This is a genomic window from Acetobacterium tundrae, assembly GCF_008086615.1.
Classification (GTDB): domain Bacteria; phylum Bacillota; class Clostridia; order Eubacteriales; family Eubacteriaceae; genus Acetobacterium; species Acetobacterium tundrae.
This window is the reverse complement of record NZ_RXYB01000004.1, coordinates 172,017-229,687: the sequence shown is the minus strand read 5'-3', so window position 1 is coordinate 229,687 and position 57,671 is coordinate 172,017. Positions and strand designations below refer to the sequence as shown.

52 protein-coding genes (1 of these 52 only partly in view) are annotated in these 57,671 nt (G+C 40.3%); 11 read left to right on the top strand and 41 right to left on the bottom strand.

What is annotated here, in order from left to right:
- Positions 1-180 precede the first annotated feature (180 nt).
- From FZC40_RS05405 to FZC40_RS05375, 7 genes are all read right to left on the bottom strand, one after another.
- Positions 181-1,968 carry an ATP-dependent helicase gene (locus tag FZC40_RS05405; protein WP_148602900.1) on the bottom strand — a complete coding sequence of 596 codons (1,788 nt, stop codon included), beginning with the start codon at positions 1,966-1,968 and terminating at the stop codon, positions 181-183.
- Positions 1,969-1,972: 4 nt separating this feature from the next.
- Positions 1,973-3,958 (bottom strand): AAA family ATPase, encoded by a 1,986-nt coding sequence (locus tag FZC40_RS05400; RefSeq protein WP_148602899.1) that lies wholly within the window; start codon positions 3,956-3,958, stop codon positions 1,973-1,975.
- Positions 3,959-4,166: 208 nt separating this feature from the next.
- The gene (locus FZC40_RS05395; RefSeq protein ID WP_148602898.1) at positions 4,167-5,120 is read right to left on the bottom strand and encodes a hypothetical protein; all 954 of its coding nucleotides are present in this window, start codon (positions 5,118-5,120) and stop codon (positions 4,167-4,169) included.
- 58 nt (positions 5,121-5,178) lie between these two features.
- Complete coding sequence (locus FZC40_RS05390; protein ID WP_148602897.1) at positions 5,179-6,537, bottom strand: restriction endonuclease subunit S; 1,359 nt, start codon at positions 6,535-6,537, stop codon at positions 5,179-5,181.
- Between the two features lie 2 nt (positions 6,538-6,539).
- A complete protein-coding gene (locus FZC40_RS05385; protein WP_148602896.1) occupies positions 6,540-7,952 on the bottom strand; it encodes a class I SAM-dependent DNA methyltransferase in 1,413 nt (470 codons plus the stop codon).
- Complete coding sequence (hsdR, locus tag FZC40_RS05380) at positions 7,952-11,284, bottom strand: type I restriction-modification system endonuclease (RefSeq protein ID WP_148602895.1); 3,333 nt, start codon at positions 11,282-11,284, stop codon at positions 7,952-7,954. The genes FZC40_RS05385 and hsdR overlap by 1 nt, the downstream gene beginning before the upstream one ends.
- Positions 11,285-11,494: 210 nt before the next feature.
- Positions 11,495-12,052: an NADPH-dependent FMN reductase gene (locus FZC40_RS05375; RefSeq protein WP_148565829.1), complete on the bottom strand. Its 558-nt coding sequence runs from the start codon at positions 12,050-12,052 to the stop codon at positions 11,495-11,497.
- 308 nt (positions 12,053-12,360) lie between these two features.
- Here FZC40_RS05375 and FZC40_RS05370 point away from each other — a divergent pair, with 308 nt between their 5' ends.
- On the top strand, positions 12,361-13,617 hold the full coding sequence (locus FZC40_RS05370) for an Nramp family divalent metal transporter (protein WP_148602894.1): 1,257 nt from the start codon (positions 12,361-12,363) through the stop codon (positions 13,615-13,617).
- A 370-nt stretch (positions 13,618-13,987) separates the two neighbouring features.
- On the opposite strand, the gene FZC40_RS05365 is transcribed toward FZC40_RS05370, so the two are convergent.
- The 5 genes from FZC40_RS05365 to FZC40_RS05345 all read right to left on the bottom strand — a co-directional run bounded on the left by FZC40_RS05365 (position 13,988) and on the right by FZC40_RS05345 (position 23,593).
- Positions 13,988-16,969, bottom strand: a complete 2,982-nt coding sequence (locus FZC40_RS05365; protein ID WP_148602893.1) for a methyl-accepting chemotaxis protein — start codon at positions 16,967-16,969, stop codon at positions 13,988-13,990.
- A gap of 404 nt (positions 16,970-17,373) precedes the next feature.
- The gene (locus FZC40_RS05360) at positions 17,374-20,535 is read right to left on the bottom strand and encodes a methyl-accepting chemotaxis protein (protein WP_148602892.1); all 3,162 of its coding nucleotides are present in this window, start codon (positions 20,533-20,535) and stop codon (positions 17,374-17,376) included.
- A gap of 234 nt (positions 20,536-20,769) precedes the next feature.
- The gene (locus FZC40_RS05355; RefSeq protein ID WP_148602891.1) at positions 20,770-21,831 is read right to left on the bottom strand and encodes a chitobiase/beta-hexosaminidase C-terminal domain-containing protein; all 1,062 of its coding nucleotides are present in this window, start codon (positions 21,829-21,831) and stop codon (positions 20,770-20,772) included.
- A gap of 344 nt (positions 21,832-22,175) precedes the next feature.
- Positions 22,176-22,928, bottom strand: coding sequence for an alpha/beta fold hydrolase (locus tag FZC40_RS05350; RefSeq protein ID WP_148602890.1), 753 nt, complete (start codon positions 22,926-22,928; stop codon positions 22,176-22,178).
- Positions 22,929-22,975: 47 nt separating this feature from the next.
- Positions 22,976-23,593 (bottom strand): TetR/AcrR family transcriptional regulator, encoded by a 618-nt coding sequence (locus FZC40_RS05345; RefSeq protein ID WP_148602889.1) that lies wholly within the window; start codon positions 23,591-23,593, stop codon positions 22,976-22,978.
- Positions 23,594-23,807: 214 nt separating this feature from the next.
- Here FZC40_RS05345 and FZC40_RS05340 point away from each other — a divergent pair, with 214 nt between their 5' ends.
- The gene (locus FZC40_RS05340; RefSeq protein WP_148602888.1) at positions 23,808-24,296 is read left to right on the top strand and encodes a DUF6803 family protein; all 489 of its coding nucleotides are present in this window, start codon (positions 23,808-23,810) and stop codon (positions 24,294-24,296) included.
- Positions 24,297-24,546: 250 nt separating this feature from the next.
- Positions 24,547-24,765, top strand: a complete 219-nt coding sequence (locus FZC40_RS05335) for a hypothetical protein (RefSeq protein ID WP_148602887.1) — start codon at positions 24,547-24,549, stop codon at positions 24,763-24,765.
- Between the two features lie 91 nt (positions 24,766-24,856).
- Here FZC40_RS05335 and FZC40_RS05330 read toward each other — a convergent pair whose 3' ends face one another.
- The 3 genes from FZC40_RS05330 to FZC40_RS05320 form a co-directional block, all read right to left on the bottom strand.
- Positions 24,857-26,524, bottom strand: a complete 1,668-nt coding sequence (locus tag FZC40_RS05330; RefSeq protein WP_186843655.1) for a metallophosphoesterase — start codon at positions 26,522-26,524, stop codon at positions 24,857-24,859.
- A 135-nt stretch (positions 26,525-26,659) separates the two neighbouring features.
- Positions 26,660-27,301, bottom strand: a complete 642-nt coding sequence (locus FZC40_RS05325; protein ID WP_148602885.1) for a cobalamin B12-binding domain-containing protein — start codon at positions 27,299-27,301, stop codon at positions 26,660-26,662.
- 279 nt (positions 27,302-27,580) lie between these two features.
- The gene (locus tag FZC40_RS05320; protein ID WP_148602884.1) at positions 27,581-28,468 is read right to left on the bottom strand and encodes a fructose bisphosphate aldolase; all 888 of its coding nucleotides are present in this window, start codon (positions 28,466-28,468) and stop codon (positions 27,581-27,583) included.
- A 262-nt stretch (positions 28,469-28,730) separates the two neighbouring features.
- Here FZC40_RS05320 and FZC40_RS05315 point away from each other — a divergent pair, with 262 nt between their 5' ends.
- From FZC40_RS05315 to FZC40_RS05305, 3 genes are all read left to right on the top strand, one after another.
- Positions 28,731-28,916: an MMPL family transporter gene (locus FZC40_RS05315; RefSeq protein WP_317134845.1), complete on the top strand. Its 186-nt coding sequence runs from the start codon at positions 28,731-28,733 to the stop codon at positions 28,914-28,916.
- Between the two features lie 191 nt (positions 28,917-29,107).
- Positions 29,108-29,893 (top strand): 4,5-DOPA-extradiol-dioxygenase, encoded by a 786-nt coding sequence (gene ygiD, locus FZC40_RS05310; protein ID WP_148602883.1) that lies wholly within the window; start codon positions 29,108-29,110, stop codon positions 29,891-29,893.
- Positions 29,894-29,903: 10 nt separating this feature from the next.
- The gene (locus FZC40_RS05305; protein ID WP_148602882.1) at positions 29,904-30,353 is read left to right on the top strand and encodes a MarR family winged helix-turn-helix transcriptional regulator; all 450 of its coding nucleotides are present in this window, start codon (positions 29,904-29,906) and stop codon (positions 30,351-30,353) included.
- A gap of 160 nt (positions 30,354-30,513) precedes the next feature.
- Here FZC40_RS05305 and FZC40_RS05300 read toward each other — a convergent pair whose 3' ends face one another.
- The 25 genes from FZC40_RS05300 to FZC40_RS05180 form a co-directional block, all read right to left on the bottom strand.
- Positions 30,514-30,930 (bottom strand): MerR family transcriptional regulator, encoded by a 417-nt coding sequence (locus FZC40_RS05300; protein WP_148602881.1) that lies wholly within the window; start codon positions 30,928-30,930, stop codon positions 30,514-30,516.
- Between the two features lie 97 nt (positions 30,931-31,027).
- Entirely contained in the window at positions 31,028-32,185 is a 1,158-nt protein-coding gene (locus FZC40_RS05295; RefSeq protein WP_148602880.1) for an iron-containing alcohol dehydrogenase, read from the bottom strand.
- 20 nt (positions 32,186-32,205) lie between these two features.
- Positions 32,206-32,394 carry a 4-oxalocrotonate tautomerase DmpI gene (dmpI, locus tag FZC40_RS05290; protein WP_148602879.1) on the bottom strand — a complete coding sequence of 63 codons (189 nt, stop codon included), beginning with the start codon at positions 32,392-32,394 and terminating at the stop codon, positions 32,206-32,208.
- An 18-nt stretch (positions 32,395-32,412) separates the two neighbouring features.
- Positions 32,413-32,949, bottom strand: a complete 537-nt coding sequence (locus FZC40_RS05285) for a flavodoxin family protein (protein WP_148602878.1) — start codon at positions 32,947-32,949, stop codon at positions 32,413-32,415.
- Positions 32,950-33,158: 209 nt separating this feature from the next.
- Positions 33,159-33,737, bottom strand: a complete 579-nt coding sequence (locus tag FZC40_RS05280; RefSeq protein WP_148602877.1) for a DapH/DapD/GlmU-related protein — start codon at positions 33,735-33,737, stop codon at positions 33,159-33,161.
- A gap of 235 nt (positions 33,738-33,972) precedes the next feature.
- Positions 33,973-34,455 (bottom strand): flavodoxin, encoded by a 483-nt coding sequence (locus FZC40_RS05275; RefSeq protein ID WP_148602876.1) that lies wholly within the window; start codon positions 34,453-34,455, stop codon positions 33,973-33,975.
- A gap of 166 nt (positions 34,456-34,621) precedes the next feature.
- A complete protein-coding gene (locus FZC40_RS17365) occupies positions 34,622-34,789 on the bottom strand; it encodes an aldo-keto reductase family protein (RefSeq protein ID WP_243135756.1) in 168 nt (55 codons plus the stop codon).
- A gap of 14 nt (positions 34,790-34,803) precedes the next feature.
- A complete protein-coding gene (larC, locus tag FZC40_RS05265; protein WP_148602875.1) occupies positions 34,804-36,180 on the bottom strand; it encodes a nickel pincer cofactor biosynthesis protein LarC in 1,377 nt (458 codons plus the stop codon).
- On the bottom strand, positions 36,177-36,923 hold the full coding sequence (larB, locus tag FZC40_RS05260; RefSeq protein ID WP_148602874.1) for a nickel pincer cofactor biosynthesis protein LarB: 747 nt from the start codon (positions 36,921-36,923) through the stop codon (positions 36,177-36,179). The genes larC and larB overlap by 4 nt, the downstream gene beginning before the upstream one ends.
- A gap of 198 nt (positions 36,924-37,121) precedes the next feature.
- Positions 37,122-37,742 (bottom strand): flavodoxin family protein, encoded by a 621-nt coding sequence (locus FZC40_RS05255; RefSeq protein ID WP_148602873.1) that lies wholly within the window; start codon positions 37,740-37,742, stop codon positions 37,122-37,124.
- A 150-nt stretch (positions 37,743-37,892) separates the two neighbouring features.
- On the bottom strand, positions 37,893-39,044 hold the full coding sequence (locus FZC40_RS05250; RefSeq protein ID WP_148602872.1) for an aldo/keto reductase: 1,152 nt from the start codon (positions 39,042-39,044) through the stop codon (positions 37,893-37,895).
- Positions 39,045-39,294: 250 nt separating this feature from the next.
- A complete protein-coding gene (locus FZC40_RS05245; RefSeq protein WP_148602871.1) occupies positions 39,295-39,672 on the bottom strand; it encodes a MerR family transcriptional regulator in 378 nt (125 codons plus the stop codon).
- 45 nt (positions 39,673-39,717) lie between these two features.
- A complete protein-coding gene (locus tag FZC40_RS05240) occupies positions 39,718-40,836 on the bottom strand; it encodes an aldo/keto reductase (RefSeq protein ID WP_148602870.1) in 1,119 nt (372 codons plus the stop codon).
- Between the two features lie 142 nt (positions 40,837-40,978).
- Positions 40,979-41,248 carry a hypothetical protein gene (locus FZC40_RS17360; protein ID WP_243135755.1) on the bottom strand — a complete coding sequence of 90 codons (270 nt, stop codon included), beginning with the start codon at positions 41,246-41,248 and terminating at the stop codon, positions 40,979-40,981.
- A gap of 25 nt (positions 41,249-41,273) precedes the next feature.
- Positions 41,274-41,591, bottom strand: coding sequence for a LysR family transcriptional regulator (locus FZC40_RS17650; protein WP_207706699.1), 318 nt, complete (start codon positions 41,589-41,591; stop codon positions 41,274-41,276).
- 59 nt (positions 41,592-41,650) lie between these two features.
- Positions 41,651-41,965, bottom strand: coding sequence for a DUF6951 family protein (locus FZC40_RS05225; RefSeq protein WP_148602869.1), 315 nt, complete (start codon positions 41,963-41,965; stop codon positions 41,651-41,653).
- 91 nt (positions 41,966-42,056) lie between these two features.
- Positions 42,057-44,078, bottom strand: a complete 2,022-nt coding sequence (locus FZC40_RS05220) for an EAL domain-containing protein (RefSeq protein WP_148602868.1) — start codon at positions 44,076-44,078, stop codon at positions 42,057-42,059.
- 343 nt (positions 44,079-44,421) lie between these two features.
- Complete coding sequence (locus FZC40_RS05215) at positions 44,422-45,054, bottom strand: DUF3786 domain-containing protein (protein ID WP_186843656.1); 633 nt, start codon at positions 45,052-45,054, stop codon at positions 44,422-44,424.
- 10 nt (positions 45,055-45,064) lie between these two features.
- Complete coding sequence (locus FZC40_RS05210) at positions 45,065-45,607, bottom strand: DUF2284 domain-containing protein (RefSeq protein ID WP_148602866.1); 543 nt, start codon at positions 45,605-45,607, stop codon at positions 45,065-45,067.
- Complete coding sequence (locus FZC40_RS05205; RefSeq protein WP_148602865.1) at positions 45,591-46,469, bottom strand: (Fe-S)-binding protein; 879 nt, start codon at positions 46,467-46,469, stop codon at positions 45,591-45,593. The genes FZC40_RS05210 and FZC40_RS05205 overlap by 17 nt, the downstream gene beginning before the upstream one ends.
- A gap of 59 nt (positions 46,470-46,528) precedes the next feature.
- Entirely contained in the window at positions 46,529-46,966 is a 438-nt protein-coding gene (locus tag FZC40_RS05200; RefSeq protein WP_148565862.1) for a MarR family winged helix-turn-helix transcriptional regulator, read from the bottom strand.
- 535 nt (positions 46,967-47,501) lie between these two features.
- A complete protein-coding gene (locus tag FZC40_RS05195) occupies positions 47,502-48,872 on the bottom strand; it encodes a diguanylate cyclase domain-containing protein (protein ID WP_186843657.1) in 1,371 nt (456 codons plus the stop codon).
- A 477-nt stretch (positions 48,873-49,349) separates the two neighbouring features.
- Positions 49,350-50,366, bottom strand: coding sequence for a HAMP domain-containing sensor histidine kinase (locus FZC40_RS05190; protein WP_148602863.1), 1,017 nt, complete (start codon positions 50,364-50,366; stop codon positions 49,350-49,352).
- 245 nt (positions 50,367-50,611) lie between these two features.
- Positions 50,612-51,685, bottom strand: coding sequence for a radical SAM/SPASM domain-containing protein (locus FZC40_RS05185; protein WP_148602862.1), 1,074 nt, complete (start codon positions 51,683-51,685; stop codon positions 50,612-50,614).
- Positions 51,685-52,320 (bottom strand): TetR/AcrR family transcriptional regulator, encoded by a 636-nt coding sequence (locus tag FZC40_RS05180; RefSeq protein ID WP_148602861.1) that lies wholly within the window; start codon positions 52,318-52,320, stop codon positions 51,685-51,687. Before FZC40_RS05180 ends, FZC40_RS05185 begins: the two co-directional genes overlap by 1 nt.
- A gap of 420 nt (positions 52,321-52,740) precedes the next feature.
- Here FZC40_RS05180 and FZC40_RS05175 point away from each other — a divergent pair, with 420 nt between their 5' ends.
- The 5 genes from FZC40_RS05175 to FZC40_RS05155 all read left to right on the top strand — a co-directional run bounded on the left by FZC40_RS05175 (position 52,741) and on the right by FZC40_RS05155 (position 56,006).
- Positions 52,741-53,307, top strand: coding sequence for a TetR/AcrR family transcriptional regulator (locus tag FZC40_RS05175; protein ID WP_148602860.1), 567 nt, complete (start codon positions 52,741-52,743; stop codon positions 53,305-53,307).
- A 114-nt stretch (positions 53,308-53,421) separates the two neighbouring features.
- Positions 53,422-54,036, top strand: a complete 615-nt coding sequence (locus FZC40_RS05170; protein ID WP_148602859.1) for a GNAT family N-acetyltransferase — start codon at positions 53,422-53,424, stop codon at positions 54,034-54,036.
- Positions 54,037-54,314: 278 nt separating this feature from the next.
- Positions 54,315-54,530 (top strand): hypothetical protein, encoded by a 216-nt coding sequence (locus tag FZC40_RS05165; protein WP_148602858.1) that lies wholly within the window; start codon positions 54,315-54,317, stop codon positions 54,528-54,530.
- Between the two features lie 108 nt (positions 54,531-54,638).
- On the top strand, positions 54,639-55,223 hold the full coding sequence (locus FZC40_RS05160) for a TetR/AcrR family transcriptional regulator (RefSeq protein ID WP_148602857.1): 585 nt from the start codon (positions 54,639-54,641) through the stop codon (positions 55,221-55,223).
- A 24-nt stretch (positions 55,224-55,247) separates the two neighbouring features.
- Positions 55,248-56,006 carry an alpha/beta fold hydrolase gene (locus tag FZC40_RS05155; protein WP_148602856.1) on the top strand — a complete coding sequence of 253 codons (759 nt, stop codon included), beginning with the start codon at positions 55,248-55,250 and terminating at the stop codon, positions 56,004-56,006.
- 89 nt (positions 56,007-56,095) lie between these two features.
- Here FZC40_RS05155 and FZC40_RS05150 read toward each other — a convergent pair whose 3' ends face one another.
- Positions 56,096-57,671: the 3' portion of a MutS-related protein gene (locus FZC40_RS05150; RefSeq protein ID WP_148602855.1), read on the bottom strand. 92 nt of this gene lie beyond the right edge of the window; only the last 1,576 of its 1,668 coding nucleotides appear in the window; its start codon lies off the right edge, out of view; the stop codon is at positions 56,096-56,098.

Genomic DNA, 57,671 nt, shown 5'->3' with positions numbered 1-57,671 from the left:
TGAGACCGGCACCGTTAGAAGATGGTGCGCAAAACCTCAGTCTCATGTGTTAACGGGAAGAGTCGACCCCGATAAGTTAAGTCAATAAGTTAAGTGTGCCTGGCACCGCCAACTTATAAGGGGCAGGCACCGGTCAATTAAGTTCAGGAGCAGGCACCAATCACTCCACAAACACTCAAATTATTTACAGTCTCGTCCTTGATACAGCATTTTCCAAAACCTATTAGGTTTACAATCTTTAGTCCATGGCCCATTTTTAGTATTTATAGTTATATGTTTTGAGTATAGTAATACACACTTCTTTCTTGCTCTGCTAACACAGACAAAACAAATTCGACAGCTTTCTTTCTCTTCGCTTTCACTGCATCTATAATATGGAAAATTTCCCTCTTCCATTCCTATCATATATATCACATCAAATTCAAGACCTTTTGAACCATGCCTTGTTGAGACAATTACTTGATTATTAGGTGTTGTCATATTATAAAAATCTAATAATGAGTATTCTTTATAAGGCAATATTTCTAAACTGTTTTTCAATATTATAATATTGTCATTTTCATCAGGTAGTAAATCAATTTCTTCAAGCAATTGATCTATTGCAAGTTCTTCAAAAATATATAAAATCCACGCCTTAATACTTTTTTGATGTTTAGCACTTTCTGTCATTACTTTATACAGTTGTCTCTTAAGCATCATTATTTTTTCATCGATTAACAATTCAACATTATTGTTTATTCTACACCAAAATGAATATATTTCGTCAAATGAAACACTTTGTTCCGTAACCCAACCCGCACATTTTTGAAACCATTTTATCATGTCACTTATCTCAAACGGATGCTTTGATACATAAAAATCAATTGAATTCTCTTGCAAGCACTTACATACATCTGATATTTGATATTTATTTCCACATAGAATTGCCATCTCATGATAGGGCATACCTTTTTGATAATCAACATGTATTCGTTTTACTACTTCAGTGACTTGCTCAGATATTTCGCATTCACATGATACAAATTCGATTTTGGCAGTATAATCTTTCAATGGGCCTTTAGCGATATAGTTTCTTTTTTCACCAAGTACGATTTCTGAAGCTTTAATAATTTTCTCAGCACTTCTATAATTATTAGTTAAAATAATTGTATGTATTGAAAAATCTTTTCCTAACTCTAATAAATATTCAGGCGATGCACCTTGAAAATCATATATTGATTGATCTGGATCTCCAACTACAAAATATTTCATTTTTGTAGTTGTAATTAAAGATAACACCATTTCGTGTAATGGTTTACCTAAATCCTGATATTCATCAATAATAATCCATGGAAATTTTGCTTCCAAACAAATTCTCACATATTCTTCGTTTTGTATGAGCATTGTCGCATACTTTACGATACTTATATAATCAATTAACCCCAATTTTTCAAGTTCATTTTCATACGAAATCCCTAATTCAGATGCAATATTATCAATTGGTGTACTAATTTTACTAAGTCCTTCAATTTTTCTTGTTCTTTCTCTGTCCATTTTGAGAATATCAGTATTTGCTCCTTTTTCAGTTTTTAATCTATCAAAAATACTGGTTTTTTCCTTATTTGAAATTAGCTTGATTGGACTTGGAATATTATATTGGGGATACAATTTCGAATAAGGAAAAATTACTTCCGCAAGACAAAAACTATGTACCGTACCTAAAAATATATTTTTTCTATTAGGTAAGCCTATCTTTATTAACCTTTCTTTGAATTCTCTAGCAGCTTCTCGACTATAAGTAACACAAGCAATTCCGCGTGGTTCATTAATCATTTCAGATAGAAGCCTCATGATTTTCAATGTTAATATTGTTGTTTTGCCACTTCCTGGGCCAGCTAACACAACAGTATTATCATTGGTTCTATATGCTTCTAATTGCTTCTCATCCTTTTCAATTTGAGCTAATTTTATATTGAATTCTTGTTTCATAAAATTATCCTTCACACACTATGTCAGAAATGTACTCAATAGCGTTCTTGATGTAATCTGGTATCATTTTAGCAGTACAATTAGCTGCCAATCTTTGTGAAAATCTACCTTTCCCAATATTACTATGTGAACTTGTAATTTGGTTAAGACATTTATCATATTTACCCGCTTCAAAGTTTTTCTTGAAATTACTCTTTTGCGTTGTTTTTCCTGCAGTCAACTTATTAAATATTTTGAATATTATTTCTTTGTCGGCTGTACTTGAGAGTGCAGCAAAAATATCTATTTCTAATGTATATGCACCAACAAAAATTCCTCTTTCTTCAAACTTTGCATCTTGCTCACTATAATCCAACTTCTTTAGTTCCTGATTATACTCATCACTAAATAAAACAGCACATAGTTGCAGCATTCTTTCATTGCCATTATAACCAAAATTTTTATGTTCGTCTGAACTGACTGTTCCAAAAACACGTTCATTATTACTACTATCAGTATAGTAATAGTCGCCATCAGTTAAAATTGCATTCGGAATTCCGAGTTCATCTGCAAATATTTTAAACGGCTCAAAATTGGTTGAATTAACATTACATATTATTATCCCCATTTTATCCAAGTCTTTATTTAACAGTGATGCAAATTGTGGTATTAAATACTCTTCACCAATTCCTTCAACAAAAATTATCCCTTTTGCTAGATAAATTTCACCACGTTTTATATCGATGTATCTTTCTAAATCAATAATTTCATCTTTACCCAATTGAATGTTTGCCGTTGTATGGACTTGAGTACCATTAGAAGTACACAAGAGATGAACAATGGTACTTAATGGTGCAACTGATGATAAATGAGTTGAATGTGTTGTAATTAATACAGAGGCTTCACTTTCTGCCACTGAATACTTATATAATAATCTCTGATATATCGGGTGCAAATGCGCTTCCGGCTCTTCTATTGCAAGAATTGTTATTCCATTTGGTTGATTATTATGTTCATACATATACTCATATAATTGTTGTCGATTTATCTTACTGATACTATTCTTTAAATAATATTTATTTTTTTCTTTTTTATAGCATTTAGGCAAAGTACCATTTGTATCTTCCTTGCACAAATTGTCGTATTCATCAATTGATAAAAAGGTTTTTATAACACAATCCTGAATAAGAAGCAACATTAATGTAATATAGAATATATTATTAATACCTAGGCTTGTATTGTATGAGTCTCTACTATTTATTAACGGTTTTAATGCATATAGAATTCTTGATGCATCAATATCAACTGTTCTTAGTGTGACATCAAAATTTTCAGAATATGAAACAATATCATTAAAAAGATTATTTATTTCTCTTTGCAAATCATTAATTTCAGGCAAATCCAGTATATCTGCTCCTGATTTTTTTAATGCAGTTGAAATTTTCTCAAGATCTTCTTTTTGTATTATATATCTATGTTTCACAAGCTTTGTTAAAGGTGAGCTTTTTGAATTTTTCATTTCATTTTCAACATCACGTATTGCTTTAATAACCTTTATATTTAAATGCTTTCGATCCTCGTATGTAAACAAATTATTTTCATCATCACCTTTAAAAACAATGTAACGGTATCTGGCTATTCCATTTGTAGAAATATCTTGAAAATATTTATAAGTAATCTTTAATAATTTTCTCCCATTGACATTGACCGTTGCATCTGATAGTTGACACAAAATATTTTTTGCCTGATTATAACCATCGATATATATCGAAATAATAATTTCTTCGCCATTTTTTATCGGTTCAACAAGTCCTTCATAAAAATCTCCTTCATCTAAAAATCTATCTTCTTCAGAAAGTGATGGATCTAAAATTAATTGCAATGCCCTTAGCAAATTACTTTTTCCTACTCCATTTTCTCCAATTAATACGGCCTTTTGTTTTAATTCGAACTCGCAATTTTTAAAATTTCTGAAATTTTTTATTTGAATCTTCTTAATATATGGTTGCATAAAAACTCCTTCTTAAATTGATAATCACGTAATTAACCTAGGGGACATATCGGAATAAGTGAAATAATGCATACAATATGCCGTCGGTGGGGACGTTTCTTTCAGTTGTCATATTTGATATACACTGTATATCAACACATGTAAACTATTCTATTTTTACAAAAAACAAAAATAGAAAAAGTTCTTTAAAAAGAATGTCTATTAGATATTAATTCAACTTCCTTAATCCGTCACCAAGTTTTCTCACTATTTTAATCAATTCATATACATCTTCTTTTTTTACAACAATTCTTTGACCTACTGAATAGAATACATCCCCAGATTTCTCAATATATCTCTCATCAACCATTCCATTATTGTGCTCAACCAAATGTCTTCTTTGAAAATATAAGTTCATCGTAGCTAATTCGCAATCACTCAACCATTCTTCATAGCCTTTCGAGTAAACATTTCGAAACAAATCGCTACCTTTATATACGATTTGAAAATCATTTACTCTTGCATTTTCACCTGAAATCAACTTATATTTTGATGCTGCATATTTCTGAAATGAAGAAACAATATCACCTAATGATCCCTCAACCATTTTTCTTATCATAGTATTTGCAGTATCTTTTCCATAACTTTGAGTGAACAATTCTTCCATTTCACTAGAAGAATCAATCATTTTATTTATGCTATCCATATGATTATCAAAAATGCTTTCTATTGCATTATTACCACAGCATGGGCAGAAATAGGCTAAACCAATAACACTATACCTAGTACCGCACATTTCACAAATTATCTCTAATTCCCATTCTTCGCTTTGTCCTAATGGATTGTTATTAAAGGTTATTTTTTCACCAGGTCTATAAGTAACTTTAACATATTTATTATTTCTTGTATCTCTTGCTAATTTTCCAAAATTATCATCTAACATATCGCTTAGCATTGACATTACAAAATTAGAAGCAAATTTTTCCATGTCATTTATTTGTTTCTGTGTCCACCATTTTTCTGAATTTTCAATACATCCACACATTGGACAATAAACTTTTTCATCAGATACTTTATTTTTCCAATCTTCCAAGTCAATTTTAAAGATATATTCACATTTTGGGCATTCTCTATCAAAAAAACCTTTTTCATCCGAATTAAATGTAATTGGTATTTCATCCATAGTGGTTCTCCTTTACAAATGAACTTTAATAATATCAGTGGCTTTTAAATTTAAAAAATTATACAGTTACCAAATATTCTTTGAGCAGATTTAATACATTTTCTTCTTCTGGCACATTCGTTCCCAATTTTCCACGAAATGCTTGACTGAGGATTACTTTTTTCATGGCTTCGATCTGGTCAATGAGGTTGTAGAGATCTTTGGCGTTTTGTTCTTTTTCAAAGAGACCGTCGAGGATTCGGACGATTTCTTGTTGCTCTTTCAGTGATGGCGTAAAAAACGGATATTTGTAAAGTGCCTGAGAATTGATACTTTCTACTGTTGTACCACTTTTTGAACAGGTATTCCGTATTTCCTTTTCATGGCATACACAATACCAATATAAATATTTCAAATCCGCTTTTTTAGGCACGATAGCTTTCATATCCTGATTAACGGTCACGCTTTTCCCTGTTATTGCGGTCGGTAGAATTCTACGTAGGATCCCACTTCTGACAACAAATAATACAGCAGGTTCATCAATGAGTTTTGCCGATGATTCCGCTATTGCTTCAAGCGTAATATGATCAATAGTATCGTTAATGAACATAGATTTCATATCCTTTGGTGTTACCCACGGGATATCACCCTTTTCCCAATAAACTCTTTTTGATTTACTAGGAGTTCCTCCCCCATACCACTGACCGCTCTCACCAAGGGTTGACTCTTCCCAGCTCTCCAACCCGACCCCATTCACTTCCCGCCACTTTTTCGTCAATTCCCCGGTGAAGGCTTTGTGGAGGATGGCTGCCTTGCGATTTTCAAAGCTGTCCAGAGCCTCCTGTATCAGTTCTTTGGCTTGGTCCAGCTTTTCAAAAAGGCTTTCGATGCGGTCAACGATGCGCTGTTGTTCGGTCAGGAGTGGAAGGGGGAATTTTATTTTGGTAACACTTTGTATGCTAATACCCAATACAGTCGAGCCACTCGCATTACTGATAAATTCGTCTTTTCTAGTCAACATAAAATAATGCAAATATTTACTTGAAAGAGACGACTTCACAATTTTAATATCTTGATTAATTGCTGTTTTAATATTAGAAATTATCGATTTGCCCGGCTCTATTCGAGTTATTAATAACAAATCACCAATTTCGCAAATATTTGTTGAACTATTTAGCACACCATCTTCTGAAATTGTATCAATTGTTGAATTAAGAATTTCACCTTTTATGTCTTTAACACTCGCCCAAGGGATTGTTCCGTTCCAATATGACGAATTTGATTTGGAAGGTGTTCCACCGCCGACAAACTTTGCCACGCTCCCTAGCCTCGTCCAAACCCAATTCTCCGGCACCTTATAAGGCTGCTCTTCTTCCTTAACCAATGCCTCTTCCAGCATTTCCTCAACCGTCAGTTCCTTTTTCTTTTTCGCCGTCATACCTACGCCTCCAGTGATCGGAGTTCTTTAAGCACCCTCTGGATCAGGTCAACGGCTTCTTCCAGTTTGGCGACCACTTCTTCTCCGCTTTCAATGGGGTCCTGCATATCTTCGTAGTCGATGATGCTGTCATCCCGGATGAGTCCTAAATCCAAGCTGTCGTTCTTTGCCCGGATCTGTTCTCTGGTAAAACAGGAGAAGCGTTCATCTTCAACGAGGGTGCGATCTGTGGCAGTATAGGCTTTGATGAAATCCACAAAGTGTTCTTCATTGAGGGTTTTGGTTTTGCCGAAGGACTGCATATTGGTACGCAGGTCGTAGATCCAGACGTCCTTGGTGTTATTCTTTTCGGTTTTTCCCCGGGTAAAGAAAAGCACATTGGTTTTCACCCCCTGGGCATAAAAAATCCCGGTGGGCAACCGGAGGATGGTATGGAGATTGCACTTGTTCATCAGATCGCCCCGAATTGAGGCGCCATCGCCGTCGGCAAAGAGCACATTATCCGGGAGCACCACGGCCGCCCGGGCTTTGCCGTTGGGTTTCAGGCTACGGTAGATGTGCTGGAGAAAGTTAAGCTGTTTGTTGGAAGACGGAAAGGTTAAATCGTCCCGGGTGGTACGCTCGCCTCCTTTTTTTGTTCCGAAGGGGGGATTGGTCAGCACCAGGTCATAATTTTTCATGACCTTTCCCTGGTTGGACAGGGTATCCGCCAGCAGAATCTCTCCTTCTATATCGTGGAGCATGGCGTTCATCAGGGCCAGTCGATGAGTATCGTGAACCAGTTCGCAGCCGGTGAAGGCTTTATATTTCTGAAATTCCTGAGCTTCCAGGGACAAATCAAAATTATCATCGTTATGCTTTTTCACATAGCGGTCGGCGGCAATCATAAACCCGAAAGTGCCGCAGGCCGGGTCGTTGCAGAGTTCCCCTGGCTGGGGTGCCATCAACCGGGTCATGATGTTAATCAGAATCCGGGGGGTAAAGTATTGGCCGGCGCCGGATTTCTTTTCGTTGGCGTTTTTCTCCAAGAGGCCTTCATATAAATTTCCCAGACCTTCTTCTTTGGCCGAATACCAGTCCAGTCCGTCGATGTTGGTGATGATCTTTTCCAGATTCTTGGGCTCTTCAATATTGGAACGGGCCCCCGCATAGATTTCGCGGATTCGCCCGGTGCATTTTTCACCGAGATGGTTGAGCAGTTCGGTATAAAAGCGTTTCAGTTCGATCCCCTGTTTTTTAGCCAGCATATCCCAGCGATAGGCTTCGGGTATGGGAGCATCGGTGTTTGTTTCCTTGGCCATTTTCAAAAATAATATATAGGTGAGTTCGGTAACGTACTGGTGATAGGTAATCCCATCATCCCGGAGCACGTTACAGAGGTTCCACAATTTTCCCACAATTTCCTGATTATTCATTAAGCTGCATTTCCTCCATCGTCATATAAATAGTCGTTTAACTCTGTTATTATATCATTTAATTGGTTGCCAAAGACTTTGTTTATTTTGTCATAGCCGCCGGATGTTTTAAATGATCCGGTGTCAAAGGTCGCCTGTTCCAGGACGGTTTCCAACAGCAGATTTTTTTCAATCCGGTCAATCCAATTGAGCTGCATTTTGTTGAAGTCATGTTTTTTCTTGAGCCGGGACACGGCGTTGTTAATCCGCTGTTCATGGCTGATAAGGGCGGAGCCGATGGCCTGCTGTCTTATCAGGCTGATGATATCCGCGGTGATGTCTTCATTGGTCAGTTCTTTCCAGGCGCTGTTTAATAGTTGTTCGGTAAAGCGGTTTCGGTCGAGTTCCAGCTTCAGACTTTTCAGGCTTTCACGGGTCATTTCTTTGGGCCGGGTGCAGACAATATTCAGGGCCAGAATTTTATTGAGGTTGTCGGTGATGAAGGTTCTGAATTCTTCCAGATAGTCGGCGGGCTTTTTGCCTTCGCCGTAACCCCGGGTATGGCTGACCAGGGCGTCCGGCTTATCGGAAACCACCACCGCATTTCGGGGATTGGCACACCCGGCTTTTAGTGGCTCAAAAATCTGGGTGTTGTTCAGCAGATGGGTTTTGGCATCGCTAACTGTCATGCCCCGGAGCATGTCGATAAAGGCGGTCGGGGTTTGGCCGTTGGAAAGATCACAAAAATGTGCCAATGCTGTGTCATCCAGGCTGCGTTTGGCGCGCTGAACTTTGGCAATGATCATATCGATCTGATTTTTCAGTTGTTTCTCGGTGTTCAGGGTGGTGAGTCCGGCCAACAAATCAGCAAAGCTGGTATTGGGATTGGCCACTACCGGCTTCATGGTGTTAACCGCCGCGAGAGATTCATACACGCCGATGGGATCGTAAATCTCGAAGTGAGTTTTCCTGATTTCCGGGCACAGCCGAGTGGCTCGCCCCATCATCTGTTCAAACAGAATTCGAGACTTTACCCGGCGCATAAAAACGAGCGTAGTTATTTCCGGAACATCAATCCCGGTGGTCAGGAGATCCACGGTGACGGCAATGTTGGGGAACTTTTCGTTTTTGTAATGCTTGATGGCTTCCATGACTTTTTTCTTATTGCCGCCGCCGACACTGCCAGTGATTTTCATAATGGCGTCGTTGTCCACGCCCATGGGCTCGTAGTGCTCTTTGAGGATTTTGACAATCAAATCCGCATGGTTGTCGTCAACGGCAAAAATCAGGGTTTTGCCGTCGGCGTCAGGATCAAGATCTTTGGCGATTTCATTTAATACCGTGCGGTTGAAATTTTCGGTAATGACTTTCCGGTTGAATTGTTCCACATCGAATTTGAGCTCATCTTCCAGTTCGTCACTGTTGATGATTTCATTGGTAACGGGGTCGTAGATGGCCAGGGTTTCCCCTTTTTCATAAATAATCCCTTCCTGGCTGAGCTTGGTGATAATAGTATGTGGGGCATCGTGATCGACCAGAAAACCTTCGATGACGGCCTCCCGGTAGGTGTAGTTAAAGACAGGCTTGCCGAAGATCTGGCTGGTGTGCAGCGCCGGGGTGGCGGTCATGGCGATTTTAACCGCATCAAAGTATTCAATGACGGTGCGGTATTTGCTGATGAAGTCATCCTGGTTGCGATAGAGCATTTCGTCTTCGCTGAGTTCCTTGTTCAGAATATAACCCCGATGAGCTTCATCAATGACAATCAAATCGTAGTCGGTGACCGCCGGCATGGTTTCTTCCTCGTTGTAGAGAATCCGTTTCACCAGGCTTTGGACGGTGGCCACATGGATTTTTGTTTCTTTGTCAATGTTTTTGTCGTCAAGATTTTTGATGTTGTAGATGGCATCCAGGGTCATTAAATCTTCCAGCTTCACTTCTTTGAAAACATCCTGGGCCTGTTCCCCCAAGGCGGAGCGGTCCACCAGAAAAAGAATGCGTTTGAAGCGGCCGGTTTTTAGAAAGCGATAAATCAATCCCAGAATGGTGCGGGTTTTGCCGGTGCCGGTGGCCATGGACAGCAGGACGGTTTCCCGGCCGTCGATAACGGCTTGTTCCGCCGCTGCGATGGCACCGATCTGGTAGGATCGGAGATTCAGGCCGTCTTTATCCCGAAGCAGATCATAGGGCAGGGCCGTTAATGCGGAATTGGCGGCCGCAATGTCTTTCTCCAATAATTCCAGCAGACCGTTGGGGCTCATCCATCCCTGTAGGGCTTTGGAAATGTTGGCTTCCTGTCGGGCATCCCGAAACCAGATGCCGGATTTGGTTTCCAGCTGTTTGAGGTATTTTCGGCCGTTGGTGGCAAAAAGAAAGGGCGCCTTGTAACCATTCCAGTTGTCGATGACATAGGCGGCATCCGTCTCTTTGAATGCCTGGGAATAGGACTTGCACTGGTTGTCGATCACCGCCGGAATATCGATGGCCGCACGTTTGGCCTCGACGATCCCGACCAGTTGGGTTCCCACAAACAGCGCGTAATCCGCATAGCCTTCGATGCTGACGGTTGAATCCGTAGGCCATTCGGCAATGGCCAGATTGCGGCCTTTCTGGGGACGGGTTCCCTTGGCATAGCTGAGCATGACGGTGTCGGCCTCCCAGCCCACTTTTGCAAGCTGGGCATCAATGAGATACCGGGTTTCGGCTTCGGAGAGATTAAGCTGGTCCGTAGCGGTTTTGGCCTGCTTCGCGCGCTGCTGGATTGTGGCCGGGGTGATGGCAAAATGCCGGACCGCATTTTTTTGAAGGGCCTCAATAATGGCTTCTTTTTCTTCCAGTTCTTGTTTCAGTTTTTCTTTTTCAACTGCTTCCTGCTTTTTCTGTTGTTTTAATTGGGCCTTGGTCTTTTTCGTATACCAGACGGTACCGCCAGGGGATTGCTGTTTCTTGAGTATGAAACCAGCGGGTTCATAGGCATAGTCGCCGTAGACTTGCATAAACCAGACGCCCAGGTTGTAGCCCATTTCCAGCAGAATCACCGCGTCATCATAGGAATCGTAGCCTTGATGGACGGCCTTGTTTCGGGCTTTACGCAGGGCGTAAAAAATGTCGTCAATTTCTGGAGCAATCAAACCTTCTTTTTTTAAAACTTTGATCCGGTTGGCATGGGTGTTTTCCACTAACGGAGGCTCGACATTGTCAAGCTCCATCATGAAATTGACGATGGTTTCCCCGAAGAGACCCAGCTTGATAATACAGGAGTTCCCGTCGGTATACAGGTAATCTTCTGCCAAGCTTCCCATCATCGCCAGTGCCGGAAAGTGATCGCCTAAAAATTCATAGTTTGATTTCATTGATTATCCCCTCAGTCAAGTCGATGTAATCGTATTTAATGGAAATATTGTATCACTAAATTGTTGTCAGGGAAAGATTAATAAGCAACAAAAAAACCAGAATCCAAGTTGTTAGTCTTGGATTCTGGTTTTTTATGGTCATTTTACTTTCAACCGGCCAGAACGTTGTCAATTGACCGGTCGGTTGCGCTTTCTAAAAATGCTTAGCACTTAAACGCGTAAGGTCTTTAACGCACCACTCCAGGCAATGACCTGATCAAACACGTCATTCAGAGCACTTTCGTTGCGTGGGTCTGGTGTGAACACGTTCATGTTTTGGAAATCAGTAAAAAGATTGAGCATCACTTGGGCCCGAACATCGGCCATATGGAGTTCCGCGGCCACCAGTCGAAGCGCTTCAACCGACCGGGTCCCGCCAGCACTGCCATAAGCGACAAATCCCACGGCTTTGTTTTGCCATTCCACATTCAAATAATCAATGGCATTTTTCAAGGCCCCGGGAATGCTGTGGTTATATTCAGCTGTGACAAAGATAAATCCATCAAATTCACTGATTTTCTTTGACCAGACTTTAGTATGTTCTTTGGTATACTGCTGCATCATCGCCGGATTCGGCTCATCTAGAAGGGGCAGATTGTAATCCGCCACATCCACTAACTCAAATGTAGCATCAGTTCGTTTCTGAGCCAGTCCGTTAACCCATTTTGCCACTGCTTCCCCATTCCGACCTGGTCGGGTGCTGCCTAATATTATCCCAATTTTTGTCATTGTAATCCTCCTCGATTTTTAATTATTAGATCAATCTTAAATCAATCTAATAATAATATACCTTATTTACCTGAAAATAAACAAAGGAAAAAGATAAATTTTTGATGGAAAATACTTATCCAATATTTCTGTTTTCACAAATCTTTCTTTGACCGTTTTCGACCAGTTCTTCTTGACATAATTCACTGCCATGGATATATTTAATACATATCATTCAATTTATACAAGACAGAATTTCCATCAATCCTTTTTAATGCAATTGGTGCTTAGGAAAACCACTGTTAAATGGTCATAAGGAGGATTTCACTATGCATTGGTTTTCAAATCTCATGGGACCAAACCACAAACCCACACTGGGCCTGAAAAATTTACTGAAATACATCGGACCAGGTCTTCTGGTAACGGTGGGCTTCATTGATCCCGGAAATTGGGCTTCTAACATTGCTGCCGGTTCGGCCTATGGGTATGTCCTGCTTTGGATGGTCACTCTTTCGACTATTATGCTCATCGTTCTTCAGCATAATGTCGCACATTTAGGCATTGTAACTGGTGATTGTCTAGCTGAATCTGCAGTCAAACATCTACCCAAGCCGTTAGCCCGGTTCATCCTGGGAACGGCTATACTGGCGACGATTTCGACCTCGCTGGCAGAAATTCTCGGCGGCGCTATCGCCCTTCAAATGCTCTTTAACATTCCCATCAGAATTGGCTCCGTTTTCATTCTGGCATTGACGTTATGGCTAATGTTCAGCAATTCCTATGGTCGGCTTGAAAAACTCATCATCGGTTTTGTTTCGGTTATCGGCTTATCCTTTCTCTATGAATTAACCCTGGTTGATGTCAACTGGCCTGCGGCGATTTCGGGATGGACGACAATCAGTATTCCAAATGGTTCGATGCCAATTGTTATGGCCGTTCTAGGGGCCGTGGTCATGCCGCACAATCTGTTTCTGCACTCTGAAATCATCCAAAGCCGTCAATGGAATCTCGAAGACGAATTGGTTATTAAAAAACAACTTAAATACGAATTTTTTGATACCCTATTCTCGATGATTGCCGGCTGGGGCATCAACAGTGCCATGATTATTCTGGCCGCCGCGACTTTTTTTAACCGAAACTTTGTGGTAACCGAGCTGTCTCAAGCTCAAGAAATGATGATCCCGCTTCTGGGCAATGGTGCCGCTGTTATTTTCGCAGTTGCGCTGCTTTTTTCGGGCATTTCTTCCACCACCACCGCAGGTATCGCCGGCGGATCTATTTTTGCGGGCCTCTTTGGCGAACCCTATGACTTAAAAGATAATCATACCAAATTTGGTGTCGCTATGATTCTAATTCTGGCAACCTTAGGAATTTTTCTCATTTCCGATCCGTTTAAAGGTTTGATCTACAGTCAGATGCTTTTGAGTATTCAGCTGCCCATTACCGTAGTGCTACAAGTTTATCTGACGTCATCCGAAAAGGTTATGGGATCCTATAAAAACCGGATGTCAACCCGAATTGTCCTCATCGCTATCGCTGTTATTCTGACAATTTTAAATCTAATGCTTTTGATTTCCCTGGTCTGAGTCGATTTGAAACATGGTGATCGGCAGTATATTCGTGTCCTTGCCAACTGAAACAGCACTGTCAGACCGTCGCCTCTGATCTCCAAACAAACACGTTGATTATCTTTCCTTCACGGATGGATCGGACATCAATCGGTACTGATTGCGATAAAACTGAACCCCGCCAGCGCGATCAAAAAAACGATACCCAGCAAAGCAACGATGGACATGGGAAATATGGCTTTTTTGTATTACAGACCACCATCACTGTGAGTCCCACTGCGACTACCAGAAAAGAAAGCTGATTTTGTCAATGTCGCTGCCATAGTAAAAATCATCACCCATTAAACCGAATGGTGCTGTTTTAATGGGTGATAATTATTTGATCTGATTATTTAGATGATTTTAAATCAAATTCATTGACCATGTTTTTCAGCAGTTCCGCCTGGCTGTATAATTCTTCACTGGCAGCGGCACTTTCTTCAGCAGTTGCCGAGTTTGTCTGAACCACCTGAGATACCTGATCAATGGCTGAATTAATCTGATTAATTGAAGCGGTTTGTTCATTTGAAGCATTATCAATTTTTCCAACAAGAGCTGCCGCTTTTGCCACCCCGGTTACGATCTCATTCAGGGAATCAGCGGTATTGTTGGCGATGACGGTTCCTTGCCGTACTTTATCAATCGACCCTTCAATTAGTTCCGTGGTTTCTTTTGCAGCTTCAGCGCTTCTTCCCGCCAGGGTTCGCACCTCTTCTGCTACAACCGCAAAACCTCGACCTTGTTGTCCTGCCCGGGCAGCTTCGACGGCGGCATTAAGGGCAAGGATATTTGTCTGGAATGCAATATCATCAATAACCATTATAATGCTAGAAATTTTTGAAGACGATTCATTGATTGCCTCCATTGATTGAAGCATTCCCTGCATCTGGGTGTTCCCATGTTCGGCATCTTTTTGAGCTGTGAGGGTTAATTGATTCGCCTGGTTGGCATTGAAAGCATTTTCTTTTGTCTGGTTTGCTACTTCAGCGATAGAAGCACTGAGTTCTTGCATTAAACTGGCCTGTTCAGTGGCACCTTGTGCCAGAGCCTGACTGCCATAGGATACCTGTTTAGAACCGGATGCTACTTCATCGGCGGAAGTATTAATATTGCCGAGAATATCATTTAATGACATCATGGTACCGTTAAGCGAATCTTTAATCAGGGCATAACTGCCTTTGTAATCGCCTTTTACCGAGTCGGTCAGATTACCGGAAGCCATCTTTTCTAAAATCTGTGCAGCTTCAGTAATTGGTTTTTCGATGGCATCAAGGGTTTGATTAAAACCACTGACAATCTCCCGATAACCGCCTTCAAATTTTGAAACATCGCTACGCACATCAAGATTTCCTTGCACACCCGCCTGTGCTAAGTTTCGGGATTCTTCGATGAGATTATTGATCGTAGTCAGAGTTGCAATAACCGATGGCATCAATTTATCATTGTCCGATCGTTTTCCAACTTGAATAAATTCATTCAGTTTACTGGTGTCGCCTTTTGAGATTCGAATAAAGGCATCCTGCACGGTGAGCAGCCGGTAATGAACTAAGTTGATTTCTTCGGCAAACTCTTTCATATTACCCTGGTAGGTGCCGGACATTTCAATGGTATAATCATTGGCCGCCATTTTTGTCATCACTTGTCGCGCATCGTTAATTGGGGCTAAAATAGAATTGAGTGTTTCATTAAAGCCATGAATTATTTTTCGGTAATCGCCGCTATGCTTGGACTCATCAGCCTGAATTTCTAGTTTGCCTTCCGTTGAAGCGTTGGATAACATATTAACATCCGCCACCAAGGCATTTATATTATCGATACAACTATTTAAATTCTGTTTGATGGTATTAAAGTCACCATTGTAAGTGGCTGTTATTTTTGCCGGTATATTACCTTTGCTGATTTTATCAACATAGTCAGCAGACATCGTTAACGGCTCGACAACGGCATCAAGTGTTTTATTGACGCCTACAACAATATCCCGGTATTTGCCCTGGAATTTATCTGCGTCACCCCGGACCGAAAGATTTCCTTTTGTTGCCGAATCGGTGAGCAGTTCAACCTCGGATTCCAAATTTTTTAAATTATCAACAACCTTGAGTAAACTTCTGGATTGGCTATCCTTATCGGATTTAACATCCACTTCAACATTGAGATTGCCCATCGAGATCTGTTCCAGGGTGTTAATATTTTCCTGAATATTTTCAGACAGTTTTTTAAATGATAAACCCAGCATGCCAAGCTCATCCTGACGTTTGATAATGTCATCAGGGATCTCGCTGTCAAAATCACCCAATTCAGCTTTATGAAATAAATCTGTAATTAAAACAATGGGATTAACAACACCTTTTATTAATTTAACAATGACAAAACTTAAAACAATAAGCGTTAATAAAAACAATCCAATTAATTGAAAAATCATGATCATGATGGGTTGATTCAATTCACTTTGGGGTTCCATAATGGCCAATGTCCAACCGGTAGAAGGGATGGGGGCATAATAGATGTTATTTTTTCCCGAATTATCTGAAAATGTGGCGGAACCGGCTTTACCGCTAATGATATCTGATCCGATTGCCGCAAGACTGGCATTGGGATCTTCTAGAATATTAACAGTCATGGTCTTTGAATCATCCTGATCCGCAATATAAAGTCCATCTGAGTCCAGTAAGAAGGCCCGGCCGGTTGCACCGACTTTGATTTCATTTACCATCTTCTGCAAACTGCTCAAATCGATGTCGCCGCTGACCATACCTCGAAAATTCTTAGCACTGTCAAAAAAAGGAGTTATTGCGGTTACCATAGAAAGACCCAGAATATCATCTTTAAATGGTGCAGACCATCCAATTCCACCGTCTGCTGTTTTTCCGGCCAGATACCAGTCCTGATTGGGATAGTCATATTCATCGGTGCTGAATAGATCCTCGGTAAAGAGAATTTTTGAACCATCCCGGTATGCATAAGGTCCAAAATACTTTAGTTCAGGTTTGTATCCGTTATAATCATACCAGACGCCGATCCCGTAAGTATCACTATTGAGGCTGACATTTTGAGTAAGAAGGTCACTATACTCCTGAATTGACATTTGAGTTCCGGTTATACCAATGGTTTTACTTAAGCTACTAACAACTTTACTGTGGTTGTCCAGGGATTTTTCAACATTGCCAATGGTATTATTGAGCTGAAGATTCATTTGTTCTTCAATTTGTTGATTTTGAGTATTGATACTGAGGATAATAACGGATACCCCGATGATCAGTAAAGCCAAAGCTACAAATATCAAGACTAATACGACAATCTTGTTGCTTATTGAATTCCTATTAAACATTTTCATAAAGCAGTTTCCCCTTAAAATTATTTTTAAAAACAATTGTGCTTATTTAATATTTTTACCCCTTCCACCGAAATTAAACAAATAATTCAATTTTTAAAAACATCATTAAAAACTAACCGAAAAATTTTAGAGGCAATATATGAAACGTTTAGGTATAATATGGGTATCACATGCATATTTTCTAAACTATCTTAAATATATAATCTTTGCTTCATATGCTTTTTTCATAAATGTCCAAAAGGCACCTATGAATATTATCCCTATTCAGTTGGAAAAAGCCGAAACAAGATTAGATCGCGGTCTGGGCAGCTTAGCCAGAACTAATTGCTTAATTGCTGTTTGCAAAACAATTGACTTACAAAAAAGACGCTTTTACGGCGCCTTTTTTATAAGAAAGGATGCTTTTAATATTTATCCATGTCCCTATCGCCTAAGTCAATAGTAGGTTCTGACTGTCTTTTTTGTGATTCTTGGTGGGGTTTGGCAACTGGTGTGTTTGATTTTGTTATGGTTCTGAGCTTAAAGGTGTCAACCTGTTGTTTAAGCAGCTCAGCCTGCCCAGAAAGTTCTTCACTGGCTGCAGCACTCTGTTCAGCCGTTGCCGAATTCTGTTGGACCACATGAGCAACTTGTTCTACCCCAGTGTCAATCTGGGCGATGCCGGATGCCTGTTCATTGGAAGCAATGGCAATGTTTCCGACAAGGGTGGTAACCTGTTCAATGCCTTCCACAATGTCTTCCAGAGCCGCGGCTGTATTATCCGCAATTTTTGTTCCTTCCTGAACATTATCAATGGAGCCTTCAATTAAGACCGTGGTTTCCTTGGCGGCTGCTGCACTTCGAACAGCCAGACTTCTGACTTCCGCGGCGACTACGGCAAAACCTTTGCCGTGTTGACCGGCCCGGGCAGCTTCCACTGCAGCATTAAGGGCTAGAATATTGGTCTGGAAAGCAATATCATCAATGACTTTGATAATTTTTGAAATATCATTGGATGATTGGTTGATGGCTACCATAGAATCCTGCATTTTTGACATCTGTGCATTGCCTTTATCAGCATGATCTTTTACGTTGTCTGCTAATTCTCTGGCTTTATTGGCATCAATGGCATTATTCTTGGTTTGGTTTGCTATTTCGGTAATGGAAGCCGTTAATTCCTGAACTGCGCTTGCTTGTTCGGTGGAACCTTGAGCCAGCGATTGACTTCCTGCCGATACCTGGCCGGCGCCGGAGGCAACTTGTTCTGCCGCCACATTGATATCGCCCATGACGTCATTTAACGAAGCGATGATCACGTTAATGGCATTGGAGATAGTGACAAAATCGCCCCTAAATTCCCGAGCATTTTCGATATTCAGATTCCCCTGGGATAATTGCTCAATTTTATCTGTAATTTCACTGACAACAATATCCAGGCGACTGGCAGTGTTGTTCACGGATTGTTTGAGTCCATCGATATCCCCTTTATAGTTCCCGGTGATGCGTTCCTGAAGGTTACCATTTGACATAGCATCCATAACAAACATAACTTCACTCAGCGGCTTGGTGATTTCTTCGATAATGGAATTCATGCCACCAGCCAATGATTTCCAGGCCCCATTTAATTTGCTGAGCTCTGCCCGGGCATTAAGATTTCCATCATTAACCGAACGGGTAACCATGATGCCCTCATTAAGAACCTCACTGATGGTTGCTTTCACCGTCGTTAAACTATTGTTTATTTCGTTAAACTCAGCACTGACTTCACGGGTATATTCATCGACGGCACCGATATTTAAGTCAAAGTCCAGATTTCCTTCGCTTAAATAGATTAGATTATTAGCCAATCGGGTGACTTCCGTTTTAGTATAGTCACTGACTCTGATAATCGGAGTTAAATCGGTTACGATTTCCACGAAACCAATATTTTCACCTTTTTTATTTTTAAGGTACGCGGTATCCTGTTTATTGTTTCTTCCAACCCATTCAAAATAACTGTCAGGTAAGTTTTTATCAACCAGTCGACGGATTCCACAGCCTTCGGTCTGACAGATACTGGCGCCGGCATTATAGCAATCCATGCCACAGGCAGATTTTCGGTCTTTAATGACGCCGTTCGCAATCATCAGATCTTCAAAAGACTTATTCATAAAGGTCCATTTCATATTATTATCGGTTACATGAACCGGGAAAGGAATACCGTCAATGATGGCTTCGTACCATAACATTTTATCCACAACCGTATCCAGGGTGGCATTGACGCCCTCAACAATTTCTTTAAACCCACCATCAAAGGCGTTGGCATCTCCTCTTGTTTCCCATTGTCCATTGATTGCGGCCTGGGACAACAGGGTAGTTTCGGTAATCAAGCCCCGGATGGTTTCGATGGTACGTTTGAGAGCCGGTGCGATTTCATCCTGGGGATCCCTTAATGCAATATTCGCAGAGACGTCACCATTTGAAATCTGGTTCATGGTGCCGATGACTACATTTTGCAAGTCATCCGCTAGTTGGTTCATGGAAATGGTCATTTCACCGACCTCGTCCTTCGATTCAATTTTCAACCGTACACCCAGATGTCCCTGGGTCATTTCCTTGATCATGTGATTTAAAGAAATGACCGGCTTTGTGATTTTTTTGGCCAGAATATAGGTGGCTAGGCCGCCAATTAATAGGATTACTAAGGATGTAATCAGAATGATATTTCTCAAATTATTGATGGGAGCTAGCACATCGCTCTCAAATTTGATGACGATGAGAGTCCAGTTCGAGCCAGGAATGGGAGCAGTATACGCAATTTTATTTTCTCCCAGATAATTATAGGCAATACTTCCGGATTGTCCCACACCCAATTTCTTTATGGCCAACCCAAACTCTTTTAAGGAACCATTGGCTTCAATTTCATCAAATATATTCGTTCGATTCAGAATCAACTGATCGTTGGGATGGGCCATGACAGCGCCGTCTTCATTAATGACCATCCCGTATTTTCTAACCCCGTCACCCATGCCATTGGTGATATCAAGTAAAAAAGTGGGATCCCGACGACCAACAAGGAGGCCAACTACCTGCCCATTATTCTTAATAGGAGACACTTCAAAAACAGAGGGTTCATTGGTGACTTTGCTGATGACAACGTCGGAAATGGATGATTTCCCAGCAAAACCGTCCTTGTACCAGTATTCACCTTCAGATTTAAATTCCCCTCCACCAATGATATATTTGCCATGGCCATTCATATCCATAACTGCAATATCCTGGTAACCCAAACGAGCTACATCTACCGATATGGAGGAAACTTGGGTATCCCAATCCATGGTGGCGGTTCGCGCCCGGAGACCAATTTCATCCAGTTTTCCTAGATTACCGGAGATTACAGCACCAATATGACCGGCACCTTCGCTGACAAAAGCCTCATCCTGTTTATTTGATTCATTTGTCAAGGCAGCCGAACTGATAGTGATAGCGATCAACCCCAATATGAGTACAGCAGCGGCCAGAATCAAGGTAGTGAATGCAAGTAATTTTGTGGACAAACGCATGCCAACTTGTGTATGCTCTTGTTCGTTTTTATTTGTATTCTTCATTAGTCCATTCCTTTCTAATCTAAAATATTTTAACTATACACGTGATTTTTTATACTAAACTAACAACTAGCACTACCTTTTCTTTTACACTGTCCAGCGTCAGTTTGATTTCTAAAAAAGCCTCCACAGTGATAATAAATACCCACAGGAAGACTTTTTAAACAATTTTAAATTTTTAGACTAATCGACTATTATTTGCACGGCTATTATTATTTTGGGGCAGTCAATTCAAAACTAGTTCATTGTCATAATATCGGATCCGGCAAATGTGAAGGGCAAACGATATTGGTTGCCGCCGAGATAGTCAGCGGCAGTAAATTCCCGCCAGTCTCTGCCTTCATATCGGAAACTGAATTTATTATCCCCTTGCGCTCCAAGGTCAACGTCGACGAGCATATCCCCCTGATTATTGCCATCAACCGTAAAATCACTTATTTTAATAGTTCCACCATTTTCAGTTGTACTCACAACAACAAAATCTCCACCGGCTGTAGATAGGGGCTTTGGTATGTATTCACGGAAAGTTGTTTGGGATATTTGCAGTGCGCTGCCGGTGTCTTCTTTGTACCAGACTCCAGATATTCTGTTGATCAATTCTTCTGTGGTAACGTTTCTTTCAAGGCTGGTAAGGATGTAATTGCCTGCTAATACCGAGCTGCACACATCTTTGGAATTGACTTCAATCACTTTAACTGTCGTTTCACCGATGGAGAGACTGATGGGGCTTGTATATTCCGTCGAGGTTTTTTCCGGGACGTTGCCATCCAGTGTATAGAATAGTTTATCAGTAGCATTACCTTTAACAATTTCCAAACTCTGTGTTCCCTGATAGGCTCCGGGAGCCAGATTGAAACTTGGATTCTTAACAACATAATTTTCTTCTTCGGTAATGTAGCTTTGATCCCCTGTTTTTTTAGCCGCTTTTTCCAATAATGCAAGTATTTCAGCTTCGGATTTTCCTGATGCGACATAGGAACTAATGAGTTCATCATACAACTTTTTTAATTCTTCTTTATCCGTGGTATTCTCAATTGTTTTATCATCTGAATTCTGATTCGAATTTGACGTGTTAAACTGATTGACAAGGAAGAAAGCCAGGACGGCAAGAATTAATATACCACCAGTGATTCCTAAAATGATTATTAATTTCTTTTTACCTTTTGGATGAGGGGGTATTTCTTCCGCCAAACTTTTTTCGCTTGTTTTTTGATTTTTTGAATCCATTTCTTCTGCTGGCAATTCGTCATTGCCTTGAACTGATTCAATTTTTCCCGTTACTTTTTCTTCATCATTCATAATGATTTCTCCTTATTTGGATTTAATTAGGGATAGAATCAAACATTTATGCGTCAACAAAGAATTAATACTTTTTTTGTATTTTATAGTATTTTTAATGTTATATCAACAAAAATTTATTACTATTCAATTTCACTTTTCACCGTCTGTTTGTTATATCGAATTTCTGCAAATAATTCATGGTAAAATATAACGCGTGGATGTTAGTTTGTCCCGGCTACGATACCTTAGCCCTTCCTCACCACAAAAAAAACTTCTAAACGCAGTGAAAACTCCATGTCTTTTTTAAAGCAAAAAAAAATCCCACAGCATATTACGCTGTAGGTGAATAGTGTGCGGGGAGGTTATGTAGTTAAAAATTCTGTCACTTCTTTTATATATAAATCCGGATTTCCTATACACAATTCCCCGTGGTCAAATCCCTTGAAAACTTTGATCTTAACACTCGGTAATATTGATAAAATACATTTTGCGTATTTTTTCCCAAGCCAGGCCTCCTTGGAACCATACCAATATGTTATAGCTGTTTTAGTGTCAGCAATTGAATTTGGAAGTGAATATCTAAAAACCGATAAATGTGCATTTCTGCAGCTTTCATCTGTCATGTTTGCACCAATGTTAAAAACATCATCAACCATTTCCTGGGGATAAAAGGTGCGACTTAAAAAATATTTCAAAAGCCTGCTTCCTTTTTTCATGCTATGAGCTTGCCTTATTCGATAATTCACAGATAAATCCAACAAGTATTGATTCATTGGAACGATAGGCCCTGCATCAACAATTGCCTTATCAACTTCAAGCCGATTTTGTGCAAGTATGTCAACCACAATTGTAGCCCCAAGCGATGCTCCGCAAATTGCGAATACATGTTTCTCATATACTTGTATTACATAATCGATTATATCCGCAGCCGCTTTTTCAACCGTCGTAAATGTCGAATCATTTTCTGTGTCATGCCCGTTCAAGACAGGAACAATAACAAAATAATCTTGACTGAAAACATCTATTTGAGGATTCCACATTCTCCAAGATATGCCGTATCCATGTATAAGAATGATCACTTTATTATTCTTGTTTCCAAATTCTTTAAATATCATAATGGCAGTCTCCTAAAATAGTAATAAAAATACTATATCTGCATTGTTCAGCACAAATATTCTTCCTTGTACACCGACCTTTTATAAAAATCATAAACCTCAAGTAACTGTTCATACATTTCACTCACATTTAAATGATTATGAATGCCTTCCTTCCAAATTCCTTCTGAACACCAGCAAATCATTTTTGTCACTTTTTCGATATCCGTTCCGTCTTTGAACTTGCTATAATCAATGTTTTCAAAGATATTAATTACCATTTCTGCTTCTTTTTTTTGATTAACATCTGCAACTAATTTTACAATTTCAGGTATTTTCTCTGAACTGGCCTTTATCACGAACTGATATGAATAAGGATATTGCTCTAAAAGAGCCATCTTTTGTTTTTGACTCTGGCATAGGATCTCAAAATAATCGGTTTCTTCAAAATTAAAATTTTCGTTTGCTTTTTTTTCAAGAACTTTTAAAGCGTAGTCATATACGAAAATATATAAGGACTGTTTGTTCTTGAAATATTGAAACAAAGAGCCTTTTGAAATTTTCGCTTTGGCTGCAATATCATCGGTTGATGCATGCTTAAAATCATTTATAGAAAATACATGCAGGGACGAATTAATGATTCGTTTTTGCTTTTCTCTGTCTAATTTATAAAAGTTCTGATACATTCAAAGCTCCTTTCTGACTAATATAGTTATAATATTACTAGAATGACTGAAAAAAACAACCCCCCCACAAAAAATATATTAAGTTGAGTTGAGTTTTGCACCGTCAGTATAAAATTCTTTCTAAATTTTCAATAAAGTTAGAGGATCTCCATAATTCCTACATAATTAGTCTGTATTATAGGCATAGAAATTAAATTTTAGGAGGAAAAACACTATGGATATGACCCATTACATGTCATTATTGACAAGCAACCAACCATGGAATTTATTAATCTTCATGGCGATTCCGGTAATTTGCGCAGAAACACTGACGATTTCAGAATTCTTTATCATCTTTAATCGGTTAGAAACAGGAAGATTAAGGACCTTCAACAAAGCCGTTGGCATCTTTGCCGGACTGTATTTTACAGGAATTTTTATTTACTTATTTATTGCCGCCGTTATTCCCATAACCACGACCGGTCAATGGCATACCTGGGTCGATGTTGTCGCAGTCGGATTTTATTTGTTGGGCGTAATATTTCTTCTTCCAATTGCCTTAACGGAACTTGGCATCCTATTTAAAGGTAAAACGAAAGAAGAAAAAATGAAGATCCATTTTATTCTTATTTCAGGCTTCCTTGTAACCGCACATATTGCCATGATCTTCGGCATGGTTAATCCGGAAATCATAAACAGTATGTCAACGATGCCAATCATGTAAATATACGAATGATGATGCTCTATTAATTCAAACTGCACCATTTATTTTTATCCTTAATTTTCTTAATTTTCACATTCCGTTGACATTGTGTTCACATTGATCGGTTATTCTTTAATTATTAAATCACTTCAGCATTGCATCGGGAATTTTTGAAACGATTCGAGTCATCAAACAATTCCTGATTCACTCAATAAAAGTGATGTTGCATTCACAGCGTTGTGTCTGCAAGAAATATCAAAGGAGAACGATAATGAAAAATTTATCTAAGAACAGTCAATCCCAATCGCTTGTCATTGAAAAAGGCGTCCGTTCACTTCAGAAAAAAATAATTACAAATCATCAAAAAATAAAAGCAGCTGCGGCAGATAAAAAAAGACAAGGCAAAAGAAAAACAACCGCATTTGACATGCTTCTGTTAGCCAGTTATTTCTGGACAATGAATGATTTTGGCGATACCATCATTAAATAATGCATCCCTAAAAAATAAAAGCAATCCTCAAGGACTGAGTTCTGTATTGTACAGAGCTCGGTCCTTTTAAATTGCCCTTGTTTACATCTGCTTAGGGATTGGTGATCGCCTGTCCATTCGCCCATTGGGTAATGGTTTGGTCCTTCGCATACTGATAGAGATTCACGATTTCAATGGCGGAATCCGCTTTTTGAGGCGAAATCACCACAAAGGTCATCGATGGATTCCTGGGTGCATGATCAATCCAGGTGCCGCTATTGGCATAGATGGTTTTCTGACCGGCCGGATTCGTCATCGGGGCGATCCGGGCATGATGGGTATGTCCAAAGACCACAATGCGTTTGGTTGGATCTGTATCAAAAATCTGGGCCTGAGCCTGGGAATCGATAAAGGCACTGTCCGCTGATTTGGCAACCGCATCCGCAACCGGAATGTTCACCTTCACCCCGTTGATGGTCTGGCGTTCGTCCCAGGTGTTCTGGATGTCTTTATACAGATTCATCGCCAAGGTGCCATCATCATTCTGGTGGGGCAACAGATCATCAACGGCGTAGGTCTGAGTATACCCGTCAACATTTGTTTTGATGACGGGATCGGCGTAGCTTTCTTTAATCGGTATGGCGGACAGCAGGGCTTTCCATACCTGAGCATAGCGATAAATATTCAGCTGGTTGGCATCGTTTTTATCCACTTTTAAATCCGGGAAGGTGTTGGTTGTTTTGGGATATCCTTCAGCAACTGCCGATGATCCGATCCGGGCATAGAAGTAAGCCGGCGGCAGAATCGAGGTGCCATTTTGGGTAATTTCTCGGTTTGATATGGGGTCCGGGGCCGAGTACAAATCATACCGATGTCCATGTTCAATGACAATTTCTGAATTGGTTCCGGTAACGTAGGAACCCAGCCCCTGCATGCTGTCCCGGGCCTGGTTGATGCCGGGGAAAATCCGCGCGATATCGGCATCGGTTGCCAGCAGATCATGGTTCCCCGGGATATAGGTGACTTTGATTTCACCGCTCTGAATGATCGCATTGATAGCGTCAACCACGGTTTGATTGTTTGCCGCCACTGCATCATAAAATGCAGACTGGGAATCCGGCATCATATAATCCATGGGAAGCATCCAGAAATCAAGGAAATCCCCGGCAATCACCAGTTCTTTTACATTGGGTGATGCCTTCACTTGATTAAGATAATCAACCAGAGGCTGTCTGTTTGCCAGCGTCTCAGTATACCGATCGTCGATCCCCAGATGGATATCACTGATCACAACAATTTGGGTTCGCTCGTTATTCAGATCTTTATTTCCAGCGAGGTTCAATTGATAATTTGTGGCAAAATATCCGGCAAAATCACCGGCCAGACTTGAACCGGATTTGGCTTTCAAATCACGGCTGATGGAAATTTGATATTCTTCCCCCTGGGTCAAGGCAGTCATTGCTTTATTGTTGATATCAACGACCGTTGGATCAGCCGCATCCATTTTGATGACGCTCGGTTCTTCCACCGCATTTCCGTTACCGTCGATCCGATAAAGTTTAACCGCATCGGCAATGGTCGTCGGATCAATCTTTTCGGTGAAGGTCAGGCTGATGGTTGTAACCGTGTCATTCAGAGTTGGATTATTTGGATCTTCGGTTGTTGCAATGTTTGGCTTAACGGTCATTATCCCGGGCTGTTTGGGCGACCACAGCATTAAAGCCAGAGTCACCAGCACAACAATCCCGACAATCAGCAGCAGTTTTTTCTTTTCATTCAAGATCATTTCTCCTACTCATTTTCTCATTCTTTCTCATTTTCCAATATCAACCAGCCATTTTTAAATACGCGTGTAACGATCATATCTATTTCCGAATATTCGAATTAATCTAACTTTTTTAAAATATTATTGTATCTAATTGTCTCCGCAGATCCATTCCTGACAGATTTTGACCCCTTCAGCCGCATTATTGGTAAAGGCATCGGCACCGATATAAGCACAGGCTTTTTTCGTAACCGGGATTCCTCCGATAATGATTTTAGATTTGATGCCAGCCTCCTTCAGCCCATCCACCGTTTTTTTCATGGAATCGATCGCCGCAGTCAGGATACCGCTTAAACCGATAATATCCGGTTGAATTTCCTGGGCCTTTTCGACAAAGGTCTCAATCGAAACGTCAATGCCCAGATCATAGAGCTCAAAGCCTACGGTCTTTGCCAGGCCGATAAAAATATTTTTTCCGATGTCATGCAAATCACCATGCACAGTCCCGATTAAAATTTTTCCTGTAACTTCAGTTTCATAACTGCACATGATCGGTTTTAATAAATCGATTACATAAGTTAATAAATTACCGGCGAAAATCAGGTCAGCGACAAAATATTCACCTTTTTCATAATTCTCACCCACCGTACTCATGGCTGCCTGACAGACTTCCAATACTTCCATGGCTTCCTGTTCCGTGGGATTGGAAGCTATGAATTCCTGTAAAATTTTCACCACTTTTTCATCTTCCAGTTCGCCCATTGCCAACGCTAATTTTTTAAAATCGATCATATTTATTCTCCGTTCTTTTGCAAATTCAAACTTTAAACTTTGTTATCTTCCAATTTTAAATAAGTTTAATATTATATCATTTTGATTTTAAATGCAACCTTTCTGGCAAAGAAGACCGAAAATAAAAAAAAGCAACCAGCAAGGACTGAGTGCTGTATTGTACAGGGCTCAGTCCTTGTAAATTACTTTATCACCGCAAAATGGCTGATCAACCTTTTTTCGCTGAACGCGCAGACACGGCTATGTTAAGCTATCAATCCTACTTTTTAATTTGCTTTTTTATTTAATTGATGCATCATAAATCGATTGGATCGATTCATCCAGCATGTTGTTGAATTCTTCTTCACTTTGGTTAACATTTAGCCCTTCGGTTAATGCTCTTGAGAAACTTGCAATCAGTTTAGGATTCCTTGCCAGTTTTTCATTTGACTCTTTTCTGGAATATCCTCCCGATAATGCAACTGTTCTTACCACGTTTGGCTGCTTCATGATCTCCTCATAGAAATTATCAACTTCTGGTAGGGTAAGTTTAAACATCACTAGACAGTTGGTATCCAATGTTTTCAGATATTCTAGAATTTCTTGTTTGAGAATTACTTCCGCCGCTGCTTTATCTGGCATATGAATATCGATTTCCGGCTCTAAAATAGGAACAAAACCAGCCGCTGCGATGGCTTTGCCAATTTCAAACTGTTGATCAATAATTGCTTTTATGCCGATTTTATTCGCTTCTTTTATGACCGAACGCATTTTAGTACCAAATATATGACGTTCCTTAGCGCGACTCAGCAAATCATCAATATTTGGAATCGGTTTCATTAATTGAACACCATTCTCTAAATCCAGTAACCCCTTGTCCACTTTTAAAATGGGTAAGATTCCTTTCGTTACCCAAAGATAATCTGCGCTGTATTTTCCATCCACTTTTGAATCCATTGTTTTTTCAAACAGGATCGCAGCAAGAATTCTTTCTTTGGTAAAAACCGGGCTTTCCATAATCCTTGATCGCATGTCGTGAACCAATTGAAACATCTCCGTGTCATCAGTATAGGCTTCTTTGGGGATTCCATAAATTGCAAGTGCTTTAGGTGTGCTGCCACCGCTTTGATCCAGTGCCGCAATAAAACCGTTGTCATTTTTCATTCGTTCTAACTGTAACATATTCATAAATACACCTCCGCTTATTATATGTCTTTATTGTATTATACACCTTTTTAGAACTTTTAACACCACCCCAGAAGTAATCATTTACAATTTAGACTGGAAATGCCATAAAAACTTTTGTCGGAGTCTCACAATCTCAGTAAAATGGCCATGTCGCCATTGTCCAGAGCTTTTTTTACATCCTGCAAATCATCACATCACAACAGGAGTGCTCCAAAAACGAATACAAAATCAGAATTATTATTCTCAATAACGACTTACGAACATTCTGGTCAACCAGTTTAATTTTTCGGTGACCAGTTTCACCCAGATGTTTATCATTCTGGTGTTGTTCGGCATCGGCACGGATTACCATATTCTGCTGTTTAACCGTTTCAAGGAAGAACTTTCCCATGGTCTTTCGATTAATGAAGCGATTCTCAAAAGCTATCAAACCGCCGGGAAAAGCTGAATGATTTTCTGATTTAAACCCGCCAGCTTAAGTTATCTTATTTAAGCTAGTGGGTGTTTATTCTGAGATAAAACTTAAAGACATTTGGTGATCATTGATTATATCACTAGTTAGTGATATAATCCTGGTAACAACCAATTTCAATCATATCAAATGATTGAAATCACTTAAAAGTAGAGGAGTGAACGAACATGAATGAAAAAATGCCGGTCCTGTTTGTCGGCCATGGCTCTCCGATGAATGCCATTGATAACAATGAATTTACCCGCGGCTGGGAGGAACTTACTGCAAAAATACCAACTCCCAAGGCAATTCTGTCCATTTCGGCCCATTGGTACACAAACGGAACAAAAGTAAACGATTCGGATAAACCCGAAATGATCTATGACATGTATGGCTTTCCGGACGAACTTTACCAGGTTGTCTATGACGCACCCGGTGCTCCCGAGCTGGCTCATTTCACAAAAAATCTGATTACCCGAGCTGTCACGGTTGACAATACCTGGGGACTTGACCATGGTACCTGGTCGGTGCTGCATCGCATGTATCCGACCGCCGAAATTCCTGTGTTTCAGCTCAGTATTGATCTCAGTGCCGCGGCGGCAACCCATTATCAGATCGGCCAGGAACTCCAATCACTGCGAGATCAGGGTGTTCTCATTTTCGGCAGCGGAAACATCGTCCACAATCTGTCCCGCGTAAATTGGGAACTCAGCAGTGGTTATTCATGGGCTGACGAGTTTGATGCCTATATTAAAGAGTGCATTTTAAACCATCGCTATCAGGATGTCATCAATTACCACTCCGCCGGGGAATCATCAAAGCTGGCCTTCTTCACTCCTGATCACTTTTATCCCCTTTTATATGTACTGGGCGCTGCCGGTGATGATGACAACATTACGATATTTAATGATTCTCGCACCTTGGGTTCGATGTCCATGACCAGTTATTTGATCTCCGACAAAAACACGATATAACGGTGTGCCGATGCTTTATAACCAAGAAGATAAACTTGATCTTGCCCTGCTAATCGCCATGAGCCGGACAACGCAATCACTCCAACGACGATCAGCAACTATTTTAAAAGACAGCGGCTTGACGATTACTCAATTTGGCGTCCTTGAAGCCTTGTATCATAAGGGTGATATGACCATTACCGAAATCATTGAAAGACTTCTTTCGACCAGTGGCAATATGACGGTTGTCATCAACAATCTCGAAAAGGAACAGTTTGTCAGCCGCTATGTCAATCCCAAAGACCGGCGTTCTGCTCTGATTGCCATTACGGAAAAAGGCCGCAGCCGGGTTGAAGCAATCTTTCCATCCCATCTTCAGGACTTAAAAGAATGCTTCTCGGTTTACTCCCCGGATGAAAAAGAACAATTGCTGGTTCTTTTAAAAAAACTGGCGGCAAAAAATAAGCGTGAGACCAAATAAATGATCTCACGCTGAACAATTATACGCGCTAAAAATTTCAATAGCATTATTATATGCGAAATGAAAATTTTTTGTAAGCGAATTTTTGTTTTTTTTACTGCACCTATATCATCTAGTCAGATTTACTTAAAAAAATGAGAATTTCCCGTTCTCCAAACCATTATTTTTCATCTTTTAATAAGCGTTGATTCTCTTTCCAGGCATTTACCATCTCGATCGTGATTGGTTCGCATTTTTGCTCATAAGTATCCAATTTATAGTTAATGACATCCAGGCTCTCCTGAATTTCAGCCATCTTTTTTTCCTGATCTTTTTTTGCGTCCAGTAAAATCTCTTTTCTGGCTGGCTTCGTGGATTCTCCCTGTAAAGCCAATTGAATATATTCGCGAATCGCTTCTAATGACATCCCGCCTCTTTTAAAACGCATCGCAAAATCAATCCAGTTTAATGACATCTCATCATAATCTCTCATCCCAGAGGCGGTTCTTGGCACTTCAGGAAATAAGCCAATTCGTTCATAATACCGTAAGTTATCAATACTAATCCCGGTTATTTCGGCTGCTTCTTTAATCGTCATCAGTAATCGCTCCTTTCTCTCGCTCTGGTTCTGACTCATGTAAAGATATTTTATTTTAAAAATATAGTATTACTGAAGTATATAACTTTTTCAGACCTTAAATTGAACTTTCAAGAATCTTCTGGCTAATCTCCAGCGTCAGGTCACCGGTTTCTGAGATGGCCGTCATGCCATGCGCCTTTAGTTGTTCCACAATCGCTGGTATTTTATCAGCTCCAATACCATACTCAGACAAATGCGTCTTTACACCAAGACTTTCAAAAAATCCCCGTGTTTTCTGAATTGCCAGATCAATTTTTTCGTCTTCGCTTCCCGTATCAATATGCCACACTCGTTCTGCATACTGCAACAGTTTTGCTCGTTTTTGTTCGCGTCTTACCGCCAATAACGAAGGCAGGATAATTGCTAAAGTCTGCCCATGATCGATCCCGAACATCGCTGTCAACTCATGACCAATAAAATGGGTTGACCAATCCTGTGGCACACCGCAGCCAATCAGACCATTTAACGCCATCGTAGCACTCCACACATGGTTTGCACGGGCATCATAGTTTTCAGGTTCAGATACAGAGGTTCCCCCGATTTCAATCAACGTCTGCAATATTCCCTCAGCCATGCGATCCTGCACTCTGCCATCAACGGGAAAAGTTAGATACTGCTCGGTAACATGGATAAATGCATCGACCACCCCGTTGGCAACCTGTTTTTGAGGCAGGGTAAACGTAATCGTCGGATCGACAACTGAAAACTTCGGAAAAAGCAATGGACTGGAGAAGAAGTATTTAGCATGTTCATAACTAATGACAGCCGTGGGATTCATTTCAGACCCTGTGGCAGGCAACGTTAGCACGGTGCCAAATGGAACAACTTCTTCCACGGGAAGGGGGGCATATCCACCTTTTAGTATTTCTCGGGAATCGCCATCGAACTTCGATGCTGCCGCAATAAACTTCGTGCCATCGATAACTGACCCGCCACCAACAGCCAGTAAAAAATCAACTTGCTCATTCTTAACAACTTCAACCGCTTTCACTATCGTTTCGTATTTTGGATTTGGCTCGATCCCGCCAAATTCATAAATCTTTCGATTGCCAAGAACCATCTTGATTTTGTCGATCAGACCGCTTCTCTTAGCACTTCCACCACCATAGGTGATTAAGACTGTTGCATTTACAGGAATATTCTCGTTAATACTAGCAAGTCTGTCCTTACCAAATATAATATGAGTGGGATTGTAAAAATCAAAGTTTTGCATAATCGTGTCTCCTCTTCTTTCTATGCTTTTTGGTCGGACAGAAGTGCTCCGCCAAATCCGATATTGTCTAATTCATTTTCTTTCAACAGTACAATGAATGCCTGCTCCGGTACATTCATCACTTTTGATGCTGTATTGGTGAATTCCTTAACCAATTGTCTTTTTTGATCAGCATTCAATATTCCTGCTTCTAATGTGATTACTGGCATAATTTCATCTCCTAAACTTTATTTTAATGCTTTACCCATTTCGTAGGCTTTTTGGGGAAAATCGGTTTGTTCAAGCATTTCTCGTACTGGACATCCAGTTGCCAGCAACTTTCCGGCATCTTCCCAGTTTAGAAAACGCAGCGTCGATTCATACATTTTTTCCAAGGCCGTCATCGTCCAATCGTCTGCACCATAGGACGCCGCTAAAAGCATCGCCTTTTTACTCCCGGCAATTTTTGCATTGCTGGCGTGGAATCGGTCAATCACCGCTTTGATCTGGGCTGACATGCCAAAATAGTAAAGCGGGGTCACAAATACAATCAGTTCTGCTTCCACCAATTGGTGACTAAAGTCACTCATGGAATCCTTGTGCACACATTCTCCATCATGGCTTGAACAATACTCACAAGCCAGACATGGTTTGACATTTTCAAAAGCGGCATCAAATCTGAACACGTCATGTCCTGCTTCTTTAGCCCCTTCAATCAATTTATCTGCCAACAAAGCCGATGTTCCCTTTTTATGAGGACTTCCAGTTATTACGGTTACTTTCATTTTTTTCTCCTATCAATCAATATTTTTATCGATGAATCCACTATAAACCCTTAAGTCAACTTCAGGTCAAGTAAAATATTGAATTTTTTTTACTCTCATAAAAAAACACAAATCAAGAGACTGCTCTCAATATTCGTGGTCGATTATAATGATGTAAAAATGTCAGGATATCCTGTTTTACCTCCAATTTTTCTTTGCGATTTCGCAATTTATTTCTGATCAGGTTCAATTCTATTGATGATTTTTGCCGGGACACCGCCGACAATGACATTTGGCGGCACATTTTTGGTGACAACAGCACCGGCGGCAATAACCGCACCATCGCCAATGGCGACGCCCGGAACAACCGTCACGTTGGCCCCAATCCAAACGTTTTTACCGATTATAATGGAAGCCGGATGCATATCGCAGCGTCTGTCCGGATCAATGTCATGATTTAGGGTGGCCAGCACCACATTATGTCCGATCAGAGCACCATCACCGATGGTAATCCCGCCCTGATCCTGAAGCTGGCATCCGGAATTGATAAAAACATTTTTCCCCACCTGGATGTTTTTTCCGCAATCGGTATAAAAAGGTGGAAACATGGCAAAGGTTTCATCAACCGGTTTACCTATCAAGCGGGAAAACAAGACCCGTATTTCTTCCGGGGTATGGTAGGAACCATTGATTTCAGCAGTCACTTTCAATGCCTCTTGGGATAGTTCATGCATCATTTGATGCACTTCAGAACCGCCCACAACCGTTTCACCACGGGTCAAGTGTGATAGAAAATCATTTATTTCCATTGTATTCCTCCTTCTTTAAAGTAGATTCTCATCTTTTGAGTTTTTTCATTCTTCATAAATCATCGATTGAGTTTTTCTACTGATCATATTAAACTATTATTAACTAATTCAACTTGATTCTACAACGAAATTTTTAACCCCGCTAATATCACCAAATCCTGGTGATATTAGCGGGGTTTGCTTTTAATATTCATTCTTCAAGACTTTGACTTTTTTTCTCGCTTCTGAATATTTCCTAAAATCTCTCTACCCAGGGAGTTAGTTCTTCTTTTGAAATTCTACCATTCAGAAGCTTTCCTTCACTGATATTTGTTGAATCAGCACAGCTGCCTTTGAGATTAGCGACGGTCTTTCCAAAGCCACTGCTACCTGATGTTGCAAAAAGAACAATGGTCTTTCTTGCAACATCATATTCCTCCAGGAATGTATTAATAATGGTTGGCGCAACGTGCCACCAGATTGGAAAGCCTAAAAATATCACGTCATAATCTTCCATATTCGATAATTTCTCTGCAATAGCCGGTCTGGACATTTTATCTTGCATCTCGATGGTACTGCGTGCTTTTTTATCCATCCAGTCTAAATCTGCACTTGTATAGGGTACTTTTGGTTTTATTTCGAAAATATCCGCCTGTGCTGCCTGAGCAAGTGTCTTTGCGACATTCGCGGTCACACCACTTGCTGAAAAATATGCTACTAAAATCTTCTTATTGTTCATGTTTTCACCTTTCTAACTTCATATTTTATTTTTAATTTTGTGCTTCTTTGACCTCATTGATATTTCTGCTGCGGCGATACTGTCCATCATCCCATACCGAACAGAGATGACCTTCGATCACAAACGCATCTCTGGGATACTTGCTCAGTGCCTTACCAAGATTGCTTCAGACATCGGGGTTGGAATTGTAAAGATCGATAAAGTTGATGCCGCTTTCCAGGGCACAATCGACCAGGGCCTCACAATGCTCAAAACTGCGATTCTCAAAGCCTTCGCCTCCGATTCCAATTTCACTGACTTTTATTACGGTTCGTCCCAGTTCTCGATATTTCATAAAATGATCCTTTTTCAATTGTAATCCGGTCCTAAGGTTAACGGCAACTCAAACCGATTGAGCTCAGCTAATGTGCGCTGTGAGATTCCTTCAGCTGCTTCACATTCTTTTTTGATGATATGGTAGGCGTCCTGATACGCCATCCGGTGTTTTTGACAAAGTTCCGCCACGCTGGCGTATTCGGGATAAATCCGTTTTCCCGATTCCAGCTCACAGACTTTTACCTGAGCTTCCCCCAGACTGGTGAGAATTCTTTTGACGGTTCGCCGTAAACCGGTGCTTTCCATCTGAATGCGTCTGATCCCGATGGTGGTGGTCTCTTCAAAAATAATCTGTTCCAACTCTTCAATGGCGTCTTTTTTGCAGATCACATTGAGTAGATAGCCGGGCCGGTTTTTTTTCATATATACCGGCGTGTAATGGACATCTCTGGCTCCGGCCGCAAACAGCCGATCCATGACAAAACCCAGGATTTCACCGCCGCAGTCATCAATGTTGCTTTCCAGTTTGAAAATGCCACCACTATTTTTCGTTTTGTCGGTGATCAGCATGGCCCGCAGCAGACTGGGGCGGTCGTAGGTTCGTTTACCCGCGCCCATGCCGGTTTTTTCAATGGTAAACTGCTTTGGCAACTGATCACCGGTTTTAATAGCGGCCACAATGGCCGCCCCGGTTGGGGTAATCAGCTCCCCTTCGGTGCTGGTAAGATGCAAATTCAAGCCATGGCTGGCCGCGATATGGGTCACTGCCGGGACGGGAATGGGGATGATCCCATGCTGACAGCGTACAAAACCCCGGCCTTCATACAGTTCCGGCACGATCACTTCACGGATATTAAGGTTATCCAGACAAACCGCTACCGCTACAATATCTACAATCGAGTCCACCGCTCCCACCTCATGGAAATGCACCTGCTCCCGTTCTACTCCGTGGGCTTTGGCTTCGGCATCGGCAATAATTGAAAAGATCCGGATGGCCAGCTCTTTGGCATGATCCGTGATCGCCGCCTGCCTAATGATTGCAACAATTTCCAGAAGTCCCCGATTGGCATGTGAATAAGTCTTTTTCTGCAATTGCTCATGATGCTGCAGTTCCGAAGCATCATCATGAGCGTGGCCATGTTCATCACTGTGATGGTGGTGATGATCACCATGAAGATAGGCCATATCATGGTCATGGTTTTCGTGGTCCTGATCCAGTTTGACGTGAAAGTCGCAGACATCCAGCCCCGCTTTTTTAACCCGGCTGATGACAATGTCAAAACCTGTGACAGGCAAACTTTTAAGTGCCGTCTCCAGCACCGACTGATCGGCCCCCAGATCCAGAAGCGCCGCCACAGTCATGTCGCCGCTGATGCCGGAATAACATTCAAGGTATAAGGTCTGGCTCATGATCGCACCCCCAATCGGTTGATCTGGGTAGCCGTATAACCTGCCCCGTAGCCATTATCGATGTTAACCACCGAAATGCCGTTGGCACAGGAATTGATCATCGTCAGTAGCGCTGATATGCCACCCAGACTGGCCCCATATCCGATCGAGGTGGGCACCCCGATGACCGGCTTGTCCACCAGGCCACCAATGACACTGGCCAGAGCACCTTCCATCCCGGCTACCGCAATCACGCAGTTAGCACTCTGGAGCACATCCAGCTGGGAAAGAATCCGGTGAATTCCGCTAACGCCCACATCGTAAAGCCGTTCTACGTAGGAGCCAAAATACTCGGCCGTCTGGGCGGCCTCTTCCGCCACGGGGATATCCGCGGTCCCAGCCGAACAGACGGCAATTTTTCCCACCCGTTTCTTGCCGGGTTTTTCGATTTTAATAATCCGGGATATTTCGTCGTACACAACTTCCGGATAAACTTCTTTAATCACTTCATACTGATGCGCTGAGACCCGGGTTCCCATCACCTCGCCATCTTCTTCATAGAGTTTTCCAAATATATTCAGCAAATGGGAGTCTGCCTTGCCACTGCAGAAAATCACCTCGGCAAAACCCGATCGGATTTTTCTATGGGTATCCAGTTTGGCAAAACCCATTTCTTCAAACGGCTGCCGGCGAAAGAAAAGCTCTGCTTCCTCCACAGAAATCTCGCCCGTTTTTACTTTTTTCAATATTTCCTGTGTTTCCATTTTCACCTCTGGCTTATCTTGTTTTATTTCTTTGATATTATCTTATACTTTACCACTTGAAGTTCACTCCAAGTCAATAGTTATTTATTCTTTTCTTAAAAAAATCTCCGACCATTTTAGGTTCGGAGATTTTAAATACATCAATAATTACCGTTTAAACATTTAGTTTGCCTTCTCTTTGTGACTAACTAACCGCTTTTATCGGATAAAGTTAGTAAATATATGTTCTTCTTCTTTTTCCGGCAAACCATATTTTTCTTTTCCCAGCTGAATGCTCTTAATCATAAAGGCCATATTTTTACCTAATGTCCGCATAATCTGGCAGCCTTCTTTGTCCTGATAGACATCTTCGGGTGTAAAACCATGGACCATGTTCCAGTATTGACTGGATACAATGGGCATATTGGATATCGTAAAATATTTATTCAGCTCGTCAAAGGTTGCTGTGGTCCCGGCTCTTCTCGCCGATACCACGGCCGCTCCGACTTTCATGGTCATATCGTAACTGGCGCTATAGAACAAGCGGTCGAGAAAAGAGATTATTGTCCCATTGGCTGACGCATAATAAACGGGTGAACCAACGACGATGCCATCACATTTAGCAAATTTTACTGCCGTTTCATTGACAATATCATCAAAAACACATTTTCCAAGTGTTCGACATTTTCCACATCCGATACACCCTCTGATATCCTTATGTCCCACATGAATGATTTCTGTTTCGATGTTTTCTTGATTCAAGGTTTTTTCCACCTCTGTTAATGCGGTATACGTACAGCCCTTCGCATTGGGACTGCCATTAATTAAAAGTACTTTCATTTTGTTTACTCCTTTTTTTAAGTTCAATTCAATTATTTTAATCGTTATTAATAGATTACTACTTAGAGTCTGCTTCAAGTCAACAACAATTATTCATTTCTTTAAAAAATATCCGTACCTTAAAGGCACGGAGTTTTTTCAGCAGCATTTTTATTCTAAGGCGGCTCTGACATTTTTTAACTCCTGGATAATGGCAATTTTCTGGGGACACTGTTCTTCACATTGTCCGCACTCAACGCAATTCGACGCTTTTGCATCTTGAGGAAACATCATCGCATATTGACCTTTGGCTCTTGGGAGCGAATCAAATAGAAAGGCATTGTTATAAAGAGAAAAATGTCCCGGTATGTCGACTCCGTTTGGACAAGGCATACAATATCGACAGCCAGTACAGTTGACCTTCATCTTTTCTTTTATTGATTTCTTGGCAAAATCCACTAACGCGATTTCTTCGTTCGTTAAGGAATTGGCGGCACCTTCATTGGCGGTCTTGATATTTTCAACCACCTGGGCCATCTCCGTCATGCCACTCAGGACCACTGACACCTCGGGATGATTCATGACCCACCTGAGTGCCCATTGGGCCGGGGTTCTTTTGATTGGTGCTTCCTTCCAGGCGTCTAAAACTTCATTAGGTAATTTGTCAACCAGCGCACCGCCTCTGATGGGTTCCATAATAGTAACCCCCATTCCCTTGCTGGCCGCATATTCTAAGCCTTTTGTACCGGCCTGGTAATTTTCATCCAGATAATTGTATTGGATTTGACAAAAAGACCAGTCATAAGCATCGACAATTTCGACAAACAAATCAAAGTCATCATGAAAAGAAAAACCAGCATGTTTGATTTTACCGTCTTTAATTGCCTGATCCAGAAATTCACCGACGTTCAGTTTTACCAGATTTTGCCAGGAGGCGCTGTTCAGTCCATGCATCAGGTAGAAATCGATGGCATCGGTGTCTAGCCGTTTAAGCTGCGCATCTAATAATCGATCCATATCGGCTCTGGTCTGAACCAGCCATACCGGAAGTTTCGTTGCCAGTTTAACCCGTTCACGATAGCCATCCTTTAATGCCTTGGCAACTAAAGGTTCGCTCTCTCCCCCTTTGTCAAAACCGGTTCCGTGATAAGGATAGGCTGTATCAATATAATTCACGCTGTTATCAATGGCGTATCTGATCATTTCAATTGCTTTCACCTCATCAATATTTGTTTGAACCCCGTCAATAACCGGCAACCGCATGCAACCAAACCCTAAAATAGAAACTTCTTCATTTGTTTTTCCGAATTTTCGATACAACATCTTTCAATCTCCTTAATTTTAAATTTAAACAGCGTTAATCAATATTAAACAATTGTAGTTTTCTTATGCCCAATAAAACATGTTCGCCATCGTTTTCGCTGTTTTTTATTTTGCACATGACTAATTTTATTTATTTTATCATATGAAGTGAACTTTAAGTCAATAGAAATCATTAATTTTTATAAAAATCCCCATCCTTTTAAGGAATGCAATTTTGTATACGCTCATTTGATTCGGTCAAACATTGGATTTATTTATCCCAGGACAAAACGCCGGTGATTTCCGCCTTTTCATAGCGGTCTATTTTGTAATTGAGCTTGTCCATGGTTTTTTGCATATCTTCGATTTTTTCCAAAAGCTTTCGACGTTCTTCAACCAAAAGTTCTTTTCGGGCCGTGATGGTCTCTTCCCCCTGCAGGGTCAGCGCGCAGTATTCAATCAGAGCTTCGATCGGAATCCCTGCCGAGCGCATGCATTTTGCCAGTTCAATCCATCCGCAGGATTCTTCGGTATAGTCTCTATTGCCACCCTTAGTTCGGTTGACCGCAGGAATTAATCCAATCCGCTCATAATAACGCAACGTATCCTGGGAAATATCATATTTTTTACTTACTTCGGTAATGGTCATCTTTATTTTCCTCCAAATTGGTTCTGATCATTAGCTGAAATCATGTCATTCAAATGTGCTGGCTACTTCTTTTAACCATTTTGTAATTTCGATATGTTGCGGACAGCTATCTTCACACTTTTTGCATTCAATACAGTCTGACGCTTTTCCATGCGTTTTGGTATAATTTCCATAATAGACACCTTGTGTTGAAAACACTTGCTTTTTACACTGCTTCTCAGCATTATATAAAGCAAAGTATTTGGGAATTGGTATATTCATCGGACACCCCTCCACACAATACTGACAGGCTGTACATGGAATGGCGATTGATTCATTAATGATCTTCATGATATTATTGATGATATCATATTCTTCTTTAACAAAAGGTTTGAACTCCTCCATATATCCGGTATTATCCAGTAACTGATCCATATTTGACATACCGCTTAAAACGATTTTTACATTTTCCAAACTGGCTGCATAACGAACTGCCCAGGAAGAAATAGACATTTCCGGATGATAGGCTTTTAAGACTTCCGCCGCTTTGTCTGGAACCGCTGCAAGGGTACCACCTTTAATGGGTTCCATCACTATAACCGGTTTACCATGCTTTGTGGCAACGTCATAACATTTTCCGGACTGGATGCTCTCATTATTCCAATCCATATAGTTTATCTGCAGCTGTACAAAATCCACTTCCGGATGCGCGGTCAAAATTTCATCAAGCAAATCCGCATTGTCGTGATAAGAGAAGCCGATGTTTCTGATTTTCCCCGCCTCTTTTTGCTTCTGGATAAATCCAAAACTGTCCATATTTTTTGCTATTTCATAATGGGAAACATTAAGATTATGAAGGAGATAATAGTCAAAATAATCTACGCCGCATTTTTCCAGCTGTTCGCTAAAAATTCGTTCCTGATCTTCTTTTGCTTTTAAAAACATGGTTGGCATCTTGGTGGCAACCGTAAAAGAATCTCTTGGGTGTCGTTTAACCAGGGCTTCTCTTAAAGCAATTTCACTCTTAAAGTTATGATACATATAGGCTGTATCAAAGTAGGTAAACCCTCTTTCTAAAAAGGTATCCACCATTTTATTCAGTTGCTCCGTATCAATACTTGTTGAATCTTCCTGATTAGTTACCGGTAAGCGCATAAAGCCAAATCCCAGTTTTTTCTGTTTCATATCGGTATTTTCCTCTTTCTTTATTATTCACTATTTATTTTATTTACCTTATCATATGGAGTCGACTCTAAGTCAATAGCACTGTTCAATAATTAAGTTTACTTTAAGCCTTGGTCCTTCATCGTGAAGCCCAGTCTAATAACTAGATCACCTTATAATTTCTGGTCCCGAGGCCGATGGAATCACCATGCTCCAAAGTATGAATAGCATGTCTGGATTCCATTCTTTCAATTAAGGCCTTCCCATCTGCTGCATAGACAAGATCCACACATGCCTGATCCAGGGCTTCATAAATAGCCAGAAGTCCCTCAGTACTAATATTTTTTGTCATATAAACAACTGCTGTTTTTATGTTGTCGCTGTGCTTTTTATTAAAATTTGTTTCATGTGAAAGCACCTCCTTTTTTTTCATTTTAGCACTTGGAGTGGACTACAAGTCAAGGTTTAAATAGCTTTATTTCTAATGCTAAAACTGTAAAAAGACTGCCTCCATAACCATGAACGCAGTCTTTTTCAGTTTTCTTTATTGAATTTTTAAGTGTTTCTGAGAATTCTTTAAGCTTACTAACTGAATTATTGACCTTCCAGAATGCACAACACCTTTTTTCGCGAACAATGAGTTTCACCCCCAGCTCATTTTCTAATGCCTGGATCTGCTGAGAAATAGCCGACTGAGAAACAAAGCATTCTTCGGCGGCCTCGGTAAAACTTTGATTACGAACCACAGATTGAAAATACCTGATTTGCTTAAGCATTATTCTCTCGTTCTCCTCTATTTCCAAACTTCAGCTTGATGATAAATAACTGGCTCATATTATTTCGTTAATATCACGCTTACATCCCTGGGCAAAGCTAAACCGGCGGCAACTTCCACTGCTTTGGTTATTCCCATAGGAACCGGACAAGCTGCATGCTTGCAATTAACACGGCAGGCTTCATAGATAGGTCCTTCACCGATCTTGCCAAAGACACAAGCCATCCCATCAACTTCTTTTAAAGCATCATTTAATTTCTGAAAAGCGGGACAATCGGTCAGAATTTCCAGGGTAACAATGCCCTGGCCTGAACTTTCTGCCTTTACCTCGGTTGTAAAACCACAAACGCCACTTGCAATTATTGCTTTTGCCATAACTTTCTCCTTACTATTGTTTCAACAGAATTTTCATTTAGTACATTATAGCACAATCGGTCATCAGAAAATCTTGGTCTTAAGTTAATGATTATCTCCTCCCATGATCGTTGATTAGAAAATTATAATACGCCTCTTCACCAATAGGTTTTGAATAATAATATCCCTGCAAGCAGGTTACCCCGTGTTCATTCAGGTAGATCGCCATTTCTTCTGTTTCCACACCCTCTGCTACAATTTTGACATTCAATTGATGTAGCAACCGAATCACACTTTCTAAAATTGCATTGGCTTTCCCGCTTTCTTCAGAGAAACAAGGCCAAATTAAACTTTTATCGAGTTTTATTAGATCATATGTTACTTTTGCCATCCGAGACAGGTTAGAGTAGCCGGTTCCAAAATCGTCCATTGAAAAGCTGCAACCCATCTCCCTGAGTTTATGCATATTTACCTGGAGCATTTCTCCTGACTCCACAAATGCGGTTTCTGTAATTTCCAAATTGATAAAACCCGGTGTTATTTCATATTTCTGCATAATCTTCTGCAACTGACTGGGTAGATCCGGATGCACACACTGAATACCGGATAAATTAACTTCAATATACTCAATCCCTATTTCCTGAAGGCACTTTTCACGGGCAAAAGCACAAACTTTTTCAAATACGATCTGACCCAACTCCATCATCATTCCTTTTTTCTCAGCAATGGGAATAAACTCTTCCGGTGAGACAAAACCGACTGTGGTGGTATCGGTTAAGCGTACCAGTGCTTCTGCCGAAAGAAAATCCCCTGTCTTTGCATGATAAATCGGCTGATATACCATATCAAAACCCTGGTTTGCAATGGCATCCCGAAGGATATTTTTAATCGTCGTGTAACGCATCTTTTTACTGATGATCTCCTCATTCAGAAAATGAACATTAGTATCAGATCGTGCTTCATTATGGTTTGCCATATAATTCATCATTTCATATACTTCGTCACAGTTAGACTGTTCTTTGTATACATCTGTTAAAATAACATCTATGTGTGCTTTTATTGCAATGGTGTATTGTGAACAAGTGATCGGTTCTTTGATAAACATTGAGATCTGATTCAATTGATCCTGGATGGATTCCAGGGGCTGCTCGATTAAAAAAGTCATCACATTGCTTCGGGTATGATAAGCACTCGATAAAAAGGTGTTTTTAATCATTTTTCGCTTGTGTTGCATACTGAATTCATATACCTGTTTCATCATTTTTCCATGAAAATGCTCCTCAAGCTGAAATACTTCATTCATCTGATCACCAATGATTTTAAGCACATGATTGGTGCGGTCATGTCCCACCATGGTTTGAATTTTATTCAAATCATCAACTACTACACTCACAAGAATCAGCGGTCTGTCTGCTTCTTTTTTTTCTTCCATCATCAGATGAAATGCTCTTTTGTTAAAAGTTCCTGTATCTTCATCCATATATTCCTTAGGGTTTTCAAGAGATAAGTAAATAAATAGAATCATGAGCGTAATGGTCACCCCTAACGTGAGCAGTCCATGATTGAAGAATTGAATGACCACGCCTCCAATCAAAACCATGATACCAAGTCGAATGGCAAAACGGTTATCTTTACCAATTGTATCCTTATATAAAAAAGTGTCGATAATAATCATGATGCCATAAATCAGAACAGTTAACGAGAAGGCATCTGCCATTGATCCATAAGCATAAACTTGATTATCATCAATATAATAATTCAGTTCACCAAACACGATCATATACATCGGGAAAATAAGCAACAAAAGACTAAATGTCAACTTTTTCCATTCCATTCGTTTCTGATTATGCCCTAGAATTTCAACATACCAGAACAAAAATGCCACAATCATGATTAGCGTTGCATAAAAAAGCTGATTGCATAATCGATTAATCAGCGGTGAAACCATATCCATATATATGATGGTATATACTTTAGCAAGGTCAAAAAATAAATTTCCTGCTGTAAAAAAAAGCATCGTTGAAAAAAAATAATTCGATAAAAGTGGTAATTTTTTATTCTTGATATGATCAAAATATACGATTATAAAAAAACATATGGTGACAATCTGAATCCTGGTGTCTAATATCATCATCTTTTAACTCCATCTTTTCTTCAATAAAAATAGTGCGGCCAAAAATTATCCCGTAATCTTACCGGGAACTCATTTATTTTATATGACTCCGCTCCACTTTACAATACAATATGATAAAATCAAAGAAAAAAAGGAGAATGCGATGAAATAGGCAAGTGCAGTTACTCGACAAATCGAAGGTTTAGAAGCCCTTATAATATAGCATTGTTCACACAGCTGATTGCGTTCAGGCTTCTGGGATAGCCGATGAATGGCAGGCACTGTGAACGTACTGGTTTTCATGTTTTTAGCAAATAAAAGCACCGAAAATTCGGTGTGCGATTAAAAACTCAACGGCCGGTTGCTACTCCCAGCCGTCCACTGTCCCATATTCGGCAGTTTTAATCAATGCTCTGACGAGACAGCCGCATAAAAATGCCAGACATTCAAACTCCAGAAATTCCGGAGCACTTTCATCAAATTGGGTTTGAATCTCAACCGGGAAATCTTCATCTGCTTCCCGATAGATGATTTTAACCGGTATTTTAGGCAAAACTTCTAACAGCCAGCACCGGCTATTGGATTCTTTGGAAATTTCTGGTTTTCCTCCCAATTTTATAATCGTTTCTTCTAATTTAATAATGTCATTTTCAAATACTTTAATTAAAGGTGCATCCATCATATTGGGTTTTCCGTTATCGCCGCTTGAAAAAACAGTCGTCATACGAAAAAGAGGTTTAAACAAATAAACAGGATCACCAGTAACTTGCGACAAAATGTAATGGATCAGGATGGACCGATTATTGATATTAACCGGTTTCTTGTCAATCAGTGTTACACCTGCATTTGTAATCAGATAATCTCGTTTTAAAAAACCGATGTGAACCTGCCCATTGGAATCAATGGGCAGGTTAAAACGGGCGGCACTTTCTTGTAGGTTACACTTAGCCAGTTTGGGTAATAGTGCCTCATAAATGATATCGTACGAGCTCGTCATTGTATGCCCCCTATTCATTAAATAGAACCATGCTGAAATAGGTAACGGTATTGGCGCCATTATTATATTGGATATTTAAAGCCGGCGCCATTTGCATCACCATGATACCGTAACCTTCAGTGGCCGGATACATGCGATCCGGGAAGCGGCAGGGAGCATCGGGGTAGGCACATTTTTTGCACACCGTACATCCTTCAGTCGATAGAATCAAGGCATTTTTGTCGTATCTGCGAAAAACATCCGCAACCTGATTGGTTAATGCCTCATGCTCCACTCTTGCATCCATCCAACCTTTCATGTCAAAACTACTGGCCATTTCGGTAGTTGTGGTAAAAAGCATGGCTTTATCATAAGCATGACATTTTTCCCTGCAAGTTTCTATGCTTCCCACTGCCGGTGGACAGGCCCAGTTTGTATTATACATGCCGCAGCCATTTCCTTCACAAAGATCCCGAACTTCTTTGGCGAAAATAATCTCTTCCGGTTTGAAAAACACATATTCCAGAATGGGCAGTTGGGCCAGATTTTTTTCAATTTCAGTTTGCTTCTTCATTGCAACCATCCTTGCTTTTAATCATTCCCATGGGATTAGAAAACTCACATGGAATATTAGTTTGACATAAACCGCAGCCTGATCCAGCTTTCGGATTCCCACCAATTGCTTTTGCCCGAGATTGGGATTCTTCTCCATAACATCGTTGTGCACACACAATTTTATCATGTCCTTTTTCTGTAATGGCGCCTACCGGACAACGTTTGAAACAGGCTTTACATGTTCCTTTTGACAGATAGAGACAGTTTGCTGTATGACTCTCTGTTTTTCGTTTGTCAGGCTCAATCAATACTTCAGTAACAAGCGATGTTAATCGAACCGCTATGCCCTTCTCGGTGATAAAGCCATCATTAATGCTAAATGTCCCCAGACCTGCAGCAAAAGCGACATGCCGTTGTGACCAATTTGATAAAGGTCCTTTCTCGTTAATGTATTTTTTGAACACTTTTAGATTTATTGGATTAACAGTCTTGTATCCTTTATTGTTCAAGAATCGAGACAGATGATCATTCAAACCGTCAATGAAAAAATCATCACCAAAGGTTCGAAGCAGTGTCCATTCATCCGACGCCCACTCCTTTTGAATGCGGTTGCTTTGACGAATTATTTCTGAAACAGGTAAAACAATACTGATGACCGTCTTAGGGCTGATTGCTTCAGCTTCATAGGCGATGTCAAATACTTCCTGTGGAGTTAAATGTTCGGGTGCGATGAATTCTTTATACTGACTGAACAGTTCATCTGTTGCCGAAGCAAATTGAACCAATGGCTCATCAAAATAGGGAGCTTGAAACTTATTTGAATAATTGTTCTCATTTTCTCTGACATACCGAAAAATTTCCGCTTTAATAATCTCTTTCATTTTACACACATTCTCTCTTTCATCATTTATTAGTGTACTTACACGATACATCTAAAAAATCAAGGCACCATGACCTCAATTTTTAATAACAAGTCTTGTAGAATTTGGCTGTCTTCCTGTCCCAGCTGTGCTTCAATCTGAGCCTGGGCCTGATTCCAATACACATGAGCCTGTTCCATTTTTTCTTTGCCCTTTATCGTTAAACAGAGTTGTCGGTTCCGGGTGCCGGGTTGGGCAATATCATGAATCAAGTCTAAGTGTTCGAGGGGTTTTAAATTGCGGACCAATGTGGTGCGGTCCAACCGGATTTCTGCGGCCAACGCACTGACACTCACTGGCTCCATTGCATGAATGTGCTTCAAAATTGAAAACTGGCTGATACTGATTTGACTGGGCACCAGATAATGGTCGTAGATTTCTGTTATCGCCTGGGATGCGCGTCGCATGTTGAGACAGTTACAAACAGACGATTTTTTATTTTCATTTTCTGTTATCATATGATCACCTTTATTTTTAGTGTATATACACGTTTATTATACATAAGTGTTGATCTTTTGTAAAGTTTCTTTGATAATTTATTCAAAACAAAAGTCAGGTTCTCATCAGAACCGGCATCCGATAGCACCACCCCATTTGCTTCGATATTCTTACATTTCTCTGTATCAAGGTTTATCCCAATCTGAAGCCGATAGTTATTGTAAAAAACATCATTAACTTAAGCTGGGTTTTTCTGTTCTTTTATAGACATTTTCAGATTTCCATCTGCTTCATGGTTTTCGTATTCTCCTGCCCAAGCAGATCTTTTTTCCAGCTATACAGGTTGCATCGACTGGTACCCAGCATCTTACGGTCTGGATATCGCAATTTCCGCACTGTGTCGGCAGCGCTTAGATCATACTTGATGTAAAAGTTCTACTGCTTTCATTCGTTCTTTATATGAATACATGACCTACCTCCAGTCTTATCTAAAGTCCATGTTTTCGTCCGCACCCCCATATTGAAACAATTACATACTGAGCTATATGCAGTCTTTCAACCGGTATTATCTGATTGATTTCTTGCTTGTTCCATTTTCTGTTCCTTTTTATCTGTATACATCTGTTCATCAGCAATTTGAAGCAATGCATCAATATTATCACCATCTTCCGGGAATAATGCCGTGCCGATACTTACATCTATTTTGACCGGGTAATCGGCTAGGTGAAATTCATTTTTAAAACTGTTTGAAAGTCGTTCCCGAGCATGTTGGAGTACAGTTCTGTCTTCTACATCCGGCATAATAATGAGAAATTCATCACCGCCCAGTCGAAAAACGGCCTCTTCTATCCGAGTGCTTTCGGTTAAAACCCGGGCTGTTTCAACAAGAACCAGATCACCAACGTTGTGGCCATAGGTGTCATTAATTTTTTTGAAATGATTTAAGTCCATACTAATAAACCCGACATGCCGATTATTTCTCTTAGCTGCTGTCAAAACCATGGTCTGATATTCATTTAAATAATGCCGGTTGAAAAGGCCGGTCAGAGAATCATGGCTGGACAGAATGCGCAATTGATCATTTGTTTTTATGGCTCTATGTGTTAATAGACCCGCCACGGCGGCGATTAACACTGATAGCAAAATGGCACTCCCAAAAATGAACTGATTATTTTCCCACCCATCTCTGGGTGATACGGCAACCTTCCAGTCAACAAAGTTCGGATCGATATCAAAGGTTAGCGGTGATTCTCCAACCGCACTCATGGAGCCATAAAATGGAACCGTTTTATTTTGATCATTGAAGATAGCGACATTTAATCCGGCATCTTCTGCATAGGCATTAATGTCTTCAATGATTTTATCCCCTTTCAGCACGATACTGATCTGTCCCCAATAACCGGTATCCTTTCTGACGATGGGAAGACGGATAATAAAACCAGTTCCCCCCTGAATCAGATCAACCGGTCCCTGAACGATCGGTACCAGTTCATTTTTAACCTTAAGGACCAAATCTTTCTGACTCTCAGACTTGGATAAATCAACTCCGATTGCTGCTGAATTTCCTTCCTTTGGATAATTCCAGATGATGGTCGTATCCTGACATACCCCAATGTTCCTGATTTGATTTTCATTTTGAGATAAGAGATTATTAAGATATGTATAGGCCTCCTCTTCATCTATCTCTGGATTCACTTGGATATAAGCCTCAAAACCTTGAACCAGCGTTTTGTTTGTGAAAATCAATTGTTCCACCTGACTTTTAAAATCCATGAAATTATCGGTAGTTTTTAATGTCTCCTGCTGTTTTATGTTATTCAAGAACATCCCAATGATCAGCAAAAAAACCATCAGGAGAAAAAGGGATACCGCTATTGAAATGAATAGTGCAAGTTTCTTTTTAACAAGACTTTTATTCTGATCCATCCGTTTTTCTCCTGTAATTCGTTTGAAATTTTGACCATTTAAGTTTAACATCAAAAATGAATAAATGCTATAATTTTAAAACATTAATAGTGTGTTAAAGTGAAAGTTTTAATAATTTTTAGCAAAAAAAAGCACCAAATATTTTGGTGTGTAATCGCTGGCTATTTTATCTTCAATTCATTAAACAAAACCAGCTGAAATAAGTAGACAGTATTGCCACGATTATTATAGCTGATCTTTAACGTCTGAGCCATCTGCATCACGATAATGCCATAACCTTCTGTTACCGGATACATTCAATCGGGAAAACTATTATGGTAAGTTAATTTTTTGCAGACCATGAACCTTCTGTGGATAGAATTAAAGCATTTTCATCGTATCTGCAAGCTGGCTGGTCTTTTCACAGGCTTCATAAATCACATCGTAATTGCTTTCAATCATCGAATTCACCTGCTCCGTGCTTTTCCGGATATTTTTTTATAATTTTAAAATCACCGTAAATGTCGTGCCCTTCTCAGGATCACTTTCGGCCGATATTTTTCCCTCCACCAGATCTACAACCCGTTTTGCCAGAGCCAGTCCCAGTCCGTTTCCTTCTTCTGCATGGGATGTATCGCCCTGATAGAAGCGATCGAAGATGCGACGGCAGGTTTCTTCACTGATGCCGCATCCGGTATCACTGACTTTAACAATGGCTTGGCCGTCATCTTTTCTCAACTCTATTTTTACCAAACCATCTTTTTGGGTAAACTTAATGGCATTGGTTAACAGATTATTCCAGACCACTTCCATCAGACTTTCATCGGTGGTAATTACTACTTCGTCCAGGTCGGCGACAAATTCGATGTTTTTTTCGTCAAACTTTTCTTCCAGCACCAGCATGCAACAGCGTAGCTGTTCATCCAGCGAGTAGGTTTCAGTCTGGATGATTTTCTGATTTTCGAGCTTGTTCAATTTCAGAATATTCGTCACTAAGGTGGATAGTTTCCGAGATGCCTCAACAATTGTATCAATATATTCCTGTTTCTCTTCCTGAGGCAATTCGTCTTTCCGCAAGGCTGAGGCATAACTTTGGATAATCGCCAGTGGGGTTTTGATTTCGTGGGATACATTGGCAATGAAATCGCTCTTTAATGTTTCAATGGTGGCCAATTCCTCAACCATCTTGTTAAAATCGTCGATCAGGACCTCGAGTTCATCTTTTTTATTGTCCTTTCGCTGGGAATGAACATGGACGGTGAAATCACCAGCGGCCACTTTTCGGGCTGCCTGCTCGATTTCCGTCATTGGCCTTTGAAATCCGGTATACATAATAAAGCGGGTACCGAGACTGACAATCAGTCTCATAAACAGCGCATAGGACATGCCAACCAGGGCCATAATCCATGGATTGGCCTTGTCCAGCATCTGCTGATTAAAAATCAGCACTTCACCGGGACTGCATATTAATACCACTCCAAAGACAATCAGAAATTCTTTCCAGAAGGGACGCATGGCATTGATCCGCTTGTCTTCCGGATTTTCTTACCGAAACTTCATCCTTTAATCACCGCTTTGTATCCTAATCCTAAGTCTGCATGTGCAAATCTATCAAAATATATCATATCCTTATGATGTTAAAGAATTGTTAATGTGGTCTTCTTCGCACCAGCATTCAACAGCTTCACTTATTTTCACAGCTTCCATTTTCTCTCTATTCACAATAAGTTTCTGGTTCTGCACGCATCAAGCAACGGGTGTTAAGCCATCAGCCTTTCCACTTGCTCTTTCTGATCAAACAAGGTGCATCCCCCATGGTTTCCGGCGTTGGCAGTAATCTCCCGGAGATCGGCAAAATACTGGGACCGCAGAACATCTTCAATGGAATCGCTTGTCAGGTTCTGTTTGGCATGGGGTGAAAAAGGGCAGGGCTCGGCATCACCATAAGGATTGATATGAAAAAATCCCCGTCCGGATGCCAGACATCCGCCCATTTCCTGCTCGTCACCGGGAAATGACAAAATCACCATTCGTCGAAAGGATTTTTTCATCTTAAGACAAATTTTCTGGAGCAGCTTAATCTCCCCGGTATCCAGTACCAGATGTTCAGTTCCTGCTTCAGCCGGTACATACTCCACATACAGAGTCACCCCACATCCTTTGTTTTCAAGCGATGACAAAAACTTATACTCCGTCACCAGTTTCAAATTCTCTTTTGTAACTGTGATGGATACCCCAAACAAAATGTGACACTTTTTTAAAGCTGCCATTGCCGATTCAATCTGATCATAGGTACCAATCCCACGGCGGGAATCTGTTTCTTCAGCATTGCCTTCAATGCTGAGAATGGGAATGATGTTGCGATGCTGATCGAGAAATTCAACCGCATCATCGTTGAGCATGGTGCCATTGGTAAAAACCGGAAAAATCAGGTTCGGGCACTTACCGGCCAGTTCTAAAATATCTCTGCGTAAAAAGGGTTCTCCTCCGGCCAGCAGAATGAAGGCGGTCCCCAGCTCGGAAGCCTGATCAAATATTTTCCCCCATTGGAGGGTATCCAGATCAGATTTACCAATGGTGCTGCCACATCCTCCGCCGGCCCGGGCATAGCATCCGGCACAGCGCAAATTGCATTGTGAGGCAATACTGGCGATTAGAAACGGCGGCACATGCAGGCCTTTTTTCTCCTGCTGTTTTCGGATCGCCGTGCTTTTTGCCATCTCCGGCAACATGCACCTCAAAAATGCCCGTCCCCTGGCGTTGTTCATATAGAATCGGCCGGCTGTTTTCATGATCTGGGTCATTCCCAGATCCATCATTATATTTAAATTCATCAGTTTTCCTCTTTTCTAATTTGATAAATCAAAGCAAATTGCTCAATATGGGCCTTAAGAATTCCGAGTGCTTCCGCTTCTTTTTCCGGCATACTGTCATATTGACATAGCAGAGTATAGAAAGGGCCATAAAACTGTAAGGCAATAATAGTTGGTGGTCCTTCCCGGAAAGTTCCCTGACGCATCATCTCGCTAAATAAATCAGTCTGAAACTTGATGGCATCATCGAAAAACCAATTGCCTAAGGTTTTGGCGGCATCATCATTTTTGTACTGCTCAATGGTTAACATTTTGCGAAATTTTGATGCCTGGGGATCTTTTAAAAAAAACAAGAACACTGCCTCACAGGCTTTTTTAAGCCAGACCAGATCATTCCGGCCATACTCACGGGCGACATTCTCTATTTCTCCCTGGGGCAATCGGTAAAATGTCACTGTTTCTTCAAATTTTTGATTCATCCACTCCAGCAATGTATCATAAATTGCCTGTTTGCTCCCAAAATGTTTATAAAGTGAACTGTCTTTAATTCCCACTGCATGGGCAATTTCTTTTACTGTTACACTTTCATATCCTTTTACAGAAAATAGATTCAGTGCTTCTTCTAAAATTATTTCTCTGGTATTGCGTTTTGTCATCTTATCTCCTTAACAAAAGCAGGCTAGTGAACACTAGCTATAGTATAGCTAGTGTTCACTAGCCTGTCAATATTTTTTTTATTTTCTTAATCCGTACTTTTATGACTCTTTTCTGGTCGCAATTCAAGACCGTAAATTCATAGTCTTCAAAAATAAATCAATCATTTCTTTTCAGCTTTACTCCTTCATTTTGCTTTGTTATCTCACGTAGTGTCAACTGTTGAAATTCTCATCATACTCCAAATTCCCCTGCAATTTGGACTTTATTTATTAACGCAAACTAAGTTTTATAGAATTAAAAAAGCTTTAGGATCGTTTAATTTTTCTTAAGACTATTGACTATTCGACATGAAAAAGATATACTCATATCAAATGATAGTATAATCTATCATTTGATATGAGTATATCTTTGGAGGCCTTATGAATACAACTTTAACCATGAAAGACATCAAACACCAAGCCATTTTAAATTCGGCTACTGAATTGTTAGCTTTAAAACCAACAGCAACGTTGCAAGCGATTGCCGATTATTCGAAAATCGGCATTGCCACATTGCATCGTCACTTTGTCTCCCGGGAAGCCCTTCTGGATGAACTAGCACTAAATGCCATTCATCTAGTCGAGGAAACTTTTGCTTCGCTCATCATTGATCCCGATGACATGAAGACTTCTCTTAAACGACTCTTTGATGCCCTCATACCACTTGGCAATAAAATCTATTTTCTCGGCACGGCAGCTTCTGTTGATGAAAATCCGACCATCGTAGCTGGTGAAACCCATCTGAAACGTCCGATTCTAGATGCCATTGAAGCTTGGCAACATAATGGTTATCTTAAAAAGGATTACCCTAGCCGATGGATACTAAACGTAATCTACAGCTTATTATTTATGACATGGCAGGATATTCAAGCTGGAAATCTTGCCAAAAATGATGCGACTGATTTATTGTTAAATACCGTTTTATCGGGTTTTTCAGAAATAAAATAATATCTTGTCTTTTATCAGGAAGCGATGTGATCGGTACTTATCAAAGGGTTATTCACTTTGCGGTCCGTTTCGCAATCATCTGATATGCTATTAAATTAAAAGGAGTATTTTCTTATGGCAAAGTTTAATATTGAAATCACAAAATCAATTAACGAAGATCAAAAAACCGAGGTGGCAAAACTCTTTTATAGCGCTTTTGAAAAAAAGTTCAGCACATTATGGTTGTTTGCTAAAAACGAAACCCAGGCGGTGGCGGTACTACGGGAGTGTATTAATTATAAAAAAGGACTCTATGCATTAAGCGAGAACAGCCTTTTGGGATTTATTGGTCTTGAAACCGGCGATGGCCTTTTTGTCAATTTTAAATTCTCTTCACTTTCAAAAGTTTTCGGTCTTTTTGGTGCTACCTGGCGTTTTCTTGCCTATGGTATTTATCGTCTGCTCCACAACAATCGAATCGAGCACGAAGTACACATTGATCCCATCGTTGTATCAAGCAACGCCCGTGGTATGGGGGTTGGAACAAAGCTATTAAATGCCACGATTGATTTTGCAAGATCAATTAATCGAAAATGTGTTTTCCTTGAGGTCGTTGATACAAATTCTAACGCACAAAAGCTATATGAAAGAGTTGGTTTCGCTGTTGTAGACGTTGAAGATACCAGCTTATTCACTTCTAATTCAGGTTTTTCCAAGGTTATCCATATGAGAAAAATTCTAGCCATTTAATCTGTTTCTAAGCAGATTAGTCTGTTCTATTCACTCAAATCTATCCGGTATTAAATGCCGTTTTATCCTTAATGTCTATGAAATAATCCCTGTTTGATTGGTTTTTAATTATAAAATCATACCATCTGGGGTTATTTTTTTACTCTGTTTTCTAAAAATGCTTACTTTAACAAATTTTTAACGGAACATTAATGTTATTAAACATATCCAGTTTATTATACAGTTATATGGGATAGTTCCAGCTGGGCGAATGCGAACACCATATTGACTCCATGCATATGTACAGCAGTGGAACAACCGGACTGGTTATAAACATGCTATCGGTGGGAGAAAACATCACGGTTGATTTTTTACTGAGTTTTGAAACCGAGAAGTATATTAGTGCTTTCATTGAGATTTTGAAGGCGGCCGAACTCGATTTCAAGGTTTCAGAGCAGATAGAATTTAGAACACCAGGTGATACCATTTGTATCCAAGCCCAGGTAGTTGCATAACTGACTCAAAGTCGATTTATAGGCTGGCTTGACAAAAGGAAACTTCTGGACTATACTGAATAATATGAATATATAATAAATATATTCATATTATTGGGAGGTAGCTGCGTGCCAAAAATTTATTCAAACGAGAAGCGACAAGAAATAAGAAATCAACTGATGCTGGTTGGATTGGAATTAATCAAACAAAATGGTTTAAAACGAATGAATATTCAAGAGCTTACAAAAAAAGTGGGAATTGCCCAAGGCACATTTTACAATTTTTTCAGTTCAAAAGAAATGCTCGTTTATGAACTTGCCGACGTATACCAGAAAAGAACAAATCAGCAGCTTGAAAAAATCATTCAATCAAAGGGATATCTTGAACGAAATGATTTAGGCGAATTATACAGTCGTATGTTTTTGAAAGATGAGGATAATGTCTATCGTTTCATCACCAGAGAAGATCTACAGAACTTATATACAAGACTTCCCCGTGATTGCTTTCATAGAATGACAGATATCAAAGCGGAAATGGAGCAAAATTTACTCCATGCACGAGAAAAAAAAGAGAATTATGATCTGGATGCAGTCATTAACTGGATTCAGATCATGAATCTTACCCTCCAAAATAAAGACATCCTGGTGGCAGCCGGGATTGCGAAAATGATCCTTCAGATGATCGAAAATATGCTGGATGAGCTTTTTATTTGAAAAAGACAGAAAGGAATGACTATTATGAAATTCTACGAATATGGGGATGAAAAATCACCATCAATCATGCTCATTCACGGTGCGGGTTGGTCCTATTGGCTTTATTTACAAGAAGCCCGATTATTGCAAAATAAATACCATGTGATCTTACCGGTAATAGACGGACACGGTGAAGAAGCCGAGGTCCCCTATATCTCGACCGAAAAAGCTGCTGATCAATTACTGGATTATATTGATCATAACTGTAGTGGCAAACTTTTTGCCCTCAGCGGGGTTTCTCTGGGCGGACAGATTGCCATTGAACTCTTATCCAGACGAGCGGAACTTGCCGAAAAGGCAATTATCGAAAGCGGCCTGTGCATTCCGCAACCCGGTCTTTTGACATACAGTCGATTTGTCTATAAACTTTTTGGCAAATGGTTGTTTTCAAAAAAATTCAATCAGTGGGCGCTAACGAAGCTTCCCAAACAAATGCATTTACCCGATGAAATTACAGCGTTATATTTAAGGGATCTCCCGGCTGTTAAAATTGCGACCATGAATCGGGTTTTTGAAACCTACTATTGTTATCAACTGAAAGACAGCTTAAAAGACAGCCAGGCCGATATCATCTACTGGTACGGCAGCAAGGAAATGAAGTGCATTAAACAGTCCGGGTTGCTATTCCAAAGCTATGTTGAAAAATGTCAATTAATCGAATTGCCGGGTTATCGTCATTCAGAAATCAGTGCTTATCATCCCGAAGAATGGGTGGAAAAAGCCGAGCAATTTTTCAATCGTTAAAAAGATGAGACCGTTTATTTACTTACTTAAATGACCGCGCCAATCCTCAACTGGAATCTGGCCGGTCATTTTGCGATTAAGAAGCTTCCTTATGAAATCAACGGCCATTTTTCGGTTTCTATAAACGTATCCACCAAAATATTGGCATTCGCGATAATTTCCGGATCAAATTCTAAATAGTTTAATAACGCAATGGCATTCTTTGTATGAGCCGGGCCGGTATGTAACTTGTAATCAAACAGAATCGTTTCATCCGTAATCGTCTCCTGGAAATGATAATTATCATAGCTTTTTGCCAAAACACTGGTGAGCTCAATGTCATGTGTGGCTATCAGACAAAGACAATTTTCCCGGTCTAAATAATCCAGAATTGCTGCGGAAGCGGCAATTCGCTCGATGGTATTGGTGCCTTTTAATATTTCATCAATAAAGCACAGGCAGGGTAAGCTGCTTACCTGATCGATGGTTCGCTTCAAAGATTTGATTTCAGCCATAAAATAACTATCCCCGGCAAGAATATCATCTTTCACTGCCATGGCGGTAATCGGCAGACAATGGGAAAGCGAAAAACGGCTGGCTGTGCAGGTGTAAATGGTTTGGGCAAAAATACTGTTGACTGCCAAAGCCTTGACAAATGTTGATTTTCCAGAAGCGTTAGACCCAGTAACAAGGCTGTTCTTCAGAAGTTCAATATCATTCGCTATGGGTGTTTTCAATAAGGGGTGATATAAATCAGCAGCAACCACTTCAAATTCAGCGGTAAAAGACGGATTAACGGTGCCGGGAAGACTTTTTCGAAATGATGCCAAAGTGATCGAAAGATCCAGTTCTCCGATGTTCTGATAGATACGATGAAAGGCTTCTTTATTTTTTGACACCAGGGCAATGGCTTTATTATAAGTTCTGAAGTCGTAGAGGGTTATAATTTTTAAATAGTCCAGCAGTATATCAATATCGGATGTGCCTCCCATCATAACTCCTGAAAGTTTTCCGGCAAGGGCTTTAAAGGGGATATTGTCTTGTCGAATTTGCTCAATTAAACCGCTGAGTCCGTCCGTTGTCTGATACGGCAAAAGTCTGTTGCAACATCGGAGCATGGCTGATAAATAATGAATGGTCAAGAGGTTTTTGGCTATTTCTTTTTTAAAATAATAATAGACCACCCCATTAATAATGACAGAAAGAATCAGGCCTATCAGACCGATTGATAGATTAAACAAACAGATTCCAAGACAAAGCAAAGGAATAATAGCCAGAATTGTATAGACCCTCGGATTCTTAAGTGCTTTTATTTGACTTTCAAAAATAAGTGCCGAAACATCGTTGTAACTTGCTTTGCCCAATTTTGACAGAATCATTTGAATTTCCAACCGTTCTTTGGGATTGTCAGCGAAAAAATTGATAAGCTTTTCTCGCTCTTTAAGTGGTTCTTCTTGCCATTTTGGCTCATGAAGCGTTGCATACAACACCTCATCACCAACTGAGGTTAAACAGGTGTCCAGACGTTTAAAGATATCATCCATATCCAAATCGCTCCAGGTCAGTTCATCGATGGCGACATCGATCTTGTCGTATTTGAGTTTTCGATCCCAATAATCGGAAACACTTCCCCAAATATCGGGATTAAAACTGGTTGGTGCTTTTCCAAACTCATTCATTAAACAT

Excerpts from the sequence above, each read along its gene's own strand:
- FZC40_RS05405 (WP_148602900.1), bottom strand. The coding sequence starts at position 1,968 with ATGAAACAAGAATTCAATATAAAATTAGCTCAAATTGAAAAGGATGAG.
- FZC40_RS05400 (WP_148602899.1), bottom strand. The coding sequence starts at position 3,958 with ATGCAACCATATATTAAGAAGATTCAAATAAAAAATTTCAGAAATTTT.
- FZC40_RS05395 (WP_148602898.1), bottom strand. The coding sequence starts at position 5,120 with ATGGATGAAATACCAATTACATTTAATTCGGATGAAAAAGGTTTTTTT.
- FZC40_RS05390 (WP_148602897.1), bottom strand. The coding sequence starts at position 6,537 with ATGACGGCGAAAAAGAAAAAGGAACTGACGGTTGAGGAAATGCTGGAA.
- FZC40_RS05385 (WP_148602896.1), bottom strand. The coding sequence starts at position 7,952 with ATGAATAATCAGGAAATTGTGGGAAAATTGTGGAACCTCTGTAACGTG.
- hsdR (WP_148602895.1), bottom strand. The coding sequence starts at position 11,284 with ATGAAATCAAACTATGAATTTTTAGGCGATCACTTTCCGGCACTGGCG.
- FZC40_RS05375 (WP_148565829.1), bottom strand. The coding sequence starts at position 12,052 with ATGACAAAAATTGGGATAATATTAGGCAGCACCCGACCAGGTCGGAAT.
- FZC40_RS05370 (WP_148602894.1), top strand. The coding sequence starts at position 12,361 with ATGCATTGGTTTTCAAATCTCATGGGACCAAACCACAAACCCACACTG.
- FZC40_RS05365 (WP_148602893.1), bottom strand. The coding sequence starts at position 16,969 with ATGAAAATGTTTAATAGGAATTCAATAAGCAACAAGATTGTCGTATTA.
- FZC40_RS05360 (WP_148602892.1), bottom strand. The coding sequence starts at position 20,535 with ATGAAGAATACAAATAAAAACGAACAAGAGCATACACAAGTTGGCATG.
- FZC40_RS05355 (WP_148602891.1), bottom strand. The coding sequence starts at position 21,831 with ATGAATGATGAAGAAAAAGTAACGGGAAAAATTGAATCAGTTCAAGGC.
- FZC40_RS05350 (WP_148602890.1), bottom strand. The coding sequence starts at position 22,928 with ATGATATTTAAAGAATTTGGAAACAAGAATAATAAAGTGATCATTCTT.
- FZC40_RS05345 (WP_148602889.1), bottom strand. The coding sequence starts at position 23,593 with ATGTATCAGAACTTTTATAAATTAGACAGAGAAAAGCAAAAACGAATC.
- FZC40_RS05340 (WP_148602888.1), top strand. The coding sequence starts at position 23,808 with ATGGATATGACCCATTACATGTCATTATTGACAAGCAACCAACCATGG.
- FZC40_RS05335 (WP_148602887.1), top strand. The coding sequence starts at position 24,547 with ATGAAAAATTTATCTAAGAACAGTCAATCCCAATCGCTTGTCATTGAA.
- FZC40_RS05325 (WP_148602885.1), bottom strand. The coding sequence starts at position 27,301 with ATGATCGATTTTAAAAAATTAGCGTTGGCAATGGGCGAACTGGAAGAT.
- FZC40_RS05320 (WP_148602884.1), bottom strand. The coding sequence starts at position 28,468 with ATGAATATGTTACAGTTAGAACGAATGAAAAATGACAACGGTTTTATT.
- ygiD (WP_148602883.1), top strand. The coding sequence starts at position 29,108 with ATGAATGAAAAAATGCCGGTCCTGTTTGTCGGCCATGGCTCTCCGATG.
- FZC40_RS05305 (WP_148602882.1), top strand. The coding sequence starts at position 29,904 with ATGCTTTATAACCAAGAAGATAAACTTGATCTTGCCCTGCTAATCGCC.
- FZC40_RS05300 (WP_148602881.1), bottom strand. The coding sequence starts at position 30,930 with ATGACGATTAAAGAAGCAGCCGAAATAACCGGGATTAGTATTGATAAC.
- FZC40_RS05295 (WP_148602880.1), bottom strand. The coding sequence starts at position 32,185 with ATGCAAAACTTTGATTTTTACAATCCCACTCATATTATATTTGGTAAG.
- dmpI (WP_148602879.1), bottom strand. The coding sequence starts at position 32,394 with ATGCCAGTAATCACATTAGAAGCAGGAATATTGAATGCTGATCAAAAA.
- FZC40_RS05285 (WP_148602878.1), bottom strand. The coding sequence starts at position 32,949 with ATGAAAGTAACCGTAATAACTGGAAGTCCTCATAAAAAGGGAACATCG.
- FZC40_RS05280 (WP_148602877.1), bottom strand. The coding sequence starts at position 33,737 with ATGGAAATAAATGATTTTCTATCACACTTGACCCGTGGTGAAACGGTT.
- FZC40_RS05275 (WP_148602876.1), bottom strand. The coding sequence starts at position 34,455 with ATGAACAATAAGAAGATTTTAGTAGCATATTTTTCAGCAAGTGGTGTG.
- FZC40_RS17365 (WP_243135756.1), bottom strand. The coding sequence starts at position 34,789 with ATGAAATATCGAGAACTGGGACGAACCGTAATAAAAGTCAGTGAAATT.
- larC (WP_148602875.1), bottom strand. The coding sequence starts at position 36,180 with ATGAGCCAGACCTTATACCTTGAATGTTATTCCGGCATCAGCGGCGAC.
- larB (WP_148602874.1), bottom strand. The coding sequence starts at position 36,923 with ATGGAAACACAGGAAATATTGAAAAAAGTAAAAACGGGCGAGATTTCT.
- FZC40_RS05255 (WP_148602873.1), bottom strand. The coding sequence starts at position 37,742 with ATGAAAGTACTTTTAATTAATGGCAGTCCCAATGCGAAGGGCTGTACG.
- FZC40_RS05250 (WP_148602872.1), bottom strand. The coding sequence starts at position 39,044 with ATGTTGTATCGAAAATTCGGAAAAACAAATGAAGAAGTTTCTATTTTA.
- FZC40_RS05245 (WP_148602871.1), bottom strand. The coding sequence starts at position 39,672 with ATGACCATTACCGAAGTAAGTAAAAAATATGATATTTCCCAGGATACG.
- FZC40_RS05240 (WP_148602870.1), bottom strand. The coding sequence starts at position 40,836 with ATGAAACAGAAAAAACTGGGATTTGGCTTTATGCGCTTACCGGTAACT.
- FZC40_RS17360 (WP_243135755.1), bottom strand. The coding sequence starts at position 41,248 with ATGAAAAAAAAGGAGGTGCTTTCACATGAAACAAATTTTAATAAAAAG.
- FZC40_RS17650 (WP_207706699.1), bottom strand. The coding sequence starts at position 41,591 with ATGCTTAAGCAAATCAGGTATTTTCAATCTGTGGTTCGTAATCAAAGT.
- FZC40_RS05225 (WP_148602869.1), bottom strand. The coding sequence starts at position 41,965 with ATGGCAAAAGCAATAATTGCAAGTGGCGTTTGTGGTTTTACAACCGAG.
- FZC40_RS05220 (WP_148602868.1), bottom strand. The coding sequence starts at position 44,078 with ATGATGATATTAGACACCAGGATTCAGATTGTCACCATATGTTTTTTT.
- FZC40_RS05215 (WP_186843656.1), bottom strand. The coding sequence starts at position 45,054 with ATGACGAGCTCGTACGATATCATTTATGAGGCACTATTACCCAAACTG.
- FZC40_RS05210 (WP_148602866.1), bottom strand. The coding sequence starts at position 45,607 with ATGAAGAAGCAAACTGAAATTGAAAAAAATCTGGCCCAACTGCCCATT.
- FZC40_RS05205 (WP_148602865.1), bottom strand. The coding sequence starts at position 46,469 with ATGAAAGAGATTATTAAAGCGGAAATTTTTCGGTATGTCAGAGAAAAT.
- FZC40_RS05200 (WP_148565862.1), bottom strand. The coding sequence starts at position 46,966 with ATGATAACAGAAAATGAAAATAAAAAATCGTCTGTTTGTAACTGTCTC.
- FZC40_RS05195 (WP_186843657.1), bottom strand. The coding sequence starts at position 48,872 with ATGGATCAGAATAAAAGTCTTGTTAAAAAGAAACTTGCACTATTCATT.
- FZC40_RS05190 (WP_148602863.1), bottom strand. The coding sequence starts at position 50,366 with ATGCGTCCCTTCTGGAAAGAATTTCTGATTGTCTTTGGAGTGGTATTA.
- FZC40_RS05185 (WP_148602862.1), bottom strand. The coding sequence starts at position 51,685 with ATGAATTTAAATATAATGATGGATCTGGGAATGACCCAGATCATGAAA.
- FZC40_RS05180 (WP_148602861.1), bottom strand. The coding sequence starts at position 52,320 with ATGACAAAACGCAATACCAGAGAAATAATTTTAGAAGAAGCACTGAAT.
- FZC40_RS05175 (WP_148602860.1), top strand. The coding sequence starts at position 52,741 with ATGAATACAACTTTAACCATGAAAGACATCAAACACCAAGCCATTTTA.
- FZC40_RS05170 (WP_148602859.1), top strand. The coding sequence starts at position 53,422 with ATGGCAAAGTTTAATATTGAAATCACAAAATCAATTAACGAAGATCAA.
- FZC40_RS05165 (WP_148602858.1), top strand. The coding sequence starts at position 54,315 with ATGTACAGCAGTGGAACAACCGGACTGGTTATAAACATGCTATCGGTG.
- FZC40_RS05155 (WP_148602856.1), top strand. The coding sequence starts at position 55,248 with ATGAAATTCTACGAATATGGGGATGAAAAATCACCATCAATCATGCTC.